Source organism: Reichenbachiella sp., assembly GCF_039941815.1.
GTDB lineage: Bacteria > Bacteroidota > Bacteroidia > Cytophagales > Cyclobacteriaceae > Reichenbachiella.
In genome coordinates, this window is the sequence record NZ_JBDVDW010000032.1 from 57,672 (window position 1) to 115,342 (window position 57,671).

Here is a 57,671-nt window from a genome sequence, read left to right on the forward strand (position 1 = left end):
ACTACACCAAATTAAGAATTGGAGTTGAAGAGCTAAAAAGCTATAACTCTAATCCAGATTATAAACAAGGGTACGTAGAAGTATCAGATCGATATGGTTATTATGGAATTATTGGATACTATTGTTTGGATACAAAAAATCACAAACTAGTCCATTTTGTCTTTTCCTGCCGAACACTAAATTTAGGAGTAGAACAATTTGTGTACTCAAAACTTGGCTTCCCTAAGCTAGAAGTAGTTGGAGAGGTAGCCACGGAGCTAGACCAATCTGCTCCTGATTGGATCTCAGAAACTCATATGGATCACAATTCTCAAGTAAGTTTAGGGGAAAATAAACTAAAAGTAATATTAAGAGGTGGTTGTGATTTACGCCAGATATTACACTACCTATCTGGTTATAACATTGAATTCATAGAGGAAACAAATGGAGTATCACCAACCAATATTGCTATACACGCTGAGCATACTCAGTATCTCGCAGATCAAATAAGATTAAGTCAGGAAACTCGTAATGAAATAATCAGAAAAATACCGTTTGTCTTTCCACAAAACTACTTAACCAGAATATTTGATAACGATATCGATCTGGTTATTTATAGCGTTTTAATGGATTACAGACAGTTTGTGTATCACAATCCAAATGAAGGGTATAAAGTATGCCATGGAGGTGCCAAGGAAAATTGGACAGACCCAAAGCAAATTCAGCATATCGTAGATAAATACACTAAATTAGGAGCAGCTGAAATAAAAGAAGAATATCTAAGTCAGTTCAGAGAAAATCACATAAACATTGGCTTGATTTCACCCCAAGAGTTTTTAAGTAATTTGGAGGTTATTCGCAAATCAAGCAAAGCCAAAATTGTGTTTATTAATGGATCGGAAATAGACCCTCTTGATGACAAGACAATTGAGGCACGTCACAAAGAAATGAATCTTGTTTTAGAGCAGTTTGTGGCTGAGAATAATAATTGTTACTTACTTGATGTAAGAAAGATTATTCATAGCAAGCTTGATATGAATGAGCATATTCGACACTATAAACGGCATGTTTATGAACAAATGGCCAAAAATCTGGTTGCTATTTTTAGTCACGCCGGATACAATTTTGATGAAAATCAAATTGGTCTAAGCTTCTCTAGAAAGCTGTTCAATAAATTAAATAACAAAAAGGTGAAAAAATTTAGAAGAGTAATGCGAAAGCTTTTTAAGAGTTAAGATGACTAAGTATCCAAATTTTTTGATCATTGGTGCAGCAAAAGCAGGCACAACAGCCATGTATAACTATCTTATACAACACCCCAATATTTTTATGCCTAAGGTGAAAGAGCCTAAATTCTTTTGCTTTAGAGATCTGGAATGTAAATGGACAGGACCGGGAGATCGAAAAGCTTATAAAAATTATATTACGAAGATCGAAGATTATGAAAAGTTATTTCATGAGGTAAAGGATGAGACAGCAATTGGTGAAGCCACACCTTGGTATTTATATAGTAGCTATGCTGCAGATGGCATAAAATCCAACATCCCAAATGCCAAACTGATTATTATTCTAAGAAACCCTGTTGAAAGAGCTTTTTCACACTATAAGCATTTAAAATCGCTCGGACGCGAGACAAGTAAAAACTTTATTGATGCCCTCAATGCAGAATCAAAGAGAAAAGAACTAGGATGGGGTTGGACGTGGCTTTATAAAGAACGTGGAAAATATTTTGAGCAAGTAAAATACTATTTAGATCGATTTGATCGCGACAAAATAAAAATTTTCTTCTATGAAGATTTCATTGAGGACAATCAAAGTGTAATAAACGAAGTATGTGATTTTGTTGGAGTGTCTCCATTGGTAATTACTATGGAAAAGAAAAATCAACGGACGATTCCAAAGTTTCCCACTGTACACTCATTCTTAAAGCGGACTAGAATTTCACGACTCTTTTCATATAATAAAATTGAAAAACTGCTAGTGAAATCAGGATTTAGAGGTCAGGTCCCAGAGAAGCTGACAGCTGATAATCGACAATTTTTGTACAATTATTATAAGGAGGACATCATAAAATTGGAAGCACTTCTTGATGTTAAATTAGACAGGTGGAAATTGAACGACTCTAGTGTTGAAAAAATTTAATTTAATCAAAGTATGAAAAATGTACTTCTGGTTTGTGATAACAGAGATTCCATTATATGGGGGTGTAGGGCTACCAGCCTAGCTTTGCTTAATATCATCAATCAAAATAGTTCTTCCTTTAACAGCTCACTAAAATATCTAGCTGATAAGAACCTGCCCATTGGCTCAGGAATAAGCCATTTTATTAACAGGCAAATTGTTGATAAAAAGAGCCTGGTAAAAATCAACATGATTCTCAAAAATACTGGCATCACAAAAATGCCTTGGTTGTTTAATTTGAGCTTGGACTACATTGATTACAATCCTACAATTTCATTAAAACGCTTTCTTAAGAATTATAAGAAAAATGACGTTTTGCTTAATTTTTATAAAAAGGTAGAAGCTTCAGATAAAGTGATTATTAATGGAGAAGGCTCCTTCATTTTTACTAAAGTTCCAAGGCGAGACCATTGTTTCCAATTATTCACCATTGAGCTGGCGAAGTATTTTAATAAAGAAGCGTATCTCGTGAATGCAATGATGAGTCCATGTCCTGATACTGGCCTCAATACGAAAATGCTTGATATCAGTTTAGAAACTCTTCAAAAATGCGAGCAGGTCTATTTGAGGGATAAAATGTCTGGTGAACTTCTCGATCAGCATGGTTCAATTGGGCAAAAAATTGTTCCAGACGCATTATTTACCTGGAAGAATTACTACCCTCAATCACTTAAGCCAGAGGCAAGGTCAGATAGGATGACATTTTATTCAGAAGACATCCCTGCTTTCAATGACTCTCTCTTTCCTGATGAATATATATGCATAAGCGGTGCATCAGTTCCAAGAAGCGAAAAGGACCGAAAAGGTTGGACGGAGTACTTTGTGAAATTAGTTTCAGAGCTAAAGAGTCAATTCCATGAAGAGCTCATTTTGGTGAATCCAGGAGGAGATTCATTTCTGAAGGAAGTTTCAGAAGTAACAAATCTAAGATATATAGATAGCAGTACTAACGTAATGTTAGGAGCTAATATTCTGAGTAATGCCAAAATGTATTTGTCGGGCAGATACCATCCATCAATTATGGCCGCTCTAGGAGGCACTCCTTGCGTGTTTTTTGGTTCAAATTCACATAAAACTATGAGCTTACAACACCTTCTTAATTATGAAACAGAAATTGAACACAAAATTGGTGATGCCTATAACATCGAATTAATTGTAGATGAAGCCTTGAATAAATATAAAAATCTAAAGGCAATTGAAGAGAGAGTAAATTGCAAAGTAGATGAACATGTACAATTAATATCCTCTTCATATCAGAGTATTCTTGATTCATAGGACATTGTAGATTAGAGGCAAAATAAACCCATTCTATTTCCAAATAAATGGGAAAAACTTCTGACATTGATAATTTTGATAAGAATTGTCTAGACAAAAGGCCGTTCTCACTCACAATTGAAAACAAATGAAATTATTCAAAAGCGGTCTTTTTTTCTCGGCTATTTCCGTTTTCGAGAGTATAACACCTCTTGTCTTACTTCCATTTCTGACAAAATACCTCTCAGTCTCTGATTATGGGTATTTATATACCATCGTTGTAATCATCAACATTTCAACTCCATTTTTACTTATGGGTTACCCGACCTTTCAAAGTAAAGAATATTATCAGTCTGGAGTTGAATTCAGAAAAAAGGTATTAGGAACATACTTATATTCACAATTTTACATCGCGGGTTTTCTAGGACTTATTTCAATACCTGTATATTTTATTATTGGTTTTTTTGGACTCGAAGATTTTCAATTTATTTGGTTGGTTCTCATTTTCGCAACCTCATTTCTCAATGCCATATTTAAATCCTTAAAAAATTACTTTAGAATTTCCTTTAATACCACAGTATTTGGCTTAGGATCATTCATCAAAGTTTTTGCTGACATTTTCCTCGCAATGATCTTTGTATATTATATAAGTAATTCTTGGACGAGCAAAATTTTGGCCTCAACGGTTACCACTACATTTCTAGTAATTTTTGCTTGTTTGATCTTATACAAACAAAAATCATTTCAACTTGTATTTAATAGACAGATCTTTAGAAACTGGGTGAAGTTTGGATTTCCATTAATTTTTCAAAGGATCTCTCAAATGGTATTGAACCTAAGTGATAGATTGCTAATTTCAATGTTTCTAGGCACGACGGCCACGGGGATTTATACCGTAGGTTATCAAATTGGAGCCGCAATGCAGATTTTCTCATTGGCGGTAGGTCAAGGTTGGAGTCCATGGTTTTATAAAAAGTACAATTCAGACCAATACGATCAAAAACAAGTTAACAAATACATTATGGGAATTACACTCATTGCAATTGCCATTTATCTACTATTCATAACTTTTGGTTTAAAACTGCTTCCTCTATTTGTTGATCTTAATAAATTTCAAGGTATTCAACAGTATGTCGTCATAATAGGATTGAGTTTTGTTTTTTATTCAATTATCGCATGCTATACTCCATTTTTAATGGTGGCCAATAAAACTAAACAAGTAGCAGCCATTACTACCATAGCCTCTGTATTGAATGTTCTGCTCAACATAGCTTTTCTAAAAACGCATGGACCAATAGTTGCAGCCTACACCACTCTTATTTGCTCTGTCTTGCAATTAGTTCTTATATTGTATTTTGTAAAAAAAGAATTGGTAAATAATCCATCGACCTAAGTTTACTAACACTTGTTTTTCATTAAATTTTAAAATTCTTGCCAAATCTATATTTAATAAAATCTCCTTTGCAGTTGCTAAATGCAATAGAAGCCAGTACTCGTTTTCCTGATAATAATGAGTACTTGGTAATAAGATTGACTGACAATCAGAGGTCTAATGAGCAAATTATTAATATGCTAAGCCTAAAAAAATGGGCTAATATAATAACAGTTGGTAATTCCAGATTTGGACTAGGAATGTTAAAAGAATTCGGAGTGCTTCGATCACTTAAAAAATTGAAAATAGAATTTGATAAAATTTTTATTGGTGACTATCGAGCCTCCAACTATCTAATTTTTGCCAATAATCTTCCCTGCAATGAAGTTGTTCTTTTAGATGATGGAACCATCACGTATCTAATTCAAGATCAATATATCCTCGAAAATAAGCTATATAACAATGGCTTCAAATTTGAACTTATTAGAAACATTTTAGTGAAAATTCTTGGTTTAAGATCAGTCAATCAACATCCTATTAATCTTTTTACTTGCTATAACATTATTCCCGCAGATTCTCAAAAAATCTACTCCAATGACTATGCATTCATCAAAAAGTATATTGAAACTAAAAATTTCTCTCTCGAGGAAGAATTGGTTTTTTTTGTTGGGGCTAAATATTCTGAGATTGGGTGGATGAGTGAAAATGATTACTTTGATGTGTTCAAGGCCACTCTAGATTATTATCCCGGGCATAATATAGTATACATTCCACACAGAGGTGAAAACGACTTAAAATTGAACAAATTGGCTAGCCAATTTGGAGTTGAAATTAGGAAATTTGACTTACCAATCGAATTAGGAATTTTAGAAGACACCATCCTTCCACGCCATATCATCGGATTTACTTCTTCGGCTCTTCTAAATATCAGAAAAATGTATCCGATGATAAAAATTGTGAGCTACAAAGTTCCAATAGAATTGATTAACACTCCTTTTTCAGAAATAATTGATGAATTTTACATGCAATTTCAAAACTCTGAAGGATTGAAAGTAATTGAGTTGACAAATGATTAAACCTGATTTTTTGATTGTTGGGGCCATGAAAGGTGGCACATCATCACTGGCTTATATCTTATCTCATCATAAGGATATATATATTCCAAAAAATGAAATATTCTATTTTTCTCATGACAAAAATTACAAAAAAGGCCCCAAATGGTATTTGTCTAAAATAGGTCAGGCATCAGAGTGCAAAAAACTTGTAGGTGAAAAAACTGCTAGTTATCATTATATATCCAAGTCAGCTAAGCGAATTTTTGACTACAATCCAAATATGAAACTTATTTGGATATTGCGAGATCCAATAAAACGAAGTTATTCTCAATTTTGGCACGTTCAAAAACATGGCGGTGAAAGTAGAACTTTTGAAAAGGCAATAGAAGATGAAGTCAAAGGATTGACGGAGAACATTTGGAATAGATATATTGCAAGAAGTAATTATTCGGATCAGATTGAAAATTATTTAAAGTTCTTTGATAAAGAGCAGTTCCATTTCATGCTTTTTGAAGATCTAGTTAAGTCTCCATTGCAAGAAACCAATAAGGTACTTGACTTTTTAGGTTTGAAAAGTATGAGCCAGGAAGAAGTGGTGAATGAGCCGAGGAACGTCACCTTTGTGTCTGCATACCCCAAGCTCCTAAGAGCTGCCAGAAGTGTATTCGGTAGATCCTTACCCTTTAAAATTATCAGGAAAGTATTAGAAAGGAGAAAGCCAGGCTACTCAAAGATGTCCAATAAAGCCAAACTAATACTCAAACCAATATTTAAAGAACAAATAATAAGACTTCAAAAATTAACAGGGTTGAATCTAAATTCCTGGCAGTAATGAACTCGTCTATCTCAACAACTTCAAAATACTATGATGAGAAGATTTTAATTGGTCTAATCATATTTTCATTCTTTGGGATGTATATAGGGTTTTTCAGTCATTCCTTCTACTTATTGACTATTTGCTGTTTAATTGGGGCGTTTTCAATTCTAATTGCTGAAATTCTTTTTCGTTCGAAAAGAATAAAGCAATACGCCTTGGCGCTACTAGTAATTGCCACTTTTACAATCGCTTTTGGCGTTTTGTACAATAAATCTTTCCCTACGGCCTATTTATTTCTCCTTTTCTTTTGTCTTCTTGTTGTGTTTTTTAGCTTAAACAAATACACACATAAACAAATGTTGGCCATTACAAATTTGCCTTATCTTGTTTATGCAGCACTTTCGATTCTTGTTAATCTAGGAGTTATTCCAGTTGGGCGTGCAATTAACTCAGATGACGTCACCACAGTTTTTGGAAATGCGAATGCTTTTGTGGGATTTTTTGGCTCGACAGCACATATAGACTCATATTCTATTTTGGTGCTTTTAATAAATTTGTATTTCAATCCAATAAAAAGAAATAAACTTTTCTTTTTATTTCTAACTGGCACAATAGCATTCATCACCTTTCGTACAACTCCCATATTAGTTGGAATAGGCTCAGTCCTCTGTGCTTTTGTGTTGAATAAACTTAAATGGAAAATATTTGGAGAAATTTTACTAATTACAATTTTTCTTTCATTTCTCACACCACTTGTCATTTACATTCTGACACAAGATAGGGTCTATTTGATTCTACTTGACTACTTACTAACTGGTAGAGCATCTCTTTGGGTAGACATCTGGAATATATATACTAGTAAGTCTATTCTTGATATGCTGATAGGGTTTAGTGGTGTAGAGGGATTTAGTGTTATGACATGGGGATTTGCCAAAGCTAATCCGCACAATCTCTACTTAAACTTTTTAATCCTCTACGGTGCAGCATTCTTTATCATCTTCTTTTTGTTTGTTCGACGGGTATTTTTCAATCTATCTCCGCAAAAAAAGACATTATTGATAGCTATCTTACTTGGCGGCGTTGGAAATAGCGCCCTAATAGGATTTTCAAATTTGCCAATAACAATCTGGTTAGCATACTTATTATGCCATGAGAAATAAAATCATTCTTGTTGTCGGTCAAGTTCCTCCTCCATATCATGGACAAGCCATCTCTACCAAAAGGTTTTTAGAGGGCAATTACCAAAATGCTGAGCTTGTACACTTGAATTTATCCTTTTCCACAAGCTTAGATCAAGTTGGTAAATTCCAGTTTCATAAAATTTTGAAACTGTTTACCACCGTTGTCAAGGTAATTATCTATAAGCTTCGATTCGACTGCGAAGCACTTTATTACATGCCTTGTGGTGGGCAGCGAGTTGCGTTATATCGAGATATGATAATTCTACTCTCGACAAGATGGCTATTCAGCAAGGTAATATATCACTTTAGATCAGCAGGCCTCTCCATCGCTTATCAGGATTTGACCTGGATTGAAAAAAGACTGGTTAAACTAGCATTCGGCAAACCAGATTTTACTATACGGCTTTCTGAATTTAATCCAGAAGACGGTAAATTTCTCGGTTCCAAAAGAGATATAATTATACCCAACGGTATGGAAGATCATTACCGTCAAGGTGTCAAAAATCAAGATGTTATTAACATTCTCTACATTGGGAGTATCAGGGAGACCAAAGGTGTGGGTGAACTTATGCAGGCGATTTCCAAATTAGTTGACCATGGTCTGAAGTTCAAATTAAGGCTCGCTGGCAAATTCCATGATGAGCAATTCAAAGGCAAAGTCTTTGATTTTGTAAAATCAAATGAAAGGTATGTCGAGTATATCGGAGAAATAAACGGCGAAGCTAAATGGGATATTTTCGCAACAACAGATTTATTGGTATTCCCAAGTTATTATGAAAATGAATCTTTTGGGCTTGTAACCATTGAGGCGATGCAATTCAAAATCCCAGTTGTAGCGACAAACTGGAGAGCCATTCCTGGTATAATCCAACATCAAAAATCAGGCTTGATTGTACCCATTCAAAATGCCGAAACACTCGCAGAAGCCATGCAAACACTCATTGTCAATCCTGAATTACGGATAAAAATGGGAGAGTACGGAAGGAAGGAATATTTGGAAAAGTATTCGCTTGAGCGATTTTATAGTAACTTCGAAAAACTATTTTTAGAGATGTAACTAAAAACCCATGATTGGAAAGGGAAAATCAAAAACTATATTAATTTCAAGCACCACCAAGTCTAAATTTATTTTTATTCACAATTATAAAGTGGCCGGTACCAGCTTAAGACAAAGCTTCGCGGCACACATCAATACATCAGAATGGTTAATCAATAATCTCCTCTATTATCTTGGTATCAAGAAAATTGGCAAATATATTGGAGTCAAAAAACATGCCCGTGCCCTAGACGTGAAAAGTGCATTAGGAGAGGACTATAAGAAGTATTTTGTATTTGGACTGGTGAGAAATCCTTGGGATTGGGAGGTTTCCAGGTACCATTACCAGTTAAAAAACACCAAACATTTTCGCCATAAATTTGTGAAAGACTTAAAGAGTTTTGAAGATTATATAAGATGGAGAGATACACACAATCGTACGCAACTGTCTTTTTTTGCTGACGATTCAGGTGAGTTGTTAGTCGATTATATTGGTAAAATAGAAGAGTTAGATAAGTTCTATGCAACCTTAGAAAGTAAATTGGGAGTCAAACTTTCAAAATATGAATTAAATAAATCAAGGGAGAGTAACGAGTATCGTCAATTTTACAATGATGAAACAAAAGAAGTAGTCGAAAGAATTTATAAGCAAGATATTGATACTTTTGGATATACATTTTAAGTGATGCAATAATTAACCATTCTATGAATCTTGCCATTTTTGTAGGCCCTGCCAAAACTGGAACTACTTGGTTATTTGAATATGCCAAATATCATCCAAACCTCGTCGCATCAAGTAAGGATAAAGAAATACAATACTTCAACAAATATTATACTAAGGGGAAGGAATGGTACTTATCCTATTTCGACCAGAATTCAGATTTTACTAAATGCGATTTTTCACCCTCCTATTTTGCTTCAGAAATAAGTCGCTTGAGAATTAAAACCGACTTCCCCACTGCGAAGATTATTATTACCCTAAGGAATCCAATTGAACGTACAATATCCCATTACAAACATTTTCTTAAGTTAGGGTTGATTAGAGAAACAGATGCTAAGCTAGCACTAGGTAAGAATACAACTTTCATTTCTAACAGTTTTTATTCTAAATATCTTCCAGAATGGATCGAGGAGTTTGGCCAAGAAAATATCCTGATACTTCCGATCGAAGGCATGAAAGAAAATATCAACGACTATATAAACCAACTCTGTTCATTTCTAGAACTGGATTTTATAGACGCAAAAAAACTCGCTAACACAAAAATTAATGAGCAAAGCATTCCTAGGAATCGCACTATAGCCTATCTGGCCTCGAGATCAAGAAGATTCACTAAAAACTATGGGATGCGCTGGTTAACAGAGGGAGCAAAACGTATTGGCCTGAAAAAGGCCATTTATTCAGGGGGGCGCAACGATGTATTGATACCTGAAGATGTATATGCCGAGTTAAAGCAGCTGTTCGCTCCGGAAATCAAGCGACTCAGAAAATACCTAGACCCAAGGATCTACGAGAAATATTACAAAAATGAGTAACCTAAAAATTCTAGACATAAGAATGTATGACAAGGACATTCCATCAGCTGTTGATGAGGTCATAGATTCTATAAATAATAAAGAAGCAAAGAATAGATTAATAAGTGCCACCGGTGCGCATGGTATTGTCCATGCCAGAAGCAATAGTGACTTTAAGAGTATTCTCAATCAATATTATTTCAATCTACCAGATGGTATGCCGGCCGTATGGATCGGTAAGTTGAAAGGTCACCATCAGATGAAGAGATGCTATGGGCCAGACTTCTTTGCTTACCTCATGAAAGCTTCCAAGAATGAAAACATCAATCATTATTTTTGTGGAGGTATGGAAGGAGTAGCAGACCTGCTTAAAATTGCTTCCCGTGAAAAATTCGAAAATAACAGAGTAGTGGGTACATTCTGCCCTCCATTCCTGCCACTAGATAAATATGATTTTAAGGCTATTGCTGATGACATAAATATTGCTCGTGCTGATATCGTATGGATCGGACTCGGTGCTCCAAAACAGGAACAATTTGGATATAGGCTTGCTGAGCACACCAACGTTTCCTACATCATTACCGTAGGAGCAGCTTTCGACTTTCATACAGATAGACTGGTGCAATCTCCTGCTTGGATTCAAAAAATAGGTATGGAGTGGTTTTTTAGGTTGATTATCGAACCAAAAAGATTATGGAAAAGGTATCTCGACGTTGTACCCAAATTCATTTTTTTTAATTTGATCTCCTTCATTCGTGGTGATAAATAAAAATGCACCATACTAGCATTTAATAAGTCGTAAATGAACCGTGCCATATTATGAACGACCAAAAGGAATCAAGTTTTATTCCAGCTATTCATTCTTTCCGAGGTTTATCTATCATAGTAATCGTTCTAGGTCATTCATTGACTCTAGAATTTGGCACAGATCATCCAGTACTTACCAACCTTCTCAAAGGTGGGACAGCTTTCTTTATATTCATTAGTGGATTCCTATTTTATCATCTGCTGAACGAGCGTTTTAGTTACTCAGTATTTATAAAAAAGAAGTTTAATTCCGTCATATTACCATATTTGCTATGCTCTTCTCCTATACTGATCTATCATCTAATTACTGGACATAGAATAAAAGCATTCTCTGATGCAACCTCGATTGAAACGCTCTTTATTTCAATCGCTATAGGGCGTCACATGTTAGCTTATTGGTTTATTCCATTCATTACGCTGATATATTTAACCGTACCTCTCAGTATTAGATTCTCCAAACTAAATATGCAGTTTCAGTGCTTGATCCTAATATTGCTGTTCAGTTTTTCTTTATTTATTCATCGCCCTGCGAATTCAATTAATCCAATACATTCCTTTGTCTACTATTTACCTTTATACCTCTTAGGAATATTCATTAAGAAATATTGGTTAAATCTAGTAACCTGGTTAAAAAATATTTGGTATGTTACTTTTTTGATATTTTCAGTACTATTGGCGGTTTATCAATTCATGTATGTCGACACTATAGGAGCCTATAATAAGTCAATTGACCAAATTTTGACGTATGAAGGAGTTGATCTCATGTTAATACAAAAGATTTGCCTAATTCTATTTTTCTTGGGATTCTTTGAAGTCCAAAGAGGATCGAATAAATTTTTATCTCTGATGGCCAACTATAGCTTTCCTATTTTTTTTATCCATGGATATGTCAAATGGGGACTTTTGAGAGCCCTAAACTTTGATATCGTATTGAATAGTATATTTAAGAGCTCGCTCCTTAAATCAACAGTCCTGTTTGTTTTGATACTATTGATATCCACGTTAATAACTTTCACGGCAAAAAAATTGCTTGGAAAAAGAAGCAAATATATTCTTGGAAGTTAGAATGCCTAATTAGAAATCTTCAGTAATAAGAAATTTTTTCCGTGTCACCTCTCCATCAGTATTTTGCACAGAAATAACATAAAACCCTGAATAATGATCACCTAATTGTAATTGAGTCGAGTTTTCGGGATTTGCTAAAATTTTCTTAATCATGCTACTTCCCTGCAGGCTGTATATCTCGATAGAGGAAATTAGCGATTCATATATGTCTCCACTATGGATTCTAACATTTAACTTCCGTTCAAAATGATCCCAATTCAATGAAATATCATAAAAGTCCGCCACATCATTTTTCAGAATAATCTTGTTTTCAACTTCAAATTTATTCTTACTGGTAAAATCGTAGAAATAGTTTAGCACATTAGCATACTCAGCGTCAGAGGCTAAATTTAACCTTTCTCCAAACCTTCTAAAATCATACAATTCTTGAACTAGATTTGGCCAAAGTGTATATCTATATCGAGCCGTGCGGATACTCACACCAATCTCATCAGGTGACCTGGCCATAAAGGAGACAGCAAACGAACCTTCATCTGTTGAAACCGGAGTATCAATAATATCATCTCCCTCCAAAGACTGGGAAGGAGTAAGATCAAAATAGTCTGCTATTGACTTATAGATGTCTATCGATTCCACAATCTCCTTTCTGACTTGACGCTCACTTGCAACATCTCTGATAATGAGGGGGACCCTGGTATCAATATCATAGTTAGTATGCTTTGACCAAGAACCAAATTCACCCAATTTGAAACCATGATCTCCCCAAAACACTATCACCGTATTTTCATACAAACCCTGCTCTTTCAATTCTGAGAGCAATTCACCAACTAAGCTATCGATATAAGATACGCATGCGTAATATCCCCTGACCAGTCGTATTCTGTCATCCTCTTTCAAATTTCCGACTCCACCTATATCAGAATACTGTCTCAATTCACCAAAATTGGTTTGTGCAATTAGAGGCGAGTAAATAGGGTAAAAACTTTGCTCAACATCAGGCACTAACCGCCCATCATATAAATCCCAAAACTTCTTAGGGGCAACAAAGGGTAAATGCGGTTTTATTAATCCTACTGCAATAAAAAAAGGCTTATCGCCAACTTTTCTGAGTTCTTCTTTTGCCTTATTCACAATGATTGCATCTCTATAATCTGCCTCAAATCCATCGGCGAATTCGGTAGCAGGCCCAGAACCACTTTCTCTTGCTAATGAAATGTTTTCGCTAAGTTTCCACTTTGTTAGATTCTTAACGGTAAAGTTAGCTTTACTCCAAGATTGGCTATCATCTAGATTATTGTGGAATATTTTACCAAAACCAACCGCATGATACCCGTTATCTTTAAATAGCTCAGGCAACGTGGTTACATCTGGTAATTTCTCTCGAAAATGTGTTTTGAGGTTATAAACTTCTGTGGTCGAAGGCCTGAGTCCAGTTAGCATACTTGCTCGGCTTGGATTACATACTGCTTGTTGTGCAAATGCATTCCTATATATTATGGACTCTGAAGCCAGTTCGTCAATATTAGGCGTAATGGCATAACCATCATCATAGGCCCCTAATGCTGGCCGAAGGTCATCTACGCAAATCAGCAAAACATTTTTGCCCTGACTAATACACAAATATTGTGTTAAAACTAATATTAGCAGGACGATTAGCTTCGACATCAATCTCTTTTTCTTGGAAATTAGTATACCTAAGCTTCGAATAAATGACAAAGGTTAGTTTCTCGAAAATGCCTTAGTTCTTAGGGACAAGATATTTTTCACCATCTTTAACCCACTTTTGTGGTTTGAACCAGCATTCTTCACAAATAAAAGATTCTTGATCTTCTCTTTCAAGGTTCTTCAGTTTCTGAGGATCTCCTATTTCTACAAATATTTTGTCCCAAGTACTAAATCTGTTGAATGTATAAATTCCATTCACCCCTGCTTGCCAAGCTCCATAAGCCTCCCCTCTCCATTTGAGCAAATCAGATTTTTGACCAGGTTTTCCTCCATTGTGAATTCTTCTTGGGGCCAAGCATGCAAATGAAGCTACATCATATTTGCGAGCCATAGCTACAAAATCTACCCAAGGTGTTAGCTTAAAATAATCCCCACTTATTAATATGTCAATATACCCTTTCTCCATCCAGTCTAAATAGTCTAGGCCCAAGGCCATTGCGTATTCTGGTGAATCAGGGATTTTGATTAACAAAAGGATGGGTTTCTGTTTCTTTATGGAATACCTATCAATCATTATTCGTAAATCACGTATCAATTCAGTCATCAAACTAATTTGTAATTCTGTAGCCGGTTCTCCTCTGGTAGGTTCTTCAAAATAGATAAGATGCTTAAAGAAGTCCAATTCAATTCCATCAATATCGTAATTAGCGACTACTTCTTCAATCGTATCAAAAACACGATTTCTAACTAATCGTTTTTCATAGTTCAACGCAGCCCAAGCCTTGCCGCCATATTCAAATTTTCCACCTTTCTCACCCAATAATAAGTCTAGATGATCTTGTTTCCACTGACTCAAATAACCACCTGTTCCACTGTCATGAGTATCGTTCATCCGAAATGACCAGAAAATATCGATTTGATTGCTTTTGCCAAATTTAATCACCTCTTCTAAGGCGTCTGTTCCTTGATCCAAAAGCTCCTGAGACAAATAGGGCGTTCCTAATTTGTTTACCACTCTTAGTTGAGACAGATTACTTTTATGAGTATACGAATCCAAGACACCAGTACAATAAGAAATCGCGTCTACTTGTTTTCCAGCAAGTCCACTTATCCGCTTATTGATGAAATCAGATCCTACGTCATCTTCATTTCTTTTTTTAATATCTAACCCGTCATTGTTAACAATTATTCTTCTTTTTTTATAAGCAAACTCTCTTCTTTTTTCTTTTAGATTTTCCTCCGTAATCTCCTGCCCCAAAGCAACGTTTGTGCTGATTATGCATACTGCAGCTAACATTCCTAACAAGAAGTTTGATTTAATTATATATTTCATACTACTCAGTTTTTCATCTAAAAAATAAAATTGTATATAAATTCAACGCAAGTCAGCTATTTTCATTACTTCCCATGTCTTTTGATATACAGAAAAATCAAAACTAAAGGAATTAATCAAGAGAACAACGATTTTCAAATAATTGCTATTAATTTTTGCTATAGTTTTGCCATAATTTTAAAAAATGTCATAATATGAAAAAAGCATTGGTTTGTGGAGCTGGTGGATTCATCGGGGGACACTTGGTGAATAGGCTCAAAACAGAAGGTTACTGGGTTCGTGGTGTTGATCTCAAAGACAACGAATATGGAAATGGAAACTCAGATGAATTCATTATTGGTGATTTGAGAGACCCTAATGTGGTACAGAAAGTCGTATCGTCTGACCTTGATGAAGTGTATCAATTAGCCGCTGATATGGGTGGTGCCGGTTTCGTATTTACAGGAGACAATGATTCAGAAATAATGCACAATTCAGCTTTATGTAATCTGAATATCTTAGAAGAAGTTAAGAAAAAGGCTATTAAGAAGATATTTTATTCGTCTTCCGCATGTATGTATCCTGAATACAATCAGCTGGATCCCGATAACCCAAAATGTTCTGAGGATTCCGCTTACCCAGCCGCACCTGATAGTGAATATGGATGGGAGAAGTTGTTTAGTGAGCGTCTATATCTGACATATAACAGAAATCACGGTATCGATGTGAAGGTAGCTCGGTTCCACAACATCTTTGGTCCACAAGGAACCTGGGATGGCGGACGTGAAAAAGCGCCTGCAGCACTATGTAGAAAAGTAGCTGAAACACCAGAAGGTGGCGTTATTGAGGTGTGGGGAGATGGCAAACAAACCCGTTCTTTTCTGTTGGTGGATGAATGTGTGGAAGGCATAAGAAGATTCATGGAGTCTGATTTTATCGGCCCGGTCAATATTGGTTCTGAAGAAATGATTTCTATTAATGACTATGCAAAAATGATCATTGATATCTCTGGGAAATCAATTACGATTGATAATATTGAAGGCCCTACAGGAGTTGCTGGCAGAAATTCAGATAACGCTCTAATTAAGGAAAAGCTTAACTGGGCACCATCTTTAAGTCTGAGAGACGGTACTGAAAAGACCTATAAGTGGATCACAGAGCAGATTCAAAAAAGAGATACAGCCAATGCTCAATAAAATTTATGAATACATTGAAGACATTAAAGGTGAGCCTACGGCTCACCTTTCTGGTTTAAAAAAGGTATTTCTCAGCAATCAGGAAACCTCCTCACCGCTTACTCAATTTGCATACGGCGTATTCAAACCTGGTGAAGTCTGTGATTCACACATACACCCTACCATGATAGAATGTTTCTTCTTTATTAAAGGATTTGGGACTTATACTGTTGGTGCTGAAAGTGTTAAACTTAAGCCTGGTACCTTTTTGCAGATTCCAGCGAATACTAGTCATGAACTGGTCAATGATGGAACTGAGGATTTGGAATTCGTATACTTTGGTGTCGCGACAAAGTAGAGTTTAGTTAATAATTTCGTATCTTAGTCCGCCCAAAACTACCCCTTGTCTTAAAAGATGCAGAAAAAGAGATTCTCTAAATATTTTCCGGCATTATTTCTATTCATAGACTTACTCTTTTTGAATATTGGGTTTTTTGTGGCCAATTTCATTAGGTTTAATACCTTTTGGTTTCAAGGTGACAGATACCCCTTTCTGTTCGTCTTTCTAAATATTACATGGGTAGTTATTTTCTTTGTCACCAAACTAGACAGAGTAGATCGCGAAAGAAGTATTGTAGACTATATCTCTCAAATCCTACTCGGTCTTACAATCAACCTGGCAGTAGTATTTACCATGTGGGCCTCTACAAGAGCCTACTTCTATTCGAGAGAGCATCTATTCTATACTTACCTGATTTTCTCCATTCTAATAGTTGGATGGAGAGTAGGGTTCATTAACATTCTCCGCTTCTATCGTACAAAAGGATACAATGTCAGGAACATCGTGATCGTAGGATATGGGCCAATTGGTAGAAACCTAAAGCGCCACCTTGAAAACAATCCGGAGATTGGGTATGTCTTTAAGGGCTTTTTCGATCATAAAACAGAGCAATCAGAAGTAACAGGCCCTGTAGAAGATGTGCCCGCATATGTGAAAGAAAAAAATATCGACGTTATATTTTGCTGCTTACCAAAACTTTTTGAGCAAGACGTAAAGCCACTCATTGACTTTGCCGAAAACAATCTCATTACAATAAAATTACTTTCTGATTTTAGCAAGGTTGGCAATAAGAAACTTGAAGTCCAGCAGTATGGGAATATACCAGTACTCAACGTCAGCTCAATTCCTCTAGACCGTATGATCAATAGGATTGCCAAAAGAACGTTTGATGTATTGTTTTCAAGCTTCGTAATGGTGTTTATCCTTTCGTGGCTGATCCCCTTGATTGGGCTCTTGATTAGTTTGGAATCAAAAGGACCCATATTTTTTATTCAGAATAGGCATGGAAGAGGGAATAAATACTTCCCCTGCTGGAAATTCAGGACTATGGTTGTCAACAAGGATGCCGACACTAAACAAGCCACTAAAAATGACCCAAGAGTCACTCGAACCGGAGCTTTTTTACGAAGGACAAGCTTAGATGAGCTCCCACAGTTCATCAATGTTTTTCTCGGTAATATGTCAGTAGTCGGGCCTCGTCCTCACCCGATCAAACTAAATGAAGAATACTCTCCTAAAATAGACCGTTTTATTCAGCGACATGCTGTGAAGCCAGGAGTAACCGGATTGGCACAAGCCAAAGGCTATCGTGGTGAAACATCCAGATTTAGCGAAATGTATGGTAGAGTAAAGTTGGATAGGTTTTATGTCAAAAACTGGAGCCTTCTATTTGACATAAAAATTATAATTATGACAATCTACTCCATCATATTCAAAACTGATAAAGCTTACTAGCACTGATTCACATCTTATAAGAGAAAAACAATATACCGCAATCGGAAAGTCTATCTTCCATTTCTCCAAAACCCATCGTAACTTCGCTCATTCAATTAAGAAAATATGTTTGACAAGGTAGAAGAATACAAGGCCATGGTGAAGGCTGCAGAGGTCAAAGCAGCAGACGATCTGGAGCAATTCAGAATGAAGTTCATTAGTAAAAAGAGTGTACTAACAGATCTGTTTAATGACTTCCGAAATGTGCCCAACGATCAAAAAAAGGCCTTTGGTCAAGCGCTTAATGAATTGAAAACTCTTGCACAGGACAAGTTCAAAGTTTTAGCAGATAGCCTTGAAACCTCAACCGGCCCAGCTGACCATCAAGGTGAAGATTTGACTCTCCCTAACGTTCCGAATGAGATTGGAAGTATTCATCCGCTGACTATTACCCGAAATAAGATTATTGAAATTTTCGAACGAATGGGTTTCAATGTGGCCAGCGGTCCTGAAATTGAAGAGGACTTTTACAATTTTACAGCACTGAATTTTCCTGAAAATCATCCTGCTAGGGAGATGCAGGATACTTTCTTTATTGAGAAGAATCCGGACAAAGTGCTGAGAACGCATACATCAAACGTACAGATAAGAATGATGGAAGGGGGCAAACCTCCATTCAGATCAATCATGCCTGGAAGAGTGTATAGAAATGAAGCCATATCCGCTAGAGCACACTGTTTTTTTCATCAGGTGGAAGGATTATATGTAGATAAGAATGTAGGATTCAAAGACCTGAAACAGACGCTTTATCATTTTGCAAAGGAAATGTTTGGCGTCGATACAAAAATAAGATTGCGCCCTTCATATTTTCCGTTTACCGAGCCCAGTGCTGAAATTGACATCAGCTGTTTCATTTGCCATGGCAAAGGGTGCAACGTATGCAAATACACCAAATGGGTAGAGATAGCAGGTTCGGGAATGGTGGATCCCAACGTACTCGAAAACTGTGGCATTGACCCTGAAGAATATACAGGATTCGCCTTTGGTATGGGAATAGAAAGAATAGCCATGCTTAAGTACCAGATCAACGACCTAAGGCTTTTCTCTGAAAATGACGTCCGGTTCTTAAGACAATTTCAAGGAACCTTCTAAGTCACAGTCTTTCTTGCTAGATTTCCAGAACTAAACCTTTAGAATCAAAATGTGTGGGATTACTGGTATTTTAGCCTTCAATGAAGTCGGAAGATTTAATCTGACCAATCTAGAGAAAGCAACCACAGCACTAGCTCATAGAGGCCCTGATAATCATGGTACCTTCGTCGATCATTATATAGGTCTGGGCCATAGAAGACTGTCAATTATTGATACAAGTGCAAACGGAAATCAACCGTTTTCTATAGACAATGGCAGATATGTAATCTCCTACAATGGGGAAATATTTAATTACCAAATTCTCCGTAAAGAGCTCCTCTCAAAAGGAATACAATTCAAGTCTGAATCTGACACTGAAGTGCTCCTTCACTTATACGCTCAAGAAGGTAAAAAATGCCTCGATAAGATTAATGGATTTTTCGCTTTCGCTATATACGACTCAGTTGAGCAATCACTGTTTATTGCAAGAGATAGATTGGGGATAAAACCTCTATTATATTTTCAAGATGAGTTCAAGTTTTTATTTGGTTCAGAAATGAGCGCCATTTTGGCCTACGGTTTAGATCAGAAATTGGACCTCAATGCATTAAACTATTACCTTCAACTAAACTATACTCCAGCCCCAATCACAATGATAGAAGGGGTTAAAAAATTAGAACCTGGGCACTATCTTGAAGTCAAAAATGGGTCTGTTACAACTCAAAGATATTACGATGTCCCTAAGCCCACAGAGTTCCTGGAAATCGACTATTCTAGTGCCTCAGATCGTCTGCATGAAATGTTGCAACAATCCGTAGAGAGAAGAATGATTTCTGACGTCCCGTTAGGCTGTTTTTTGAGCGGCGGTATCGATTCTAGCGTGATCACGGCCATAGCTTCTTCACAAACCACAGCTCTCAAAACTTTCTCTATTGGGTTTGAAGGAAACAAATTTTTTGATGAAACCAAATACGCAGAATTAGTAGCAACGAAGTTTAAAACAGATCATACCACTTTCCGTCTGGGGCACGAGGAAATTACAAATGAGTTACAAAACATTGTTGAGCATTTCGATGAACCTTTCGCTGACTCCTCAGCCATCCCGGTATTTTTACTCAGTAAAAAAACACGAGAACAAGTGACCGTAGCCCTCTCTGGGGATGGAGCCGATGAGATTTTTTCTGGGTACAACAAACATGCGGCATGGTGGAAAATGGAAAATGATCCTTTCTTCAGAAAGATAATTGGCGTGGCTGAGCCTATTGCACAGCTTTTACCTAAATCACGATCAGGAAGCCTTGCCAATGCTAATCGGCAAATTATAAGGTTTGCGAAAGCCATGAAGATGCCAAATATTCAGCGATATTGGTTTTTAGCCAGTTTTGCCAGCCAACATCAGGTCAATAGGATTCTGAAAAATCCTGGAGCAGAGAATGCGCTTATTGATAAGTGGATGGAACCCATGCAACAGTATCAATCCATCAATGATGTGCTGCGCCTTGACACAAAATTCGTGCTCCCTAATGACATGCTCAAAAAGGTGGATCTAATGTCTATGGCTCAGGGCCTAGAAATCCGAGTACCCTTCTTAGATCATGAAGTTGTTGACTTTGTGATGAACCTTCCTCCTGAAATGAAAATCGATAGAAGTATTAGAAAAAAAATCCTGCAAGACACTTATCGCAGCATTCTGCCATCAGCCTTATATAAAAGGCCAAAAAAAGGGTTCGAGATGCCTCTTCAAGATTGGCTAATGGGCTCCTTGAAAGGAGAGTTAAGCAAGCATTTATTTAACCGAAATTTAATCGAAGACCAAGGACTTTTCCAATGGAGTGAAATCGAAATACTTAATCAACAGCTATTTTCAAATAGCCCAGGAGACAGTCACGTCAGAGTCTGGGCACTCTACGTATTCCAAAAATGGCATTCAAAATATTTCTAAAGAGAAATTTTGCTTTTAACATTCTGCTAAAATCAATCGATCAACCTTACTGATTATTAAAGAATTAGATTAATTTTATTCCAATCGACCACATAAAATCAACTGGCATGCAAAACTTGAATAAATTTTTGGTCTGTTTGGACTCATCTTCCCTCGACGAACATATAATACAGTATAGTTCGATGATAGCCGAACTATCCAATTGCGAAAAAGTTTATTTTGTCCACATTGCACAAAAAAATCTAAGCCTAAAAATTAAGAAATACTTTCAGGAAAAAATTAGCGAGCATTTCAAAGCTGATTGTGAAACTGAGATGCAAATTCATCAGGGTAAAAACGCTGTGCAAATTCTAAAATGGTCAGATTTTAATTTAGTTGATCTTGTGATTTTGGGAATCAAACCAAAGACAGAATCTACTGGTAAGCACGCTGCGAGATTGATCAACGAAGCGCGTTGCTCGGTACTACTAGTTCCTAAAACGGCTAAGCTAAAACTGTCCAAGGTGATTATTCCTCTTGACTTTTCTGGAAGCTCTCTCGCTGCACTGAATGCAGCTCTCACAATCAAAGAGAAAGCCAACGTTGAGGTCATGTTGCATCATGTCTACTTCGTGCCAACCGGGTACACACATACCGGCAAGAGTTATGATGAGATGGCAGAGATAATGAACAAAAATAAGCAACGCGAGTATGAGCAATTTAAGCGTGAGCAATCCTTGGATGACTCCAAATACGAAGTAATTTTTGAATTGGATGATGATCAGAATCCTTCAGACAACATCTATGAAATGGCCAAAGAACGGAACGCCGACATGATTATTGTAGCGTCTAAAGGAAGAACAAAATTAGCATCCATGCTCAAGGGAAGTACTGCTGTCAACCTTATCAGTTATGACAGAGATATCGCATGTCTTGTGGTGAAAAATAAAGCAGAGAACATGGGGTTTTTCGAAGCCCTGCTTAAAATTTAGAATTAATTTTTACTTCAATTTCGTATTCGGAGGAATGAAGCCCAATGAGTTTTCTTTTCCCCGTTATCTTGTACTCAACAAGTTCATTCGTATCGAACTTCATCAGTAATTGTCTCTCGGATTTGTAGAGCAAATTGTTTTCTTCAAAATTCAAGGAAACTTGTGCAATGACATCCCCATCTTTACTTATTCTCACCACTACCGGCCCCTTCCGTTCTGATGCTTTTCTCTTGTAAGTTATTTTGTTATCCGATTTAACCTTTGAATAATTCGCTGTAGTGATCTGCCTTGCTAATGCATAATCTCTGAGTACATTCAAATCTTTTAGAATTAGCAACGTGTCATATGGAAGAGTCTCATTTGATTCCTCAATATCGTCCAACTTGACTCGTTTGTTGATTGTACAATCTTTCGGCTTGGTGGCTGTGGATAGAAGTAGCTGATCCAACACGGTAATTTCTGTATCTGCCTCAAGTTTTATTTTGTCAGGCGAAAGACAGGACGAAAGAATCAATAAAACAAAAAGAAAGGATTTATTCATATCACAAATTTGGGAATGCTGAAGCGATTAAAAAAGGATTAACGGCTTTTAGAACACTAAGATTCCTCTATGATAGACGAAGTGAATGTGCATCCAACAATTTCGACAATTAGCATCATACTATTTATTAGATTTGCTTTCTAATTTGGTGAAAATGGTAGAGAAACTAGAAGAAATCAAGCATAGATTTGAGGAAGTGGGACAACTTATTGTTCAGCCAGACGCCATGTCTGACATGAATCATTATTCTAAGCTGAGCAAAGAATATAAGGATCTTGAGAAGATTGTCAATAAATATGAAGAGTACAAAAATGTACTAGACAATCTGCTGAATTCTAAACAAATTTTAGAAACAGAGAAGGATCCGGAATTCCGTGAAATGGCCAAAATGGAATTAGATGAGTTGGAACCATTGAAAGCCGAAATGGAGGAAGAAATCAAGCAGATGCTCATTCCAAAAGACCCGAATGACGACAAAAACAGTATCCTTGAGATTCGTGCCGGTACTGGCGGCGATGAAGCCGCCATATTTGCAGGAGACCTTTTTCGAATGTATCAGCGCTATTGCGAAAAGCAAGGTTGGAAGCTAAGTGTGTTGGACCTGACAGATGGCAGCTCTGGTGGATATAAGGAAATAGTGAGTATGATATCAGGAGAAGATGTCTATGGTAAAATGAAATTTGAATCCGGTGTACATCGCGTACAACGAGTACCAGCCACCGAAACTCAGGGTCGTGTGCATACTTCTGCAGCCACTGTGGCCGTTCTTCCTGAGATGGAAGAAGTAGATGTTCAAATCGATATGAACGATGTGAGAAAAGATACTTTTTGCTCCAGTGGGCCTGGTGGGCAGTCTGTAAATACTACCTACTCTGCGATACGTCTTACACACATTCCGACAGGGCTCGTGGTCTCCTGTCAGGATGAAAAGAGTCAGTTGAAAAATCTGGATAAGGCCTTGAAAGTTTTGAGAGGTAGAATCTATGATATCGAATTAAAAAAACACAATGATGAGGTAGGCGCTCAACGTAAATCAATGGTGGGCAGTGGGGATAGATCTGACAAAATCAGAACTTACAACTATCCTCAAGGAAGAGTGACTGATCATAGAATTGGGTATTCGCAGCACAACCTCCCGACTGTCATGGATGGAGAGATTGGCGATTTCATTGAACAACTCAGAATTGCAGAAAATGCAGAAAAATTAAAAGACGGAGAAGTATAATATTGAAAGTAATAAAACATCTCGGTCCTCTGGTTATCCTAACCTGCTTTTTGATACAGGCATGCCAACCTTCTGAAGAGGAGCTGTCTTCGGATAATAGCCTGAGGCTTTCTTATTCTACCGATACCGTCACTTTCGATACTTTATTTAGCCGTGTAGGTAGTATTACCAAAAGATTCAAAGTTTACAATCCCAACGATAAAGCGATCAACCTGGATAGAGTCTCGCTTGGCGGCGGAGACCTATCTTCTTATAATATTACAGTAAATGGGTCTAAGGGCAATCGCTTTACAGATGAAGTCATCTTTGGCCAGGACAGTCTGTTGGTACTTGTGGAAGTATATATCAATCCCGAGGATCAGGACCTTCCTTTTCTGGTAAAGGACTCTGTCATTATTGAATACAATAGCAGAAATGAGAACATCAAACTAGTCTCCTGGGGGCAGGACGCCATATTTATCAACAACCAGGCTATTGATTGTAACACGACCTGGACGAATGAAAGACCCTACGTGATCTATGATTCTGCTTGGGTAAATCAAGATTGTCAGCTCACCGTAGAAGCTGGAGCTAAGATCTATATTGACAATGGCGCTTTTCTAACTATTGTCGGGTCACTTCTCATACAAGGTACGGCAGACGAAAAGGTAGAAATAAGAAATATTCGACTCGATCCAAAGTTCAACAAGGCACCAGGTCAGTGGCAGAGCTTGTTCTTTTTCCCTGGCAGCATCGGCAATAGCATTGATCATACTGTAATCAAGAATGGTACAAATGGTATGATCCTCGCCATCAACCTTGCTGATGGCACCGGCGCTGAAGTAAACATCAGCAATACTTCCATTCAGCATATGTCTGAATCTGGAATTACTGCCTATGCTGGAACTATTCGTGCTCAGAATTTAGAAATTTTTAATTGCCAGACACAACTACTCGGCTGCTTCGCTGGTGGTAGCTATCACTTCGAACATTGCACTTTTTCCAATGAGCCCAACGATTTTACCAGAGATGGGGCTTCTGTAGGGTTTACCAATTTTTTAGAATTTAGCGATGGCGCGACTTTCGTGGATGACATAGTAGTCAGAGTGAACAACTCAATCATCTGGGGTAGAGAGGATGAAGAACTCGCAATAAATTTCTCAGCAAATGCCTCTACCGATGTAAAAATTGAGCGCAATATCATTCGGTCAGAAGACGAAGCTTGGGTAGACCTTGAAAACTTGATTAGCCAAGAAGACAACTACCCTGGTTTTTACTCGCCTAACACATATAATTATCAGATAGACTCTCTGTCTATAGCGAGAGACAAAGCCTTGTTGTCTACTATCACTCATGATCTTCTGGGCACGATTAGAGATGAAAAACCCGATATTGGTGCTTACGAAAGAAAAGATTCTATTCCTTAGCTGTGAGACCAGCTATCATCTTCAGATTGATCGTTTGGTGATAGTCCAAGAATATCTCCTTTAGTACTGACCCCAAGCCCTAACACAGTCCGATTGGCATAGCAGAAGTAACTAACTACTTGGTTTATTTCCAATATTTCCCCATCATCAAATCCAAGGGCTTTCATTTTTTTAATTTCCTGTTGCGTAATTTTCTCAGGATCCTTCGTAAGCTTTTTTGCATATTCGAATAGCGCACATTCTTTCTCTTCAAACACCATTTCTGGCTGGTCAGAAAGTAGTGCTTTCTTGATCAAGTCTGCTTTCGTATGATTACCCAGGAGTCGTCGCATGCCTGTGAAATGATGATCAACACAATAACTACAATTATTAAGTGCGCTTACATATGTGCCCATAGCCTCAAGGAAATGCATTGGAAATGTATTGGTGCTGTTGTGCAAAACATATTTGTATAGAGCCATATGTCCTTCTAGACTATACGGGCGTAAACTGTGCACCTTTAGAATATTGTCTATATAGTTATCCTCTCCTTTAATCCGGTCATATATCTTTCTCAATTTTCCTTCGGATTCCTCGTACTCTATTTGTTTGATCCAAGCCATGTTCGTGCGGTTTAATTCCAAAATAACAATAAAGAATCAATCAGAAAAGTGACCCTTCAAAAGTATGAGGTGGTGTCGTTGTTGTAAAAAGCGCCCTTAATAAGACATGATCGCCAAGTTAAAGAAAGCCATCAGAGTTTATTTCGGGTTCTCATCCACAGAGACCAATGGTATCTTATTTTTGGTACCGGTGCTACTAATGATTCTCTACGCTCCAAGTGTATTTAGAATATTTTTAGAAGGGCAATATCATGACACAGCCGAAGAAGATAAGAAAATCCTAATGTCATGGCTGGAAGAGTCAAAAATGAAAATAAAGGCTAAGGAAAATACCATTGTGAAACCATTTCGTTTCGATCCTAACCACATCACCTCACCTGCTTTGATCTCCTTGGGGTTCAAAGAAAAGATTGTTTCCAGAATAATGAATTACAGACAGAAAGGTGGTCAGTTCAGGAAGAAGGAAGACCTTCTAAAAATCTACGGTATTAATAAAAATCTTGTGAGTCAGTACTACGATTTTATAGTCATTCCTAAAACTAAAAAAGCACATCACGTTGCGGAGAAAAAGAGTCTCTCAAAAAATCGTTCAAAAAAAAGGCTAAAGACAGATTTGAACCTGGCAGATACACTTGAGTTGCAAAAAATAAGGGGAATTGGCTCTGTACTCTCCGCCCGATTAATAAAATATCGTGATGCCCTGGGTGGATTCAGCTCTATGGATCAGGTCAAAGAGGTATATGGTATAAAAAGTGATGTTTTCCAGCAAGTATCAGAATATTTCACTCTTGCAAATGTAGTCCCAAGGCAAGTCAATATCAATCAGGACTCTATCGATATCTTAGCCCGCCATCCATATCTTTCGTACAGACTCAGTAAGGCCATCATAAAATACCGACGACAGCATGGGGACTATTTGAATGTTGCAGATCTGAAAAATATCCATACTGTTTCAGACTCGATATTCAACAAAATAGCTCCTTATATGAAAACAAAGGCCTCAGAATGAGGTAGGACTCTAGGGAAAATCGTTATCCTTTTCTATTTTACGCGAAGAACATGACTAATGAGAGAAATACTCCAATCATACTTAAGAAGGCTAACCAATCTATCAGGAAATAGCAGGTCAATTTTCCTTCCAAAACTGCCATCCAATCATTTCATTGATATTCACGAATTCGACTTTGCTCAAAACGAGCCGTCTTTTCAAATCATAGAAAATGTTCTAGCCAGAAAATCAAAGATTTCACTTTGCGATCTGCAAAATAGTAGAGATGAGGACTCAAATAAACTATCCCAAAAACTCAAGCGGCTCAAAAGAGAGGATCATCTCATTTTCGAAGAAAGAGGCGCACGAGACTTGTATATTGGTTGGCCATTTGTAAAAGGTAAGTTTTCAGATGGAACACTTGCACGATGCCCACTGATGTTTTTTCCAGTTACGCTTGAATTAGATCAAAAGGAATGGTATCTGACTAGTAGAAAGGATGTAAATGTCACTATGAACAAGTCTTTTCTACTCGCATATGCCTATTTCAATGACCTGCCAGCCAACGAAAATCTGCTCGAAAGGGTATTTGATGATTTTGACAAGGAAAGCAAAGGCTTCCGAAAGGACCTATATGAATTGCTGAAAGAAGAAAAGTTTGAGATTAACTTCAATCAGGATAATTTCACAGATCAACTCAAAGTTTTCAAATCCTACAAACGAAGTGACTTCGAGGCTGTCGAAAAAGCTGGAGAACTCAAACTTTTTCCGGAGGCGGTGGTCGGTATCTTTCCACAAGCCGGGTCGTACCTTGTGCCTGATTATCTCACTCTGCTCGACCATCCAAAACTTGGTACGTTGGAGGAGTTTTTTGCTGAAAGAAATCTTGATAAAGAATCGAGCGAGGACAAATCCTATTATCGTTTTCTCAAAAAGGTCAAAGAGGATCAAACCTTCACTCCTTTCAAAATGGATGCCTATCAGGAAAATGTAATTAAGGCAGTCAAGAAAGGCAATTCTGCAGTAGTGCAAGGTCCTCCTGGTACTGGAAAGTCTCAGCTCATCTGCAACCTGGTCGCCGACTATATCGCCAGAGGTAAAAATGTACTTGTCGTCAGTCAAAAAAGAGCCGCATTAGACGTTGTCTTTGAAAGGCTCAAAGAAAAAGAGTTGAACGACTTTATCGGACTGCTTCACGATTTCAAAAATGATCGCAAGCCGATCTACGAACAATTGGAAGGACAAATCGACAGAATTGACGACTATCAGTCTGTCAACAATTCGCTGGATGCTATACAACTCGAACGCAGCTTTCTAAAGACTAGTAGGAGAATAGATCAGCTTGACGAAGAACTTTCCGAGTTTAAATCCAGCCTTTTTGATGAATCAGAATCAGGACTTTCAGTCAAAGAGCTTTATCTAAGTTCCAACCCAAATCAGCCAGCCATCAATCTAAATTTGGAATACCGAGCGTTCCATTTTGACTCGCTGGAAGAATTCAAAAGAAAACTTAGCACTTATGCCAAGTATGGTGAGTCTTTTTTGAACGAGCATCATCCGTGGTACAATAGGTTGAGTTTTGCCGACCATAAGGTTTCAGACTACAACACAATAGCCAAGCATCTTGAAGAAATCAAACCTTATATAAGTGTGTTGGAGACTGTGACAGAAAAAGCCATTGGCAAAAAAGTCTCATTTGAAGATGCTGTCGAAATAATAAAAAAATATGAAGAAATAGAGCACCTTATTTCGGTACTCAAAGATGCACAGGTCTACAATGCGCTTACTTTGGTGCTCAAAAACGCTCAACGACCCGTCACGAAGGAACGACTGGTAGAGGTAGAAAAGCTTGTGATGCAATGCTATGATGGGATAGGCGTCGAGCTTTCGCTACAATCGGAAGAGCTTGGCCGATTTCAGGAAGCACTGGATCGAAGCCTGGATGCTCGTAAAAGCATATTCAAATGGATCAGATGGAAGCTATTTTCAAAGGATAAAATCTTCATCACCCGTGTACTGGTTAGCAATGAATTAAAAAGTGACAAAGCTGGATTTGAGAATTTGGTGCAAAAGGTAGACAATAGACTCAACTTAGAGCACAATCTTAGTTTACTAAAGAACGAACCAGCCCTTTGCCCATTCCCCAATTCTTATGGCAAAATAGAAATTAAGAACTGGTTTTTCTTTCAGAAGCAGGCCGCAGAATCACAAATGACTCTGGATGGTATTCGACACATGAACGAGTACATCTCTCCACTGTCACACACTCAGTCGGAGTATACTGCTCAATTGTCCAGCCTCCTGACGGCACTCGAACCGATAGGGACTAAACTCAAAGAGTGGCAGATTTATTTTTCTATACCTCAGTTGCGAATGATTTTCTCCGGGCAACTCGATGTCGGTCATTTGCTCGAAGCGCTCAAAAGTGATTTTGACTCCCTTTGTGAGTTTGATAAACTTATTTCCGAGCTGTCAGAAGATGAAAGCAACATTATAAAGAGATTGCTTGAGCGAGAACCAAGAGTAAACGAGGAAGGCTGGTGGAAGCTATTTGACAACAGCCTGCGGCTGGCTTGGATAGAACATATCGAACTCAAATACCCAATCTTGCGCTCTGTCTCTTCTCAAAAATTTGAGGATATGCAGCAGGAACTTCAGGAATGTGTGAAGGACAAGCTGAAGATGAGTGTAGATATCCTTTTGCTCAAAGCCCGAGAGAAAGTCTACAAAAATGTAGAATACAACCGATTAAACAATCGCGTGACTTACCGAGAGGTATATCATCAAGTCACAAAAAAGCGAAGAATCTGGCCTGTCAGAAAATTAATTGCCAATTATCCCAGAGAGATTTTTGATCTCATGCCTTGCTGGTTGGCATCACCAGAATCTGCCTCCGCTATTTTTCCTATGGAGAAAATCTTTGATCTGGTAATATTCGACGAGGCTTCACAATGTTTTGTAGAGAAAGGGATACCGGCAATATTCAGAGGTAAGCAGGTAGTCATCGCCGGCGATGACAAGCAACTTCGACCAAACGACCTATATATGGTAAGATGGGACGAAAGCAATGAAAATGATGTGGTGGAGTTAGATTTTGACTCGCTGCTAAACTTAGGCAATCAATATCTGATGCAAGTTCAACTCAATGGACACTATCGTAGCAAAAATCTTGACCTGATTAGATTTTCCAATGCGCATTTCTATGACAACAGGTTGACTATGCTTCCTGATTTCAATGATCTCAATAAAAATAATACAGCCATCGACTATGTGAAAGTTGAGGGATTTTGGCAGAAGAATACAAACCACGAGGAGGCCGAAAAAGTAGGGCAGATTGTATATGACTTATTAAAAGAAAAACCATCGGTTGAAATAGGCATCGTAACCTTCAACGCCACACAGCAGATGTACATTCTCGATTTTCTAGAAGATTATTCTTTGGAAAAGAAATTTATAATTCCGGAGTCATTAATTGTCAAAAACATAGAAAACATTCAAGGTGATGAGAAGGACGTTATCATTTTTTCCACAGTGTATGCACCGGATTTGAATGGGAAAATGAATATGAACTTTGGTAGTCTCAATGCTGAAGGTGGTGAGAACAGACTGAATGTGGCGGTAACCAGAGCACGAGAAAAAATCTACCTTGTGACGAGCATTATGCCTCAGCAGTTGCAAGTAGAACAGAGCAAAAATGAAGGTCCAAAACTGCTAAAAAAATATCTGGAATATGCTTATGCCATTTCGGAGAAGAGCCTCGACCCTGCCGAAAAGCATATGTCTGGCCATTCAACACGTTGGTTTCTGAAGAGCAAAATCAAAGAAATGGCCTTTGAACATTTTGACTCACTGGAGTTGGATCATACCTTACCTTTTGTCGATCTGGCTATCCGATATCAAGATCAATATTTGGCTGCGCTGATCACCGATGATGATTTATACCATCAGGACATATCCATAAAGGCCTCACATGTATACAAGCCATTTACTCTCAAGCAAAAGAATTGGACCTTCAATATGATTTCCAGCCGCCAATACTGGATCGATAAGGAACATGTAAAAGAGAGGATCAACCGAATGATATCCCGATTGATCGAATAAAAAAGCTAGTCTTCCTCCGGTTTTTGAATTTTTAACCCAAAAGAGAGGATGCCAGGTAGTTGTTCGTTTCTCATGAACTGTTTCACCTTGAAAGTATAAGGCCCTGCATAATCAAATTTCTGGTTTTTGGTTATAGGTACTGCCCTATCAAACAAGTCTCCCAATCCATCACCAAGTGGATCTCCATTCTTTTTATCAAACAAAACCAACTCCTGCATGTCAGATGATAATATTTGACCCGTAGAATCTTCAATGTAGTACTTCAAGTATAAATTGTAATAGGGGTAGTTCACTGCATATCGCACGTTGTATTGAACCTCATATAATGAAGTTGTATCATCTATTACAAAATCAAAGGCAACAAGAGAATCCAGATTCCACATTCCTTCTCGGATATCTGACTGTTCGTCTATGACCGTGTTGCTGTTGCATGATGCAGTCACAAGAGAAAGCCCTGCAAGGATGAAAATGAATATGTTTTTTTTCAGCATATGCTTACTCTGATTTTTTGTTTTTGAAATTTTTGTTTCCACCTCGTTGTCGGTTACGTTGTTTTTTGTTTTTTGACTTGCTCTTTCCTTTACGGAATTTTTGATCCATTCTTTCCAAGTCACTATTTAGAGATTGAGATTCGCGATCTTCTCCGCCCACCTTATTCTCGAGCAAAGATTCTGGCTTGTTTCCATCCTCGTTCATTTTTTGAATCTCCTTCACTCGTTCTGCATCAAGTGCAATCCATGAGTTGTCGTTTTTATAACCAAACCACATAATCTTTCTAAAGATATCAGTTTTTTGTAGCCTTGCCTCACCTTTTTCTGTTTGTAGTCCAGTTTCCACCTTGGGAATATCCTTTAGCGCTTCTATGTACGTCTCGAGTTCATAATTGAGACAACATTTTAACCTTCCACATTGGCCGGAAAGCTTGCTGGGATTCAAGGAAAGGTTTTGATACCTGGCAGCTGACGTGGATACATTTTTGAAATCTGACAGCCATGTCGAGCAGCAAAGTTCTCTTCCACATGATCCTATACCCCCGAGCCTACCTGCCTCTTGCCTTAAGCTGATTTGACGCATTTCAACCCGAATTTTGAATTCTCCAGCCAATCTTTTGATTAGTTCACGAAAATCTACCCTTTCATCAGCAGAATAGTAGAACGTGGCTTTAGAATTATCAGCTTGATATTCAACATCAGTCAATTTCATATCAAGCTTGATCTCATTGATGATCTCACGTGAACGGAAAATGGTGGGACTTTCTCTTTTCCTTACAGATTCAAATTTTTCAAGATCGCGTTCAGAGGCTACGCGATAGATACTTCGAATGTCATCATTGTCGGCTATTTTCTTCTTATTCATCTGGAGCCTTACGAGCTCTCCTTGTAGAGAAATATAGCCCAGATGGTGTCCGTTTGGCACATCCACGACCACAGGATCTCCCGGATAAATTTCAAGGTCATTAGAGTTTCGGAAAAATTCCTTGCGGCCATTTTTAAATCGGACCTCAAAAATATCATAATGATACTTAGCAGGTGCCTCCATATTGGCCAGCCAGTCGAAAGTATTCATCTTGTTGCAGCCACCAGTGCTACAACCTCCATTGCTTTTACATCCTTTAATACTTCCATCTGCAGCCGTCAATGTGCTACATGTACTGCATCCCGACATCTGATAATACTTTAGACTGCCTTAAATATAATGAAGAAATATGATCCCCATTCCTGTCATAGGCTGGTATTTTTTTAGCTTAGATACTCATAGATTCAAAAGGTCCTGACCGATGTCTTTTCTGAAATTGATACCCGGCCAGTCGATAGACTTCAAATTCGCATAGGACTGATTCAGAGCCGTTTGAATATCTGGCCCCATCCCAGTGGAAGCTAGTACTCGACCCCCGTTGGTTACGGTATCTTGACCCTCAAGCTTAGTGCCCGCATGAAAAACAACTCCTTCAAAATGCTGATCCAAACCAGTCATGACTCGTCCCTTTTCATACGATCCAGGATATCCTTCGGCAACAGCCACCACAGTAGTGGCCGTTTCATCTACGATTTGAAGTGTTTCTTCTCCAAGTTCTCTTTTTGCAGCAGCCGCCAGATGAGATAGAAAATCTGACGAAATACGAGGAAGTACTACTTCTGTTTCGGGGTCACCCATTCGTACATTGTATTCTATGACCACAGGCTCTCCGTCGACATTCATCAAACCAATAAAAAGGAACCCTATAAAGTCGATCCCATCAGATTGTAACCCTCGAACTGTTGGCTGAATGACTTTCTCATCTACACGAGCCATAAATGCGTCATCCGCAAATGCAACAGGAGATACTGCTCCCATTCCTCCAGTATTGGGGCCTGTATCTCCTTCTCCTATTCTTTTATAATCCTTTGCTTCCGGCAGCGTCATGTAAGACTTGCCATCAGTCAATACAAAGACAGATAATTCAATCCCATGGAGATACTCTTCTATGAGGACTTTTTGACTGGCAGCGCCAAACTGGCCATCCAGCATTTCTTTGAGCGTACTTTCAGCTTCATTGATATCTGAAGTGATAATGACCCCCTTGCCAGCGGCAAGACCATCTGCTTTAAGTACATAGGGGGCTTCGACTTTTTTCAAAAATTCAATTCCTTCTACTAGATTATCTTTAGAGACGGTCAAAGATCCGGCAGTAGGTACCCCATTTCGTACCATAAAATCTTTGGAGAAGTCTTTGCTGCCCTCCAACTGTGCACCTACCTGGTCCGGACCGACCATTAGCACACCTCTAAGTTGATCATGACTCGCGAAGTAATTTCGAATGCCGCGGACTAGTGGCTCTTCTGGCCCTACAATTACGAGATCAATTTTTTTCTCAATGACCGCTTGACCCAACAATTCGAAGTCATTTACTCCAATATTCAAGTTAGAAGCTATGGCTGCAGTCCCAGCATTCCCTGGGGCTACATAGAGGTCATTGCATTTTGAACTTTGCTTTATTTTCCAGGTCAGAGCGTGCTCGCGCCCTCCAGCACCTATAACTAATACATTCATAAATTGATTCGATTTTACTGCTGGCAAAAGTAATTCAATTCACGATTCAGCTTATGAAATAAAGAAATATATGTGTGTTTAGTTCGCGTATTCGGACATGAATTTTATTCTCATCAGCCGGACCTCATCTTCGGAGTAGCCATCGGGCTCCAATTCACTCATCGCGATATCGAGGCTATCTGTCTCTGATGTCATAAAATAATCCAACAAGTCGTCTTGTCGCTCTTCATCAATAAACTGATCGATGTAGTAATCCAGATTAAGCTTGGTACCAGAAAAACAAATGTTTTCTATCTCAGTCAGCACATCGTCAAAGGAGATGTTTTTTAGTTCTGCCACTTCTTCCAGATCGACTTTCCTGTCGATCTGCTGTATAAGAAATATCTTTATTTTGGATTTGTTGATTGCCGATTTGATGACTACATCTGAGGCTGTTTCCAACCCTTTCTCTTTGATATAATTGGCTATCATATCTAGAAACGGTTTTCCAAATTTGGTGACCTTACCCATTCCTACTCCGTTGACCTGTGCCAGATCCTCTTTGGTGGTGGGATAAGTAGTAGACATTTCCTCAAGGGATGGGTCCTGAAATACGGCATACGGAGGAAGACTTCTCTGCTTGGCTACTTTTTTACGAAGCGCCTTCAGCATATCAAATAGATCTTCATCATAAGCTTTTCCTGTAGCATCTACTCCATTGTCGTGATCCAGATTCTCAACAGTGTAATCATGGTCTCTGGATAGTTCTACGGAGAAGGGTTCTTTTAGAAAAGCATGACCCTTGGGTGTAGCCTTCAGGATTCCAATATTTTCAATGTCCTTTGCAAGGAACTCATTTAGTAGTGTCTGTCGGACGACTGATCTCCAAAAAACTTCTGTCTCGTTTTTGCCAATTCCAAACACGTCAAGGTCAGTATGATTATAGCTTTTTACATATTGACTTTCGATGCCTCTGATCACATCTACCAGATGTTTGATCCCAAATCGCTCTTCCGTTTTGATGGCTGTATCTATGACTTGCTCAATAAATTGCTGCCCTTCAAAAATCGCCTTTGGATGTGCACAGTTGTCACACAATCCACGTTCCGAACAGTCTGGATCAACATACTCTTCTCCAAAGTAATGGAGCAGCTGTCTTCTTCTACATACTGAGGACTCAGCATATGACGATACCTCTTGCAATAGGAGCTTAGCGGTTTCTCTTTCGGTTACCGGTTTGTCCTTATTGAATTTTTCAAGTTTGATGATATCATCTAGTGTATAGAACAATATACACTTGCCTTCCAATCCGTCTCTACCCGCTCGGCCTGTCTCCTGATAATAACCTTCGAGGGATTTAGGCGCATCATAGTGTACTACGAACCTGACGTCTGGCTTGTCGATACCCATACCAAACGCTATGGTAGCCACTATCACATCAATGTCTTCGTTGAGAAATCCATCTTGATGCCGCATTCTTACAGCGCCGTCCAGTCCTGCATGATAAGGTGCCGCATTGACATCATTAACTTTTAGTAATTCTGCTATTTCTTCTACCTTCTTTCTGCTTAAGCAATAAATAATGCCTGAAGTACCTTTTTGTTCTTTCACGAAACGTATGAGTTGTTTTTTGACGTCAACTTTTGGCCTTATTTCGTAATAAAGATTTTTTCTATTGAAGGAAGATTTAAATACATCTGCGTCTTCCATTTGCAGATTTTTCTGGATATCCAACTGCACTTTAGGAGTAGCCGTGGCGGTCAGCGCAATAATGGGAATATCACCAAACTGTCCAATGATCGATTTGATCTTCCTGTACTCTGGTCGGAAGTCGTGCCCCCATTCTGAAATACAGTGTGCCTCATCTATGGCTGCAAAGGAGATATTGGCTCGTCCGAGAAATTCTATGTTTTCTTCCTTTGTAAGAGATTCCGGTGCTACATAGAGGAGCTTTACGTTACCAGAGAGCGTGTCTTCTTTGACCCGTCTCATCTCAGTCTTGTTGAGTGTGGAATTCATGAAGCGGGCATTCACGCCAAAAGCATTCATTTGATCCACCTGATTCTTCATCAGCGCAATCAACGGTGAGATGACTATGGCTGTGCCTTCACTAATGATAGCAGGAAGCTGATAGCACAAAGATTTGCCCGCCCCTGTCGGCATAAGCACAAATGTGTTTCGCCCTGAAAGCAGGTTGTTTATTATCTCCTCTTGGTTTCCTCGGAAATTACTAAAGCCAAATATTTCTTTCAGCTTACCGCTCAGTTCATCCACCTGGCATGCAATCATTTTCTTCTCAATTTATATACCGGATACATAATTTAACAAAAAATGAGCTAACCAAAGTTAGCCTTGCAAAATTTCGTTTCCGGTCGCTGGTTAATTAACATTTAATTTACTACAATACCCGCATAAAGTCAATGGAATTGTTATGATCCTCAAACATTCTTCATACTAATTCTTTCACTATTTTGTTACACGGAACACTATCTCCTTCTATATTTGTGATCCAAAATCAGCAAGGATGAAATCAGATGTATTTGTAGTGATTATGGCCGGTGGTGTAGGAAGTCGTTTTTGGCCCTATAGCCGCAACGCTCGGCCAAAGCAGTTTATTGATGTACTGGGCAATGGAAAGTCTCTGCTCCAAATGACCTATCAAAGGTTTCTGACTACTACAGGTAGCGAGAATATCATAATTGTGACTAATGATATCTACTCAGAATTAGTCCAGGAACAACTACCTGACTTGAATCCTGAGCATATTCTGACTGAACCGGCTCGAAGAAATACCGCGCCGTGCATTGCATATGCCGCATATAAGATCAGAAAAAAGAACCCCAATGCCGTAATGGTAGTGACGCCTGCTGATCACGCCATTTTTCAGGAAGAAAACTTCACAAATGTCATAAAAACAGCTACTGACGCCGCAAGAGGCTCTGATAAACTACTGACTGTTGGGATAACTCCTAACCGCCCGGAGACGGGATACGGATATATCCAATATCTGGAAAGCGATTCAGAAGTGAAGAAAGTAAAGACGTTTACTGAAAAGCCAGAACTTGCACTCGCAAAAACATTTTTGCAGAGTGGTGATTTTGTCTGGAACGCAGGAATATTTGTCTGGTCCATTTCGGCCATAGTTGGATCATTCGAAAAATCATTACCGGACATGGCAGAAGTTTTCGAAGCAGGTGATGCCACATACTATGGAAGCGAGGAAAAGTCCTACATCAATAAAATCTATCCACAATGTGAAAACATTTCCATAGACTATGGCATCTTAGAAAAATCAAAGCTGGTATTTGTTGTACAAGGCACCTTTGATTGGTCTGATTTAGGCTCTTGGAATTCGCTCCATGAAATTAGGGACAAAGACGAGCAAGAAAATGTGATCGACGGGGATGTCATCCTTGGAGAGTGTTCCAATAATATTATTAAATCTGAAACAAAAAGACTAATTGTACTAGACAACCTCGATGGTTATCTGGTAGGCGATTTTGACGATGTACTCATCGTTTGTAAAAAGGATCAGGACTCACGATTTAGAGAATACGTTGCAGCTGTCAAAAGTAAAAAAGGTGCTAAATACCTATAGATTAGCTGCGCTGTCTTACACTTTCAAATAGGATAATTCCAGCGGCCACAGATACGTTGAGCGAATCTATCTGTCCTACAATCGGGATCTTCAATTTTTCATCTGCTGCCGCTAATAGTTCGTCAGAGATTCCGTTTTCTTCTGATCCCATAATTACAGCCGTAGGAATGGACAAATCAGCCTCATACACCAGCTTGTCCGTTTTCTCCGTGCATGCGATGATTTGAAAACCACTGTCTTTTAGATATTTTATAGAATGTACAAGGCTATCCTCTTTGCAAATGGGAAGATGACTCAAAGCACCGGCAGAAGTTTTCACAGCATCCGAGTTGATCATTGCCCCTCCCTTAGTTGGAATCACGACCCCATTAGCACCTGCACATTCGGCTGATCGACAAATGGCTCCAAAATTCCTCACATCAGTAACTCTATCCAGGATCAAAACCAATGGCGCAAGGCCATTTTCATAACTATTTGCAACAATATTGTGTAGGGTCACAAAGTCCACCGGAGAGGTGAAAGCCACTACACCTTGATGATTTTTTCGTGTGAGTCGGTTTAGTTTTTCGACTGGCACCTTAGATACGGTAACCATTTCACCACGAAGCAATTCTAACAACTCCTGGGTAAGCTCATTTTTTAAATCCTTCTGAAGGAATATTCTCTCGATAGTCTTTCCAGACTTGATGGTTTCGATTACCGCACGGGTACCGAATATCATATTTTCGGTATTGTGTTCTTCTGTTCGAGGGGTTCTTTTTACAAATCTCCGGTTCTCCATTTTTGTACTGCCGTAAACCACGCCTTGTTTAGCGATTTTTCGCGAATGAGTGAGTAATGATATTGGACAAATAAATTGCGTGTTTTCGCAAAAGTAAACTTTATATCACCGCCGAACGTCTTGTACTCCCAAATTTCTACTTCTTCCTTACGCGCCACACGCTCAGGTGGTCCAAAAACGATATATATCATTCCTCTATCCGTTTTCCATCCATTCTTATAGTCTGAGAATAACGCATTGGCAAACTTTACTGATCTGAAGTATTTCTTAATGGTTTCTGACGCCAGCTTTTTATCATCAATATGGCTAAGCCAAAAATTGTTGAATGCCAGTTTCTTATCTTCAGATTGATTGAGATTTTTAAATTCATCACCGGTGCAGATATACTTTAGTGTTTCAATCAATTCTTCCACTTTTTTGGCACGAGGATAGTGCTCCTTGTGACTCAGAATCGAAAAACCCTTGTCTGAGGCCGTATCCTTTTGAATAAAATACAGATGATCGGCTTCATTAAACGCCAACCCGCCCTTGAACGAAACTCTCTGCTTGATCTTTAGCAATTCGCTAAGCTCGATTCCATCAACTACCATTGGTGGTATTGCCGCAGGAAAATCATCCTCATACAAGTAGGCATAATATTGATTGTCTGGATCGTCCTCGTCCATATCCTCAATCCTTATAGAGTCTAGTTTCTTGAGCCCTCCATAAAACAGCCCTTCTTCCTCTGATCTATAGATTATGTCAGGCAGCGGAAAGGCCAGTGCCTCATTGATAGGTATTCCAAAAAGATATTGCTTGTCGAGAAATGAGAACTTTACCACCAAATAATTGTTCTCACTACTAGCATAAAAACTCAGTTCAATTTCATTCTTGATAAAGCCCGAGTCGACCTGCATCGCAATAGGTGCAATCAATTGTTCCCGATCTGAATTAATCTTTTTTTGTTGAGACAACTCAAACCCTTCTAATTTATCGGAAGGGAGTACTTTGACCAGGTGAAAAGTCAGTACGAGTTTGTATAGCGAATCCTGCTGGGCAATCTGATAATCTATCTTGACCGGGTCATGATTATATAAGTAGTTGAAATTCTCCTTGGTCAAATCATGGGCTGTCAGCCTGAATGTAGAAACAAGAAGAAATAGTATGAAAAGTAGTCTCATAGAATATTTGAAAATGGATATGAAACAGACATACAAATTCATTCACTCCAATCTAATCAATGGGGATGATTGAATTTCTTGCAGGTTCCATCTGGCCAATAAAAACAAATTATTAACAGATGAAACTAATATAAATCAATTTGAAGACTAACGTATAAATTTGCCTTATTTTTGCGCCCTATGGCAACGTACACTACAGAAATCGCTTCAGATAAAATAGTTTCGGACAATCCAATCCATCAAAGATTGCTGCAGGCTTACCATGAAGCAATACCATATATAAAAGGTAAAGTACTGGAGCCAGGCTGTGGTGAAGGAAGAGGAATAGCACTATTGTCCCCGGCGGCTGACGAATATGTAGCCTTGGACAAAATCGAAGATGTCATCAAAGAACTCAAGCATAAATTTCCTTCGGTAGATTTTAGGCAGGCTGTATTTCCACCATTTCACCAGCTAGAGGACGACTACTTTGATACTGTCATTAGCTTTCAGGTTATCGAACACATCAAAGATGACAGGCTTTTTCTGGAAGAGATTCACAGAGTGCTGAAGCCGGGTGGGCAAGCTATCATTACCACACCTAACATCAAAATGTCGCTGTCTAGAAACCCATGGCATGAAAGAGAATACACCAACAAAGAACTCAAGGATCTGGCTGGGAGCATCTTTTCTAAAGTAGAAATGAAAGGTATTGCAGGAAACGAAAAGGTCATGGAGTACCATGAACAAAATCGTGCATCTGTAGCAAGAATAACCAGATTTGATATTTTCAACCTACAATATCACCTCCCAAACGCACTACTAAGAATCCCCTACGATATACTCAACAGACTAAACAGAAATAATCTGCAAAAACAAGATGAAGGCCTCGTGACAGAAATCGACCGAACAGACTACTACTTAAGAGACCAGGAAGAGGACAATCTTGACTTGTTTTGTATCGTTACAAAATGATAATTTGATAGATTAATAAACTATAAACAGAGCGGATGGCATGGGGCAAAAAACCTTGGCAAGGAGGTACTAAAAAAAAACCACGTAAGAAGTCCAGGCATGGTTGGAGCAGCGATTATGACAACATTTTTTACGACTTTACCAGTCAATATCGAAGCAAACGAGAATCAGATAATACCGTAAAAGGATTTCTGTCGATGCTGGTATTTATAGCTGTGCTGGTAACTCTCATGTTTGGATTGATCCTCTTTTTCAATTGGGTGGCAGTCACCTTTTAATCTTACCAAGAGTCAGAAAATCCACCAACCATAAGAAAGATGAAACCAGCCCACAAAACCACACCGCTAAGGTCTATTCCGAAGGTCCCTTGGTACAGCAGATTAAAGAGCCCCTATCAGAGCAATCGGGAATCGAAATACACCTTGAGAGGTTTTTTGATCTTAATTTCATTCATGACAATCATCATCCTATTAATTTATTGGCTCACTATTACTTTTGTGAAATAGCACTTGTTCAGGTTTCCTTTTTATTTAGTTTTGCCTAGCATAAGATTTAGATAAGAGGGTCGTTAGCTCAGCTGGTTTAGAGCGCCGCCTTGACAGGGCGGAGGTCGTTGGTTCGAATCCAATACGACCCACATAGCAAGGCAGTTCGTGAGAGCTGCCTTTTTTTGTGTTCTTTTTGGATGACTGGCCCTATTCCACTTAAGTGCGAAATCCAAAAGGAAGCTCACCACCTAGCTCCCGTTCACCCTAGTATATCGCCGCATTCAATTTATTGATTTGTAACTAACCCTCGGTTTGAATTACCTTTCCTAAAAATAAAATCCGTATCATGAAACAACTTTTGACCCTCCTCTTCATTTTTGGTGCACTGATGTCCACTGCCCAAAAAAGAAAATCTTCATCAACCTCCTCAGCGAAATCCATCCTCAGCGAAACCTCGGTCGATGGTTTAAGATTCAGACATGTAGGTCCGGCGCTCATGTCCGGTCGTATTGCAGATTTTGCTGTCAACCCTGACAACCCTACAGAATACTATGTGGCGGTGGCCTCAGGCGGTGTTTGGAAAACTGTCAATAACGGCAATACATACGAACCCATATTCGATAGTCAGGGAAGCTACTCTATTGGTGTAGTTACTATGGACCCAAACAACTCGAATGTGATCTGGGTAGGAACTGGCGAAAACAACAATCAACGAAGTGTGGCCTATGGAGACGGGATTTATAAATCCCTCGATGGAGGCAAATCATGGAAACACATGGGGCTCAAAAATTCTGAGCACATTGGATCTATCGTCGTGGACCCGAATAACTCGGACATCGTCTATGTAGCAGCCGTAGGCCCACTGTGGAGCAAAGGTGGCGATCGTGGTCTTTACAAAACTATGGATGGCGGAATTTCATGGAATCGAGTATTACACATCGATGACCATACCGGCATCAATGAAGTGCATATGGATCCTCGCAGCTCTAAGGTACTTTATGCCACCTCGCACCAGAGGCGCAGACATGTCTTTACCTATATAGGTGGTGGCCCCGGCTCAGGCATACACAAATCTACAGACGGAGGAGCTACATGGAAAGAAATCAAATCTGGATTGCCTTCAGTAGATCTGGGACGAATAGGTATGGTCATTTCACCCGCTAACCCTGAATACCTCTACGCTATAGTAGAAGCCGCTCGTGGCGAAGGTGGATTTTATCGCTCCACCAATCGAGGAGAATCCTGGGACAAGCAAAGCAGCTATTCCTCTAGCGGCAATTACTATCAAGAGATTATTGCCGACCCCGCCGACCCCGACAAGGTGTACAGCATGAATACCTGGATGAAAGTCACTACCGATGGAGGCAAAAGTTTCAAAAATGTCGGTGAAGACAATAAGCATGTAGACAATCATTGTCTCTGGATCAATCCGGCTAATACTCGCCATATGCTTGCCGGATGTGACGGTGGTGTCTATGAAACCTGGGATACGGGTGCACATTGGTCTTATAAAGCCAATTTGTCCATTACTCAATTTTACAAAGTCTCTGTCGACAACGCCAAGCCCTTCTACCATATCTATGGAGGTACTCAGGACAATAACAGTCTGGGTGGGCCGTCAAGGACAATAAGCGCAAGTAGCATTGTCAATGAGGACTGGTACATCACGCAAGGTGGAGATGGATTTGAAACACAGACCGATCCGCTCAATCCTGACATCAGTTATGTACAAGCTCAGTATGGTGTGCTCAGCAGATTCGACAAAAAAAGTGGCGAACTCAAGGGAATTCAGCCCAAAGAGAGAAAGGGGGAAAATGAATACCGATGGAATTGGGACGCTCCGCTTCAAGTCAGTAATCACAAGCCCGAACGGCTCTATTTCGCCGCCAACAAACTCTTTAGAAGTAACGATAGAGGAGATAGCTGGGAAGTACTGGGAGATGATCTGACTGCCCAAATCGACAGAAATAAGCTAAAGGTAATGGATAGAATCTGGAGCGTGGACGCCGTAGCTAAAAATGGATCTACTTCTCCATATGGTACTATTGTCGCTTTTTCAGAATCTCCATTAGATGAGAACCTGTTATTCGTTGGCACGGATGATGGACTTATCCAAATCTCAAAAGATGGTGGTAAAACCTGGGTTAAAAAAACAAGCTTCCCTGGAGTCCCTACCAATACTTACGTAAATATGGTCTACGCCTCAAAACACAACAAGCAAGTCATATACGCAGTATTCAACAATCACAAACGCGGCGACTTCCGACCCTACGTCCTAAAATCAAATGACCAGGGCTCCTCATGGACCAACCTGAGCTCCAATCTACCTTCACGGGGGTCTAGTTATGCAATAGAAGAAGATCATGTGGATCCAAATCTTTTATTCGCGGGTACTGAATTCGGTGCGTTTTTCAGTGACAACGGTGGCAAAGAATGGAAGCAGCTAAAAGCTGGTTTGCCGACCATTGCAGTACGTGATCTCGCCATCCAAGAAGATGAAAACGATCTAGTACTTGGCACCTTTGGCCGAGGGTTTTATGTACTCGACGATTATTCTTCTCTAAGAAATGTGAGTAAAACTCTTACCAACAATGCCGCGCTATACAGTGTGAGGGATGGACTGCTTTTCGAATACTCATACCCATTAGGTCTGAAAGGTGCTGCCACACAGGGAGACAACTATTTCATGGGTGAAAATCTGGGTTCGGAAGTAATTTTTACCTACTACATCAAGGAAGATATTAAATCAAAGGCAGAGATGAGAAAAGAACGTGAAGCCGAGAATCTGAAAAAAGGAGCAAATAACTACTTCCCTACCTATGCAGAACTCAAAGCTGAATCAGAAGAAGAAAAGCCGTCTTTGCTATTCACAATAACCGATTCAGAGGGTAACATTGTTAGAAAATTGACGACGGATCACAAAAAAGGAATCAGTCGACTTAACTGGGATCTGCGCAATTATCCGAAAAATCCGGTAGACCTAAGTCAGCCCGCCTTCTACAATCCATGGGCCGAAACCAACGAAGGAACAATGGTCGCTCCAGGTAACTACACCGTTACTATGTCGGCAATCGTAGCAGGTAATGAAACGGTTCTAGGTACCCAATCTTTCAATCTGATTCCAATCAACAATGCCACACTACCGGCCAAGGACAAGGCCGAATTGGTTGCGTTCATGGAAAAAGCCGGTCAACTGCGAGGCAAAGTAAAAAGTGTTGCGCAAGCCTTATCTGAAATTGAAAAGGAACTGAAACATATGAAAGCCGCAATATTAGCTACACCAGTTGCTCAGAGCGAGCTCATGAAAGAATATCAAGCAATAAATGATGAAGTAAATAAACTCAGCATTCTGGTAAATGGAGACCCATACGCAGCTAGATTGGATCAGGGACAAGTGCCCTCCTTATCAAGTCGTACTGGGTATTTGGCTTGGGAGCAAAGCGCATCCACCTCAGCACCTACTCAAACGCATAAGGATACTTATGCCATAGTTGTAGAGGAACTAGCTCCAGTATATAAGGCCACTAAAGATTTGCTAGAGGTAAAAATGGAAGCCTTCAAGAAAAAACTAAAGGCAACAGGCGCTCCATACACACCTGGAAATTTGAGACATCTTGATTAAAAATATTGGGTCAGAATAAGCAGTTCTGGCCCATTTTTATGCACATCATAGTTTAGAGTAGCGGCTCTTGTAAGTGCACCTTCTGATATTGGGAAGGCGTATGATTCGTTAGTGATTTAAACTTCCTGTTGAAATTAGACAGATTGACAAACCCCGATCGATAGCACACCTCTGTGACGTTGATTTCCTTATTCAGCAGCAGCTTACAAGCATGCGACACACGGAGCTCATTGAGGAAACTCACATATGTCTTTCGAGTTCTTTGTTTGAAGTATCTACAGAAAGCAGATGGGGTCATATTTGCCACCTCCGCCACCTCATCCAAGGTGATCGGGCGGTGGTATTCTTTCATGGTAAATTGAAAGATGTCGTTGAGACGCTTACCCTCCGATTCATCCACATTTAAGTTGTGTGGCTCCTTCGATAGCCAAATATGTTCTTCCGTCTGACTGAGTAAATTAAAAATGTTGAGTAGAGAAATGATCTTTGTTATTCCATCCTGATCCTCCATCTGAGCCACCACGGCCGAAACTTTCTTTTTGGTATCACCTAACAATTTGAGACCTCTCACACTTCGACGCATAAAATCGTTGACATTTCTCATCTCAGGCAAATCAAAAAAGTCCTTTCCAAAACTCTCCGAATCGAAAAACACGCATATGGCATGACACTCACGAGTGCTGCCCTCCTCATAGTAAACCGGATCACTTTTTAGTACATGAGGGACGTTGGCTCCAAAAATATAGAGATCACCAGCTTGAAAATTTCCAATATAGTCTCCCTGAATAATTGTACCATGACCCTTTACAATCAAAGTGATTTGAGACTCTGGGTGCTGATGTAGAATATCATAGAAATAAGGCATTTGATCCACCTGCACTCGAAAAGAGGAGTCGTCAGTTTTTGGAATTTTAAACGGCAGTACTTTCATTTTCTATCTGTTTTCAACTTGCGCTTTCCTATGGGAGTTTTTTATTTAACCTCCCAAGACAGACACATTATAATGTATCAACTTGTCATATTTGAGTACAAAAGATATTATTTATACTCTAATTTCAAAATTAACCTTCTTTTCACGTCAAAATAATATTGGTATCAATCAAATATTGATAAGCCTCTAAATAGAGCGTGCCCTACTTTTACAAAAAATTCAATTTGGTAATTGAAACCTGCTGATACCTGGTATAAAAGAAAAATCTACAGTACGGATTCATCACTAATACTTAAACACTAATACGATGAAAATAAACTGGCAAGGAGTATTTCCTGCAATCACCACCAAGTTTGATCAGAATGATAATCTTGATCTCGACGCCTTTAAAAAGAACCTGGATGTACAAATAGAAGCAGGCATACATGGCGTTATTTTGGGTGGAACCCTCGGTGAGGCAAGCACGCTGACAGAAGAAGAAAAAGATCAGTTGATCAAATGTACCTTGGAGGTAACAGATGGGAAAGTTCCTGTAGTGATCAACATTGCAGAACAAAGCACGAAAGGAGCTGTGGCTGCAGCCAAACGTGCAGAAAGCAATGGTGCACATGGTTTGATGTTATTGCCTCCCATGAGATACAAAGCGGATGACCGAGAAACCGTAGAATACTTCAAGGCGGTAGCAGCCGCAACCCCACTCCCTATTATGATCTACAACAATCCAGTCGACTACAAAATAGAAGTCACTCTGGAAATGTTCGAGGAGCTCGCTGATATTCCTAACATCGAAGCCATCAAAGAATCCACCAGAGAGGTCACCAACGTGACACGATTAAAAACTAAGTTTGGAGACCGGTTTGCTGTTTTATGTGGCGTAGATACACTGGCGATTGAGACTATGGTCAACGGTGCCGACGGCTGGGTAGGCGGGCTGGTCTGTGCATTTCCTGCTGAGACAGTCGCCATTTATGAATTGATGAAAAGTGGTAGAATAGAAGAGGCCGTTGCTATTAACAGATGGTTTATGCCTTTGCTAGAATTGGATTTACATCCTAAATTGGTACAAAATATCAAGCTGGCAGAAGTAGCCGCAGGGATCGGTACAGAGTACGTACGTGCACCAAGACTACCTTTGATTGGTAAAGAACGCGAAGAAGTATTGGCTATTATTGATGCAGGAATTCGCTCTAGACCTACTTTGCCAGACTATAAGGCACTCGCCAATTAAGGTAGTATATTTAAACAGATAAAGGAGAGTGGAGTTTGGAATAGACTTAGTCTACCTGCCACACTCCTCTTTTTTAGGACGATCAACTATATCAAACCCAATACCCATGCACGGAAAAAACAGGATAGGATTCAATTTATCTAATCAAGGTACCGCCACATTACATTCCATAAATCCAGCAACAGCCGAGACCAGGGAAGGCCCATTTTCTGAAGCTACTTCAGAAGAGATAGAGCTCGCCATGGCCAAAGCTGAAACCGCTTTTGACACCTATAGGAATACTACACCAGAACAAAGGGCCAATTTTCTAGAAGCTATAGCAGACGAAATTCTCGGCTTGGGTGAGGAGCTAGTTATGGCGGCGATGCAAGAGTCTGCATTGCCGGAAGGCAGAATAGTAGGTGAACGTGGGCGTACAATGGGCCAATTAAAATTATTCGCCAACCTGCTCCGAGAAGGCTCATGGGTAGAAGCGACGATCGATACGGCACAGCCTGAGCGTGAGCCACTACCTAAGCCCGACATCAGAAAAATGTTGAGACCGCTCGGTCAAGTGGTAGTTTTTACGGCTAGCAATTTTCCATTGGCCTTTTCTACTGCTGGCGGAGACACTGCGTCTGCACTGGCCGCTGGATGTCCAGTGATCGTGAAGGCTCACAATTCTCATCTACATACCAATGAACTCGTATCAGATGCTATCAGCCGTGCTGCTAAAAAATGTGGTCTGCCAGATGGAGTGTTTTCCTCACTTGCCGCCAGTGGATTCAACCTGGGGTCTACGCTTGTCAAACATCCAAAAACAAAAGCAGTAGCCTTCACTGGATCATTGGGTGGAGGGATGGCTTTGTACAAGATGGCTATAGAAAGAGATGAGCCTATTCCCGTATTTGCCGAAATGGGCAGCGTGAATCCTGTAATATTTTTACCAGAAAAGATTGGCTCTGAAGGAGCTCAACTAGCCAAAACCTATGCCGGATCAATCGCCCTCGGCGTTGGGCAGTTTTGTACCAACCCAGGTCTACTCATCGCACAAGAAGGAGAAGCGCTGGATCAGTTTTGTCAGGCTCTGGCTGCTGAAATATCAGAACTCCCATCAGCCACAATGCTCAACGAAGGCATCGCGGCTAACTATGATAAAAACAAATCAGCATCCCTTCAGCAAAACGGTGTGGAGCAACTTGGTGCCAGCAAAGCAGAAGTGCCGCAAAACGGAGCCAGTCCTGCAGTAGCCAGAGTATCCGCTCAGGATTTTCTGGCTAATCCCAACCTACAACATGAGGTATTTGGCCCTTATTCGATTGTAATCTCCTGCGCCGACGATTCTCAATTGATGGAAGTGATCAACCATCTACATGGACAGCTCACTATTACCTTTATGGGTACGGACAATGATTTCAAATCTTTTGAAACACACATTCTTACTGCCGAGAAGAAAACTGGCAGAGTCATATACAATGGTGTGCCTACAGGTGTAGAAGTTTGTGCTTCTATGCAGCACGGCGGCCCATTCCCTGCAGCAACGGACAGTAGGTTTACCTCAGTTGGTTCTGATGCCATCAAAAGATTTTCTCGTCCCGTGGCCTATCAAAATGCACCGCAGTTTCTACTGCCTGCCGAGCTTAGAAACGAAAACAGTTTTAACATTTGGAGACAGGTGGATACAGAATGGACAAATAAAAGTTTATGAGAATAAGAGCATTTGGATATTGGATAGTTTTCGTGTGGCTGCTACTCGGCTGCACGAAAACTTCTGTTTCAGAAAAAGACATACTTTTCGAAATCATTGCCTCCAATGAGGCGTTTGAAAAAGAGGTATATCCGAGTCTCTCTGATAACTACAATCGTCTGCCTGACATGAGTGAGTCAGCCGTTGAAAAACGGGTCGAATTTGCCAGAGATATCATTGCTCGACTCAAGGCCATTGATCAATCAAATCTTAACTTCGAAGATCAAACCACACTCCGGCTTTTCCAGTTTGTACAAGAAGATCTGGTCGCTCAGTACGATCTGAATGGGCATCTGATTCCAATCCTCGCTGACGACGGGTTTCATATCTCGTTTGCATTTACGGCGGATGCTTTTTCATTTACATCCAAGAGAGATTACATCAACTATATCGGCGTATTAAATAGTTTCCCTGAGTATGTCGATCAGCATATCATATTGATGAGAAAGGGACTGGAACTTGGCATGGTTCAGCCCAAAATCATACTCAATGGCTACGAGGTCACCTACGACAATCATATTGTAGAAAATGTTGAAGAGAGTATTTTCTATGAGCCATTCCAAAACTTACCTTCCACTTGTTCCAACGAAGAAAGAGAAGAAATACTTGACTCGGGTCAAAAGGCAATTGTGAATGGAGTGATCGAAGGGTATCGGCGTTTCTCAGATTTTATGAGCCGGGATTATATCCCTGGCGCAAGAACTACAATTGGAGCCAAGGATTTACCAAATGGCAATGACTTCTATTCGCAACGTATAAAATACTTTACCACTCTATCCCTCAGCCCTGATTCTATTCATAATCTTGGTCTGCAAGAAGTGGCTAGAATCAAATCAGAGATGATGGCCATTATCGAAGAGGTCAGCTACGATGGCTCTTTCGAGGAATTCCTTCAATTTCTAAGAACTGATAAGCAGTTTTATGCCAATACTCCGGCAGAGCTGTTGAAAGAGGCCGCGTGGATCTCCAAATCCATGGATGGAAAATTGCCACAGTTATTTGGCAAGCTACCCCGGCAGCCCTATACTGTAAACCCTGTCCCAGATCATCTCGCACCAAAGTACACCGGGGGTCGATATGTACCCGGGTCGCTTGAGGCAAATCAGCCAGGCCAATATTGGGTAAATACCTATGCCCTTGAAAATCGTCCGCTGTATATTCTAGAAGCCTTATCCTTTCATGAGGCTGTACCCGGCCATCATTTGCAAGAAACCCTTTCTCGCGAGCTTACCCATTTGCCAGCATTTAGACAGTCGTTGTATTTATCTGTTTTTGGTGAAGGATGGGGACTCTACTCCGAATTTTTAGGAGTAGAAGTTGGATTTTACAAAGACCCCTACAGTCGGTTTGGCCGCCTGACTTATGAAATGTGGCGTGCATGCCGACTAGTCGTTGACACTGGTATCCATGCCAAAGGCTGGACAAGACAACAGGTCATGGACTACCTATCGGGTAACACTGCCCTTTCGATTCACGAAATCACCACCGAGACCGATCGCTACATTTCGTGGCCAGGTCAGGCCCTTGCCTATAAAATAGGAGAGCTAAAAATTAAAGCCTTAAGGAAAAAGACCACAGAAAAGCTTGGTGAGGATTTTGACATCAGAGAGTTCCATGACTTGATTCTGTCGCAAGGCACCGTCACGCTGGATATCATGGAGCAGATGGTGGACCGATATATCGAAATGAAATTGTCAAAAAAGGAATAAGCAGGGTTCACCCGAAGAGATTTCGTAATAAACGCAGGGCATGAAATACATTGACGCAGAAGAACTAGAAAAGGTATTGACATATGAGGATCTGATCCCAAAAATCAATGACGCCTTTGCTAAAGATTATGACATTCCGATGCGCCATCATCATCAGTATCCTAATCCTAAAGAAGGGGTCGAATCCACATTGCTTCTCATGCCCGCCTGGGACAACGGTGATGCTCTTGGAGTCAAAATAGTAAATGTATCACCCAACAATTCAAAATACGACCTGCCAACCATCCAAGGTCTTTATCTCTATTTTGACCTTCAGACCGGGACTCCAAAAGCACTCATGGATGCAAAAAAGTTGACTGTGAAGCGTACGGCAGCGGCTTCAGCTTTAGCATCAAAATATCTATCCAGAGCAGACAGCTCCAAGCTCCTTGTCATCGGCACAGGTGCATTATCCCTAGATCTGATCAAAGCTCACGCTACCGTCAGACCAATCCAAGAGGCGTTGATCTGGGGCAGGTCTATAGAGAAAGCTCAGGCTGTAGTAGACAAGGTGGATCTCCCAGGTGTCAAGGCCACAGTCATCGAAAGCATTGAAGAAGGCATTACGCAGGCAGACATTATCAGTTGTGCGACACTCAGCCCCACCGCTCTAGTTCTTGGTAAGTATTTAAAACCCGGTCAGCATTTGGATATGATCGGTGCGTACAAACCGGATATGCGTGAAATGGACGATGAGGTATTGACGAAAGTCGATCTCTACGTAGATAATGTAGAAGGCGCCTGCAAAGAAACAGGAGATCTCGCCATTCCACTCGCTAATGGAGTGATACAAAAAGATGATATAAAAGCTGATCTGTTTTCGCTAGCAAGACAGAGCCATCAAGTGAGCCGATCTGCTGAATCGATCACGTGTTTTAAATCCGTAGGACATGCCTTAGAAGATTTGGCTGCAGCCAATTTAGTATTTGAAAAAACTACGTCGGATGAAAATTGAGCATGATATATCGTTACTGACATTTGTAAATAAAATTGACAATTAAAAATTAACCCTTTGGCCAGAAAAACATTTTTTTGTGTAGACGCCCATACTTGTGGTAATCCCGTTCGAGTGGTAGCTGGAGGAGGGCCACATCTCATAGGTAAAAATATGAGTGAGAAACGCCAGCATTTCTTAGCGGAGTATGACTGGATTCGCACAGGCCTCATGTTTGAACCGCGAGGTCATGATATGATGTCAGGGAGTATTCTCTTCCCTCCATCAGATCCTCAAAATGATGTGGGTGTACTCTTTATTGAGACGAGTGGCTGCCTGCCGATGTGCGGCCATGGCACCATTGGCACGGTCACGATAGCGATAGAGGAAGGATTGATCGTACCCAAAATACATGGAAAGCTCCGCCTGGAGACACCCGCAGGACTAGTTCTTGTCGATTACGCACAAGAAGGAAAAAAAGTGAAATGGGTAAAACTAACCAATGTGAAATCCTACCTGGCGGCAGAAAACCTTACCATCGAAAACAAAGATTTGGGAGAGCTTACATTTGACGTGGCCTACGGTGGAAATTTTTACGCCATAGTTGACCCCCAGAATAATTTTGTAGGTATACACAAGCACACCGCTGGTGATCTTATTCGCTGGAGTCAGGATCTGCGCAATAGAATCAATGAAAAATATGATTTCGTTCACCCAGAAAACGACACCATACGAGGACTTTCACACATGCTCTGGACGGGCGACACGATAGCTGGTGATTCCTCGGCTCGAAATGCTGTATTCTATGGAGATAAAGCGATTGATCGATCCCCATGCGGTACCGGTACCTCTGCTCGTATGGCTCAGTGGCATGCCAAAGGAAAGCTGAAAATGGGGGAAGATTTTATTCATGAAAGCTATATTGGATCTAAATTTATCGGAAGAGTAGAAGAGGAAACCCAGCTTGGGGATAAGCATGCAATTGTACCTAGCATTCAGGGTTGGGCTCAGGTGACGGGATACAACAATATCATCATTGATGATGACGACCCATACGCTCATGGATTTCAGGTAATTTAATTCTGACTATTGTTTAAAGATTTTAATTAGTAAAACATTGAAAATAGCAATTGTAGGAAGCGGAATGATCGGACTGTGTTCGGCTTATTATTTAAACAAACGGGGATTTGAAGTCACCATATTGGACGAAGGCGATGGGTCAGACAACTGCTCTTATGGAAATGCAGGTTATTTCTCACCGAGTCACCTCGTACCTCTGGCCTCTCCGGGCATCATATCTCAAGGGTTGAAATGGATGACTAACCCCGAAAGCCCCTTCTACATAAAGCCCAGCTTGAACAGAGATCTAGCTAGGTGGGGATGGCAATTCTATCGTGCATCGACTAAAAGCAGGGTGAAACGAGCGGTGCCGGTGCTTAGCCAAATGCTAACCGAAAGCCGAACTTTGATTGAGGAAATACTTGCAGATACCAAAATCAAGGCAGGGTTCGACAACAAAGGTTTGCTCATGTATTGCAAATCTCAAAACGTTCTGGATGAAGAGGCCGAGCTGGCCAATTTGGCTAAAAAATATGGCCAGGAGGTCGACGTATTGTCTTCTGCCGAGGCAGAAAAACTCAATCCCGGGTTTGAAATAAATACGGTCGGTGCGGTACATTTCAAAGATGATGCTTGGTTTACACCTCACCTTTTTATGGAGGAGCTGAAGAAGTATCTTTCCAAGCAAGGAGTCACTTTCAGCTATCACACACGGGTGACTAACATGGAATCTGGAGAAGGTCATGTCAAAGCCCTTGTCACTGACAAAGGCAAAGTGGAAGCCGACCAATTTATAATAGCTGCGGGTTCTTGGACCGCAAAATTCCTCAATCAGCAAGGCATAAAAATATTACTTCAGGGTGGTAAAGGATATAGCTTTGTCGTGGCCGACCCACCCGTCATGCCTAAGACCGCATCGATTCTCACTGAAGCCAGAGTAGCAGTTACTCCTATGCAGCACGGTCTACGTTTTGCCGGCACAATGGAAATCAACAGGTTGGATTTATCCATCAACCCAAGGCGAGTAAAAGGGATTCAAAATTCAATCCCAGACTATTTTCCTCAGTTCAGTGAAAAGAGTTTTGTTGGACTCAAACCATGGGCCGGACTACGTCCATGCACACCAGATGGCCTCCCATATATAGGTAAGACTCGAAAATTTGACAATTTGATAGTGGCCACCGGTCATGCCATGTTAGGTATTTCACTTGGCCCTGTGACAGGTCTCATGGTCAACGATCTTGCTCAAGAGAATACACCTCATATTGATGATACCCTACTTCAAGTGGAGCGATACAGTTAAATTTTTATCATGACAACCTATCAAAAAATTCAAGCCAAAAAAAAATTCCAAGCTCCCGCTGAATGGCTCAAAATCAATACCATTGATATGCATACCGGGGGAGAGCCGCTCCGCGTGATTCTTGACGGCATGCCAGATCTCAAAGGAAGTTCAGTTCTTGATTTTAGAAGAAATATCAGAGAACATCACGATCATCTCCGTACCGCTCTAATGTTTGAGCCCAGAGGGCATGCCGATATGTACGGTTGTATTTTGGTTCCACCGAATGATGCGGAAGCCGATTTTGGGATCTTATTTCTGCACAACGAAGGCTATAGTACCATGTGCGGCCATGCGGTGATAGGCATCACCACTCTCGCAGTGCAAATGCAATGGGTGGAAGCCGGAGAGAAAGAAACTAAAGTAGTCATAGATGCTCCGTGCGGTAGAATATACAGTTATGCCAAAATGAAAAATGGAGCTGTCGAGTCGGTGTACTTCCACTGCGTTCCTTCTTTTGTAGTGGGTCTTGATTATGAAGTAGAAGTCTCTGGCACAATGGTGAAGTATGATTTGGCCTATGGCGGTGCCTTCTATGCCTATGTAGATGCCGATGAGCTGGGAATAGACATGACTCCTGAGAATTACCGACAACTGATAGAGAAAGGAATGGCGATCAAACACGCTGTGATTCGAGCCAACGACAATATCATTCACCCTTATGAGCCTGAAATGAGCGAGCTCTATGGAACGATATACACGGGAAAATCTCACTCCGCAGGTGTGGATTCGCGCAACGTCTGCATCTTTGCTGCAGGTGAGGTAGACCGATCCCCGACAGGCTCCGGAGTATCCGGACGGATGGCTATTCACCACAAACGAGGAGACCTAAAAGTAGGAGAATCAATGTCGATAGAGAGCATCATCGGTTCCAAATTCATAGGCTCAGTCCATGGCGAAGAAAAGTACGGTCCATACGATGCCGTCATTCCACAAGTAGAAGGTACAGCCTACATTGTGGGTCAGAATGAATTCTTAATAGACCCAAAGGATCCGCTCAAAGACGGATTTATATTGCGCTAGTTATTCATGTCTGAGTACGTGTGCCGGATTCTCGCGAAGGGTTCTTTTCAGAATCCAGGCAAATACTGAAAAAGTCACAAGAAGTATCGCAAATATCGCAACGAAAAACTCCCAACCTTGCCAGTCTATCCTATAGTGAAAGTTCTGTAGCCAACCGTCGAGTACATACCAAGAGGTCGAGCACCCTACCACTACCCCGACCACTAGTGTCCACACATAATCTTTGATTAAGAGTCGCTGCTGCTGCATAAAATCAGATCCCAAAACACGCCGAATACCAATCTCTCTCCTTTTTTGCTTTACACTATAGGAAAGCAGGCCTAAAAGGCCCAGTGCATTGATAGAAATGATCAACATAGAAAGGTAAGTGAGTATGGCGAAGAGCTTATTTTCTCTATCATAAAATGACTGAAAATTTTGATCGAGAAATGAATAGTCCATCGGTGCTTCCGAATCGAAGGATTCCCATTCGCTAGAGATAAAAGCGACGGCTTCGGAAACGCGCTCTTCCTCAAGTTTTACCAATACATACCCGTCTACCTCCTCTTGATGAAAAATCACAATTGGCTGGACCTGATTGTGCAAAGAGCCTACATGAAAATCCTCTACTACACCGATCACTTCATACAAGTTTCTATTACCCAAAGAATCCTTGCCCACCCCTATTTTTTTACCAATGGCATTGCCCTTCCAACCATAGGCCTCAGCAGCCGCTTCGTTGAGCATCAGGCTACCAGATCGGTCTTTGGCAGAAGCCTCTAAGAAGTTTCTACCATCGGTGATTTTCATTCCAAGCACCTCCACAAAGTCTCTATTGACTTCTACAAACTGGCCTCCGATTGCATTATAATTTCCCTCAGTATCAGGAATATCAAAAAGTGTTTGGTTCAATTCAAATCCCGGTATATTCTGAGTGGAAGTGGCTGACCTTATACCCGGATGTGAGGTAAGGCTAAGCAGCATGCCCTCCAACTTAGATTCTGACGGACTGTTTTTTATGTCTATGACCATCACATTTTCTTTGTCAAACCCAAGATCTTTGCTCCCTATATAATCCAGTTGTCTAATCACAAGTACGGTACCCGCAATGACAGCAATAGAGACTGCGAATTGAAATGTGATCAGTCCTTTTCTGAGTAAGACTCCCCTGTTTGAGGAAGAAAAACGACCCTTGAGTATGGCAAATTCTGATATTCCACTCATATAATAGGCAGGATATAGTCCGGAGAGCAACCCAATACAAAGGGCGACACCCAGATATATACCAAGCGTGCCAGGCCGATACAAGTAGGTCAAGTCAATATTCTGATCCGTGATATTATTAAACGAGGGTAATAAAATTGCACTAATTACCCAGCCAAATACAGCAGCAATGAGTACTAATAGGACTGATTCAATTAGAAACTGACTTCTGAGCGACCAAATTCTACACCCCATCACTTTTTTGATCCCTATTTCCTTTGCACGGTTAGATGAGCGTGCTGTGGTCAAATTGACATAATTGATCGATGTAATCAAAATGAGAAATAGTGCTACAATTGAAAATATCATCACATCGTTCTCATTGCCATTGGCGTAAGCCTCCCAGGTCAAATCTGAGTGTAGGTGAATGCTGGACAAGGGTTGTAGAATCAAGTTCGCCTTAGCTTCATATTGATCCAGCGTCTTTTGCATATATTTTTTCTTGAAGTTGCTGAATTTATCGATCAGGACTGAGGGTTCGAACCCAGCCTGAACAAGCGCATAAGTATAAACATGCCAGCCAATCCATACGTTTTCTTCGCCTGGACGTGCGCCTAAATCCCATGATAAGATGGCCTCATACGGCAAATGAGTTTTGGCATTAGGAATATCTCTAAATACTCCAGTCACAGTCACAGGAATTTTACCGTCGAGCTTGATCTGTTGAAGTATAGGAGAGCGATCTCCAAAGATTTTTGCAGCCAGACGCTCACTTAGTACCACTGATTTGGGGCTAGCAAGGGGATTGGGGGCGGACCCGGAAATAAATGATCTATCAAATACTTTAAAAAAGGTGGAATCAGCCGTAAACACATGTTCACTGCTAATACGCTGGAGCTGATCCGTTTCGAAAAAGGCTTTGTGCTCATAAAGGCCATTGTATCCAGCTACTCGTGTTTGCTCTATTACTTCCGGAAATTCCGCCTTTAGTGCCGGACCCGCTGGTCTGGCCAAATTGCAAAAATCATCGATATTGCCTCCTATGTCGTAGGAAATGCCAACTCTGTAAATTTCATCTGCCTGCGGATAGTGTTTGTCATAAGAAGTTTCTACAGAAACATAAATAAACATCAGAAATCCGAAGGCAAGTCCAAAAGACAAACCAACTAGATTGATGAGGGAATAGCTAAGGTCTTTCCTTAGTACTCGAAGAGCGGATTTAACAAATGGTGTCATTGGGTTAGGTTTTTGTAATCGATAAAACTTAACAATAAAACACGAAAACGCAGTAATACCCTAAAACACAACTCATATTATCTTTGCAAAATCTGGTATTTGACCATCGGTCCGTTGAAGAATTTCTTCCCCGTCCACCCATTTATATTATATTTGGTTTCAGATAAAACTGCTTTTATGTTTAGTAGAGAAACTTATATTCAAAGACGAAACCGATTGAGAAAAGACGTGAGTCAGGGTCTGATTGTATTGCTGGGAAACGAGGAGAGCAGCATGAATTTTAAAGACAATTGGTACCACTTTCGTCAGGATAGTTCTTTTCTATATTTCTGTGCGGTCTCTTTGCCTGGGCTCACTGCCGTACTTGACTGCGACAGTGGAGAAGACATGATCTTTGGGGATGAGCTGACTATAGATGACATTGTGTGGACCGGGCCTCAGCCTACTATAGCCTCTCTGGCCGAGAAAAGTGGCATTACAAATACCGCTCCTACGAGCCAACTAGAAGTAGTTTTGAAAAAGGCATTGTCCGATGGACGCAAAGTGCATTTCACCCCA

Annotated in this window: 45 protein-coding genes and 1 tRNA gene (2 of these 46 cut by a window edge); 34 read left to right on the top strand and 12 right to left on the bottom strand. The window is 40.0% G+C overall.

Translation table 11 applies throughout. The features are described from left to right. The 11 genes from ABJF11_RS07535 to ABJF11_RS07585 all read left to right on the top strand — a co-directional run. A protein-coding gene (locus tag ABJF11_RS07535) for a hypothetical protein (protein WP_348119168.1) crosses the window boundary here: on the top strand, positions 1 to 1,214 show its 3' portion. It extends 595 nt beyond the left edge of the window; the window shows 1,214 of its 1,809 coding nt (coding positions 596-1,809); its start codon lies beyond the left edge, outside the window; its stop codon occupies positions 1,212 to 1,214. A 1-nt stretch (position 1,215) separates the two neighbouring features. Beyond that, on the top strand, positions 1,216 to 2,121 hold the full coding sequence (locus ABJF11_RS07540) for a sulfotransferase (protein ID WP_348119170.1): 906 nt from the start codon (positions 1,216 to 1,218) through the stop codon (positions 2,119 to 2,121). 12 nt (positions 2,122 to 2,133) lie between these two features. Then, positions 2,134 to 3,435: a polysaccharide pyruvyl transferase family protein gene (locus tag ABJF11_RS07545; protein ID WP_348119171.1), complete on the top strand. Its 1,302-nt coding sequence runs from the start codon at positions 2,134 to 2,136 to the stop codon at positions 3,433 to 3,435. A gap of 127 nt (positions 3,436 to 3,562) precedes the next feature. Further along, on the top strand, positions 3,563 to 4,807 hold the full coding sequence (locus ABJF11_RS07550) for an oligosaccharide flippase family protein (protein ID WP_348119172.1): 1,245 nt from the start codon (positions 3,563 to 3,565) through the stop codon (positions 4,805 to 4,807). Between the two features lie 38 nt (positions 4,808 to 4,845). After that, entirely contained in the window at positions 4,846 to 5,862 is a 1,017-nt protein-coding gene (locus ABJF11_RS07555; protein ID WP_348119173.1) for a polysialyltransferase family glycosyltransferase, read from the top strand. Continuing rightward, on the top strand, positions 5,855 to 6,673 hold the full coding sequence (locus ABJF11_RS07560; RefSeq protein WP_348119174.1) for a sulfotransferase: 819 nt from the start codon (positions 5,855 to 5,857) through the stop codon (positions 6,671 to 6,673). Before ABJF11_RS07555 ends, ABJF11_RS07560 begins: the two co-directional genes overlap by 8 nt. Then, positions 6,673 to 7,818 (top strand): hypothetical protein, encoded by a 1,146-nt coding sequence (locus ABJF11_RS07565; protein WP_348119175.1) that lies wholly within the window; start codon positions 6,673 to 6,675, stop codon positions 7,816 to 7,818. Before ABJF11_RS07560 ends, ABJF11_RS07565 begins: the two co-directional genes overlap by 1 nt. Next, complete coding sequence (locus tag ABJF11_RS07570) at positions 7,808 to 8,896, top strand: glycosyltransferase family 4 protein (protein WP_348119176.1); 1,089 nt, start codon at positions 7,808 to 7,810, stop codon at positions 8,894 to 8,896. Before ABJF11_RS07565 ends, ABJF11_RS07570 begins: the two co-directional genes overlap by 11 nt. 10 nt (positions 8,897 to 8,906) lie before the next feature. Continuing rightward, the gene (locus tag ABJF11_RS07575; RefSeq protein ID WP_348119178.1) at positions 8,907 to 9,557 is read left to right on the top strand and encodes a hypothetical protein; all 651 of its coding nucleotides are present in this window, start codon (positions 8,907 to 8,909) and stop codon (positions 9,555 to 9,557) included. Between the two features lie 23 nt (positions 9,558 to 9,580). Then, positions 9,581 to 10,408: a sulfotransferase domain-containing protein gene (locus ABJF11_RS07580; protein ID WP_348119179.1), complete on the top strand. Its 828-nt coding sequence runs from the start codon at positions 9,581 to 9,583 to the stop codon at positions 10,406 to 10,408. Further along, a complete protein-coding gene (locus ABJF11_RS07585) occupies positions 10,401 to 11,156 on the top strand; it encodes a WecB/TagA/CpsF family glycosyltransferase (RefSeq protein ID WP_348119180.1) in 756 nt (251 codons plus the stop codon). The genes ABJF11_RS07580 and ABJF11_RS07585 overlap by 8 nt, the downstream gene beginning before the upstream one ends. Before the next feature lie 1,112 nt (positions 11,157 to 12,268). Here ABJF11_RS07585 and ABJF11_RS07590 read toward each other — a convergent pair. Together ABJF11_RS07590 and ABJF11_RS07595 are read right to left on the bottom strand one after the other, a co-directional pair. Continuing rightward, on the bottom strand, positions 12,269 to 13,924 hold the full coding sequence (locus tag ABJF11_RS07590; protein WP_348119181.1) for a sulfatase-like hydrolase/transferase: 1,656 nt from the start codon (positions 13,922 to 13,924) through the stop codon (positions 12,269 to 12,271). Positions 13,925 to 13,997: 73 nt separating this feature from the next. Further along, positions 13,998 to 15,257 carry a hypothetical protein gene (locus ABJF11_RS07595; RefSeq protein WP_348119182.1) on the bottom strand — a complete coding sequence of 420 codons (1,260 nt, stop codon included), beginning with the start codon at positions 15,255 to 15,257 and terminating at the stop codon, positions 13,998 to 14,000. 194 nt (positions 15,258 to 15,451) lie between these two features. Here ABJF11_RS07595 and ABJF11_RS07600 point away from each other — a divergent pair, with 194 nt between their 5' ends. From ABJF11_RS07600 to ABJF11_RS07625, 6 genes are all read left to right on the top strand, one after another. Further along, positions 15,452 to 16,432 (top strand): NAD-dependent epimerase/dehydratase family protein, encoded by a 981-nt coding sequence (locus ABJF11_RS07600; protein WP_348119183.1) that lies wholly within the window; start codon positions 15,452 to 15,454, stop codon positions 16,430 to 16,432. Continuing rightward, the gene (locus tag ABJF11_RS07605) at positions 16,422 to 16,769 is read left to right on the top strand and encodes a cupin domain-containing protein (RefSeq protein ID WP_348119184.1); all 348 of its coding nucleotides are present in this window, start codon (positions 16,422 to 16,424) and stop codon (positions 16,767 to 16,769) included. Before ABJF11_RS07600 ends, ABJF11_RS07605 begins: the two co-directional genes overlap by 11 nt. 57 nt (positions 16,770 to 16,826) lie before the next feature. After that, positions 16,827 to 18,206 (top strand): undecaprenyl-phosphate glucose phosphotransferase, encoded by a 1,380-nt coding sequence (locus ABJF11_RS07610; RefSeq protein WP_348119186.1) that lies wholly within the window; start codon positions 16,827 to 16,829, stop codon positions 18,204 to 18,206. A 105-nt stretch (positions 18,207 to 18,311) separates the two neighbouring features. Further along, entirely contained in the window at positions 18,312 to 19,337 is a 1,026-nt protein-coding gene (pheS, locus tag ABJF11_RS07615; protein WP_348119187.1) for a phenylalanine--tRNA ligase subunit alpha, read from the top strand. 49 nt (positions 19,338 to 19,386) lie between these two features. Then, positions 19,387 to 21,258 (top strand): asparagine synthase (glutamine-hydrolyzing), encoded by a 1,872-nt coding sequence (gene asnB, locus ABJF11_RS07620; RefSeq protein ID WP_348119189.1) that lies wholly within the window; start codon positions 19,387 to 19,389, stop codon positions 21,256 to 21,258. Between the two features lie 107 nt (positions 21,259 to 21,365). Further along, on the top strand, positions 21,366 to 22,229 hold the full coding sequence (locus tag ABJF11_RS07625) for a universal stress protein (RefSeq protein ID WP_348119190.1): 864 nt from the start codon (positions 21,366 to 21,368) through the stop codon (positions 22,227 to 22,229). Here the strand turns inward: ABJF11_RS07625 and ABJF11_RS07630 are convergent. Then, positions 22,219 to 22,770 carry a hypothetical protein gene (locus tag ABJF11_RS07630; protein WP_348119192.1) on the bottom strand — a complete coding sequence of 184 codons (552 nt, stop codon included), beginning with the start codon at positions 22,768 to 22,770 and terminating at the stop codon, positions 22,219 to 22,221. The genes ABJF11_RS07625 and ABJF11_RS07630 overlap by 11 nt on opposite strands. Before the next feature lie 154 nt (positions 22,771 to 22,924). Here ABJF11_RS07630 and prfA point away from each other — a divergent pair, with 154 nt between their 5' ends. Together prfA and ABJF11_RS07640 are read left to right on the top strand one after the other, a co-directional pair. After that, positions 22,925 to 23,995 (top strand): peptide chain release factor 1, encoded by a 1,071-nt coding sequence (prfA, locus tag ABJF11_RS07635; protein WP_348119194.1) that lies wholly within the window; start codon positions 22,925 to 22,927, stop codon positions 23,993 to 23,995. Between the two features lie 2 nt (positions 23,996 to 23,997). Beyond that, positions 23,998 to 25,401: a hypothetical protein gene (locus ABJF11_RS07640; RefSeq protein WP_348119195.1), complete on the top strand. Its 1,404-nt coding sequence runs from the start codon at positions 23,998 to 24,000 to the stop codon at positions 25,399 to 25,401. On the opposite strand, the gene ABJF11_RS07645 is transcribed toward ABJF11_RS07640, so the two are convergent. Continuing rightward, a complete protein-coding gene (locus ABJF11_RS07645; protein WP_348119197.1) occupies positions 25,398 to 26,003 on the bottom strand; it encodes a peroxidase-related enzyme in 606 nt (201 codons plus the stop codon). The two genes, ABJF11_RS07640 and ABJF11_RS07645, sit on opposite strands and share 4 nt — an antisense overlap. Before the next feature lie 106 nt (positions 26,004 to 26,109). On the opposite strand from ABJF11_RS07645, the gene ABJF11_RS07650 reads away from it, so the two are divergent. After that, on the top strand, positions 26,110 to 27,012 hold the full coding sequence (locus ABJF11_RS07650; RefSeq protein ID WP_348119198.1) for a helix-hairpin-helix domain-containing protein: 903 nt from the start codon (positions 26,110 to 26,112) through the stop codon (positions 27,010 to 27,012). Between the two features lie 57 nt (positions 27,013 to 27,069). After that, positions 27,070 to 31,092: an AAA domain-containing protein gene (locus tag ABJF11_RS07655; protein WP_348119200.1), complete on the top strand. Its 4,023-nt coding sequence runs from the start codon at positions 27,070 to 27,072 to the stop codon at positions 31,090 to 31,092. 5 nt (positions 31,093 to 31,097) lie between these two features. On the opposite strand, the gene ABJF11_RS07660 is transcribed toward ABJF11_RS07655, so the two are convergent. The 4 genes from ABJF11_RS07660 to recQ all read right to left on the bottom strand — a co-directional run bounded on the left by ABJF11_RS07660 (position 31,098) and on the right by recQ (position 36,390). Next, a complete protein-coding gene (locus tag ABJF11_RS07660; protein WP_348119202.1) occupies positions 31,098 to 31,583 on the bottom strand; it encodes a gliding motility lipoprotein GldH in 486 nt (161 codons plus the stop codon). Positions 31,584 to 31,587: 4 nt separating this feature from the next. Then, entirely contained in the window at positions 31,588 to 32,757 is a 1,170-nt protein-coding gene (gene ricT, locus ABJF11_RS07665; RefSeq protein WP_348119203.1) for a regulatory iron-sulfur-containing complex subunit RicT, read from the bottom strand. An 87-nt stretch (positions 32,758 to 32,844) separates the two neighbouring features. Beyond that, positions 32,845 to 34,122: a phosphoribosylamine--glycine ligase gene (gene purD / locus ABJF11_RS07670; protein ID WP_348119205.1), complete on the bottom strand. Its 1,278-nt coding sequence runs from the start codon at positions 34,120 to 34,122 to the stop codon at positions 32,845 to 32,847. A 78-nt stretch (positions 34,123 to 34,200) separates the two neighbouring features. Beyond that, positions 34,201 to 36,390, bottom strand: a complete 2,190-nt coding sequence (gene recQ, locus ABJF11_RS07675; protein WP_348119206.1) for a DNA helicase RecQ — start codon at positions 36,388 to 36,390, stop codon at positions 34,201 to 34,203. Positions 36,391 to 36,625: 235 nt separating this feature from the next. Between recQ and ABJF11_RS07680 the strand changes: the two genes are divergently transcribed. Further along, complete coding sequence (locus ABJF11_RS07680; protein ID WP_348119207.1) at positions 36,626 to 37,699, top strand: mannose-1-phosphate guanylyltransferase; 1,074 nt, start codon at positions 36,626 to 36,628, stop codon at positions 37,697 to 37,699. Position 37,700: 1 nt separating this feature from the next. Here ABJF11_RS07680 and rlmB read toward each other — a convergent pair whose 3' ends face one another. Beyond that, a complete protein-coding gene (gene rlmB, locus ABJF11_RS07685; protein WP_348119208.1) occupies positions 37,701 to 38,480 on the bottom strand; it encodes a 23S rRNA (guanosine(2251)-2'-O)-methyltransferase RlmB in 780 nt (259 codons plus the stop codon). Beyond that, positions 38,459 to 39,640, bottom strand: a complete 1,182-nt coding sequence (locus ABJF11_RS07690; RefSeq protein WP_348119209.1) for a GWxTD domain-containing protein — start codon at positions 39,638 to 39,640, stop codon at positions 38,459 to 38,461. The genes rlmB and ABJF11_RS07690 overlap by 22 nt, the downstream gene beginning before the upstream one ends. A 180-nt stretch (positions 39,641 to 39,820) precedes the next feature. Here ABJF11_RS07690 and ABJF11_RS07695 point away from each other — a divergent pair, with 180 nt between their 5' ends. The 4 genes from ABJF11_RS07695 (at position 39,821) to ABJF11_RS07710 (ending at position 44,704) form a co-directional block, all read left to right on the top strand. Further along, positions 39,821 to 40,594, top strand: a complete 774-nt coding sequence (locus tag ABJF11_RS07695; RefSeq protein WP_348119210.1) for a class I SAM-dependent methyltransferase — start codon at positions 39,821 to 39,823, stop codon at positions 40,592 to 40,594. Positions 40,595 to 40,629: 35 nt separating this feature from the next. Further along, positions 40,630 to 40,872 (top strand): hypothetical protein, encoded by a 243-nt coding sequence (locus ABJF11_RS07700; protein ID WP_348119212.1) that lies wholly within the window; start codon positions 40,630 to 40,632, stop codon positions 40,870 to 40,872. A gap of 284 nt (positions 40,873 to 41,156) precedes the next feature. Continuing rightward, positions 41,157 to 41,231: transfer RNA gene (locus ABJF11_RS07705), tRNA-Val, on the top strand. 197 nt (positions 41,232 to 41,428) lie between these two features. Then, positions 41,429 to 44,704, top strand: coding sequence for a glycosyl hydrolase (locus ABJF11_RS07710; RefSeq protein WP_348119213.1), 3,276 nt, complete (start codon positions 41,429 to 41,431; stop codon positions 44,702 to 44,704). Between the two features lie 52 nt (positions 44,705 to 44,756). Here ABJF11_RS07710 and ABJF11_RS07715 read toward each other — a convergent pair whose 3' ends face one another. After that, the gene (locus ABJF11_RS07715) at positions 44,757 to 45,635 is read right to left on the bottom strand and encodes an AraC family transcriptional regulator (RefSeq protein ID WP_348119214.1); all 879 of its coding nucleotides are present in this window, start codon (positions 45,633 to 45,635) and stop codon (positions 44,757 to 44,759) included. Between the two features lie 307 nt (positions 45,636 to 45,942). Between ABJF11_RS07715 and ABJF11_RS07720 the strand changes: the two genes are divergently transcribed. The 7 genes from ABJF11_RS07720 (at position 45,943) to ABJF11_RS07750 (ending at position 54,695) form a co-directional block, all read left to right on the top strand. After that, on the top strand, positions 45,943 to 46,863 hold the full coding sequence (locus tag ABJF11_RS07720) for a dihydrodipicolinate synthase family protein (RefSeq protein WP_348119215.1): 921 nt from the start codon (positions 45,943 to 45,945) through the stop codon (positions 46,861 to 46,863). Between the two features lie 106 nt (positions 46,864 to 46,969). After that, a complete protein-coding gene (locus ABJF11_RS07725; protein ID WP_348119216.1) occupies positions 46,970 to 48,550 on the top strand; it encodes an aldehyde dehydrogenase (NADP(+)) in 1,581 nt (526 codons plus the stop codon). Next, complete coding sequence (locus ABJF11_RS07730; protein WP_348119217.1) at positions 48,547 to 50,298, top strand: DUF885 domain-containing protein; 1,752 nt, start codon at positions 48,547 to 48,549, stop codon at positions 50,296 to 50,298. Before ABJF11_RS07725 ends, ABJF11_RS07730 begins: the two co-directional genes overlap by 4 nt. A 40-nt stretch (positions 50,299 to 50,338) precedes the next feature. Then, a complete protein-coding gene (locus ABJF11_RS07735) occupies positions 50,339 to 51,292 on the top strand; it encodes an ornithine cyclodeaminase family protein (protein WP_348119218.1) in 954 nt (317 codons plus the stop codon). Positions 51,293 to 51,349: 57 nt separating this feature from the next. Continuing rightward, positions 51,350 to 52,351: a 4-hydroxyproline epimerase gene (locus tag ABJF11_RS07740; protein ID WP_348119219.1), complete on the top strand. Its 1,002-nt coding sequence runs from the start codon at positions 51,350 to 51,352 to the stop codon at positions 52,349 to 52,351. A 37-nt stretch (positions 52,352 to 52,388) separates the two neighbouring features. Then, the gene (locus ABJF11_RS07745) at positions 52,389 to 53,633 is read left to right on the top strand and encodes an FAD-dependent oxidoreductase (RefSeq protein WP_348119221.1); all 1,245 of its coding nucleotides are present in this window, start codon (positions 52,389 to 52,391) and stop codon (positions 53,631 to 53,633) included. 9 nt (positions 53,634 to 53,642) lie between these two features. Next, positions 53,643 to 54,695 carry a proline racemase family protein gene (locus tag ABJF11_RS07750; RefSeq protein ID WP_348119223.1) on the top strand — a complete coding sequence of 351 codons (1,053 nt, stop codon included), beginning with the start codon at positions 53,643 to 53,645 and terminating at the stop codon, positions 54,693 to 54,695. Here the strand turns inward: ABJF11_RS07750 and ABJF11_RS07755 are convergent, their stop codons facing one another. Beyond that, on the bottom strand, positions 54,696 to 57,113 hold the full coding sequence (locus tag ABJF11_RS07755; RefSeq protein ID WP_348119224.1) for an FtsX-like permease family protein: 2,418 nt from the start codon (positions 57,111 to 57,113) through the stop codon (positions 54,696 to 54,698). Between the two features lie 177 nt (positions 57,114 to 57,290). On the opposite strand from ABJF11_RS07755, the gene ABJF11_RS07760 reads away from it, so the two are divergent. Next, positions 57,291 to 57,671, top strand: the start of a protein-coding gene (locus ABJF11_RS07760; protein WP_348119226.1) for an aminopeptidase P family protein. It continues 1,020 nt past the right edge of the window; 381 of the gene's 1,401 nt are visible here — the first part of the coding sequence; its start codon is at positions 57,291 to 57,293; its stop codon lies off the right edge, out of view.

Coding starts and splice junctions, on each gene's coding strand:
- ABJF11_RS07540 (WP_348119170.1), top strand. CDS start 1,216: ATGACTAAGTATCCAAATTTTTTGATCATTGGTGCAGCAAAAGCAGGC.
- ABJF11_RS07545 (WP_348119171.1), top strand. CDS start 2,134: ATGAAAAATGTACTTCTGGTTTGTGATAACAGAGATTCCATTATATGG.
- ABJF11_RS07550 (WP_348119172.1), top strand. CDS start 3,563: ATGAAATTATTCAAAAGCGGTCTTTTTTTCTCGGCTATTTCCGTTTTC.
- ABJF11_RS07560 (WP_348119174.1), top strand. CDS start 5,855: ATGATTAAACCTGATTTTTTGATTGTTGGGGCCATGAAAGGTGGCACA.
- ABJF11_RS07565 (WP_348119175.1), top strand. CDS start 6,673: ATGAACTCGTCTATCTCAACAACTTCAAAATACTATGATGAGAAGATT.
- ABJF11_RS07570 (WP_348119176.1), top strand. CDS start 7,808: ATGAGAAATAAAATCATTCTTGTTGTCGGTCAAGTTCCTCCTCCATAT.
- ABJF11_RS07575 (WP_348119178.1), top strand. CDS start 8,907: ATGATTGGAAAGGGAAAATCAAAAACTATATTAATTTCAAGCACCACC.
- ABJF11_RS07580 (WP_348119179.1), top strand. CDS start 9,581: ATGAATCTTGCCATTTTTGTAGGCCCTGCCAAAACTGGAACTACTTGG.
- ABJF11_RS07585 (WP_348119180.1), top strand. CDS start 10,401: ATGAGTAACCTAAAAATTCTAGACATAAGAATGTATGACAAGGACATT.
- ABJF11_RS07590 (WP_348119181.1), bottom strand. CDS start 13,924: ATGTCGAAGCTAATCGTCCTGCTAATATTAGTTTTAACACAATATTTG.
- ABJF11_RS07595 (WP_348119182.1), bottom strand. CDS start 15,257: ATGAAATATATAATTAAATCAAACTTCTTGTTAGGAATGTTAGCTGCA.
- ABJF11_RS07600 (WP_348119183.1), top strand. CDS start 15,452: ATGAAAAAAGCATTGGTTTGTGGAGCTGGTGGATTCATCGGGGGACAC.
- ABJF11_RS07605 (WP_348119184.1), top strand. CDS start 16,422: ATGCTCAATAAAATTTATGAATACATTGAAGACATTAAAGGTGAGCCT.
- ABJF11_RS07610 (WP_348119186.1), top strand. CDS start 16,827: ATGCAGAAAAAGAGATTCTCTAAATATTTTCCGGCATTATTTCTATTC.
- pheS (WP_348119187.1), top strand. CDS start 18,312: ATGTTTGACAAGGTAGAAGAATACAAGGCCATGGTGAAGGCTGCAGAG.
- asnB (WP_348119189.1), top strand. CDS start 19,387: ATGTGTGGGATTACTGGTATTTTAGCCTTCAATGAAGTCGGAAGATTT.
- ABJF11_RS07625 (WP_348119190.1), top strand. CDS start 21,366: ATGCAAAACTTGAATAAATTTTTGGTCTGTTTGGACTCATCTTCCCTC.
- ABJF11_RS07630 (WP_348119192.1), bottom strand. CDS start 22,770: ATGAATAAATCCTTTCTTTTTGTTTTATTGATTCTTTCGTCCTGTCTT.
- prfA (WP_348119194.1), top strand. CDS start 22,925: ATGGTAGAGAAACTAGAAGAAATCAAGCATAGATTTGAGGAAGTGGGA.
- ABJF11_RS07645 (WP_348119197.1), bottom strand. CDS start 26,003: ATGGCTTGGATCAAACAAATAGAGTACGAGGAATCCGAAGGAAAATTG.
- ABJF11_RS07650 (WP_348119198.1), top strand. CDS start 26,110: ATGATCGCCAAGTTAAAGAAAGCCATCAGAGTTTATTTCGGGTTCTCA.
- ABJF11_RS07655 (WP_348119200.1), top strand. CDS start 27,070: ATGAGAGAAATACTCCAATCATACTTAAGAAGGCTAACCAATCTATCA.
- ABJF11_RS07660 (WP_348119202.1), bottom strand. CDS start 31,583: ATGCTGAAAAAAAACATATTCATTTTCATCCTTGCAGGGCTTTCTCTT.
- ricT (WP_348119203.1), bottom strand. CDS start 32,757: ATGTCGGGATGCAGTACATGTAGCACATTGACGGCTGCAGATGGAAGT.
- purD (WP_348119205.1), bottom strand. CDS start 34,122: ATGAATGTATTAGTTATAGGTGCTGGAGGGCGCGAGCACGCTCTGACC.
- recQ (WP_348119206.1), bottom strand. CDS start 36,390: ATGATTGCATGCCAGGTGGATGAACTGAGCGGTAAGCTGAAAGAAATA.
- ABJF11_RS07680 (WP_348119207.1), top strand. CDS start 36,626: ATGAAATCAGATGTATTTGTAGTGATTATGGCCGGTGGTGTAGGAAGT.
- rlmB (WP_348119208.1), bottom strand. CDS start 38,480: ATGGAGAACCGGAGATTTGTAAAAAGAACCCCTCGAACAGAAGAACAC.
- ABJF11_RS07690 (WP_348119209.1), bottom strand. CDS start 39,640: ATGAGACTACTTTTCATACTATTTCTTCTTGTTTCTACATTCAGGCTG.
- ABJF11_RS07695 (WP_348119210.1), top strand. CDS start 39,821: ATGGCAACGTACACTACAGAAATCGCTTCAGATAAAATAGTTTCGGAC.
- ABJF11_RS07700 (WP_348119212.1), top strand. CDS start 40,630: ATGGCATGGGGCAAAAAACCTTGGCAAGGAGGTACTAAAAAAAAACCA.
- ABJF11_RS07710 (WP_348119213.1), top strand. CDS start 41,429: ATGAAACAACTTTTGACCCTCCTCTTCATTTTTGGTGCACTGATGTCC.
- ABJF11_RS07715 (WP_348119214.1), bottom strand. CDS start 45,635: ATGAAAGTACTGCCGTTTAAAATTCCAAAAACTGACGACTCCTCTTTT.
- ABJF11_RS07720 (WP_348119215.1), top strand. CDS start 45,943: ATGAAAATAAACTGGCAAGGAGTATTTCCTGCAATCACCACCAAGTTT.
- ABJF11_RS07725 (WP_348119216.1), top strand. CDS start 46,970: ATGCACGGAAAAAACAGGATAGGATTCAATTTATCTAATCAAGGTACC.
- ABJF11_RS07730 (WP_348119217.1), top strand. CDS start 48,547: ATGAGAATAAGAGCATTTGGATATTGGATAGTTTTCGTGTGGCTGCTA.
- ABJF11_RS07735 (WP_348119218.1), top strand. CDS start 50,339: ATGAAATACATTGACGCAGAAGAACTAGAAAAGGTATTGACATATGAG.
- ABJF11_RS07750 (WP_348119223.1), top strand. CDS start 53,643: ATGACAACCTATCAAAAAATTCAAGCCAAAAAAAAATTCCAAGCTCCC.
- ABJF11_RS07755 (WP_348119224.1), bottom strand. CDS start 57,113: ATGACACCATTTGTTAAATCCGCTCTTCGAGTACTAAGGAAAGACCTT.